This is a genomic window from Amycolatopsis rubida, assembly GCF_900115345.1.
Lineage (GTDB): Bacteria > Actinomycetota > Actinomycetes > Mycobacteriales > Pseudonocardiaceae > Amycolatopsis > Amycolatopsis rubida.
In genome coordinates this window covers 113,942-170,749 of record NZ_FOWC01000004.1, presented here as the reverse complement: position 1 = coordinate 170,749, position 56,808 = coordinate 113,942, and the positions used below count along the sequence as shown (strand labels likewise).

General features: G+C 67.6%; 53 protein-coding genes, 1 pseudogene and 1 riboswitch (2 of these 55 only partly in view). Of the genes and pseudogenes, 33 read left to right on the top strand and 21 right to left on the bottom strand.

Going from position 1 to position 56,808, the window contains the following annotated elements:
* Positions 1 to 32, top strand: the final stretch of a protein-coding gene (locus BM362_RS18420; RefSeq protein ID WP_093573973.1) for a glycoside hydrolase family 2 protein. 1,783 nt of this gene lie to the left of the window's left edge; the window shows 32 of its 1,815 coding nt (coding positions 1,784–1,815); the start codon falls outside the window, past its left edge; its stop codon occupies positions 30 to 32.
* 522 nt (positions 33 to 554) lie between these two features.
* Here BM362_RS18420 and BM362_RS18415 read toward each other — a convergent pair.
* From BM362_RS18415 to BM362_RS18405, 3 genes are read right to left on the bottom strand one after another with little or no spacing between them, the layout of a single operon-like run.
* Complete coding sequence (locus BM362_RS18415; RefSeq protein ID WP_093573972.1) at positions 555 to 1,046, bottom strand: glutathione peroxidase; 492 nt, start codon at positions 1,044 to 1,046, stop codon at positions 555 to 557.
* A 17-nt stretch (positions 1,047 to 1,063) separates the two neighbouring features.
* Positions 1,064 to 2,593: a 1,4-alpha-glucan branching protein domain-containing protein gene (locus BM362_RS18410; RefSeq protein WP_093573971.1), complete on the bottom strand. Its 1,530-nt coding sequence runs from the start codon at positions 2,591 to 2,593 to the stop codon at positions 1,064 to 1,066.
* A complete protein-coding gene (locus BM362_RS18405; RefSeq protein ID WP_093573970.1) occupies positions 2,590 to 3,363 on the bottom strand; it encodes a class I SAM-dependent methyltransferase in 774 nt (257 codons plus the stop codon). The genes BM362_RS18410 and BM362_RS18405 overlap by 4 nt, the downstream gene beginning before the upstream one ends.
* 53 nt (positions 3,364 to 3,416) lie before the next feature.
* Here BM362_RS18405 and BM362_RS18400 point away from each other — a divergent pair, with 53 nt between their 5' ends.
* Positions 3,417 to 3,848 carry a hypothetical protein gene (locus tag BM362_RS18400; RefSeq protein ID WP_093573969.1) on the top strand — a complete coding sequence of 144 codons (432 nt, stop codon included), beginning with the start codon at positions 3,417 to 3,419 and terminating at the stop codon, positions 3,846 to 3,848.
* Here the strand turns inward: BM362_RS18400 and BM362_RS18395 are convergent.
* Positions 3,826 to 4,665 (bottom strand): DegV family protein, encoded by an 840-nt coding sequence (locus BM362_RS18395; protein WP_093573968.1) that lies wholly within the window; start codon positions 4,663 to 4,665, stop codon positions 3,826 to 3,828. The two genes, BM362_RS18400 and BM362_RS18395, sit on opposite strands and share 23 nt — an antisense overlap.
* Before the next feature lie 243 nt (positions 4,666 to 4,908).
* Here BM362_RS18395 and BM362_RS18390 point away from each other — a divergent pair, with 243 nt between their 5' ends.
* The 4 genes from BM362_RS18390 to BM362_RS18375 all read left to right on the top strand — a co-directional run bounded on the left by BM362_RS18390 (position 4,909) and on the right by BM362_RS18375 (position 8,526).
* Positions 4,909 to 5,694, top strand: a complete 786-nt coding sequence (locus tag BM362_RS18390; RefSeq protein WP_067583255.1) for an electron transfer flavoprotein subunit beta/FixA family protein — start codon at positions 4,909 to 4,911, stop codon at positions 5,692 to 5,694.
* 28 nt (positions 5,695 to 5,722) lie between these two features.
* Entirely contained in the window at positions 5,723 to 6,682 is a 960-nt protein-coding gene (locus tag BM362_RS18385; protein WP_093573967.1) for an electron transfer flavoprotein subunit alpha/FixB family protein, read from the top strand.
* 177 nt (positions 6,683 to 6,859) lie between these two features.
* On the top strand, positions 6,860 to 7,642 hold the full coding sequence (locus BM362_RS18380; protein WP_093573966.1) for a GNAT family N-acetyltransferase: 783 nt from the start codon (positions 6,860 to 6,862) through the stop codon (positions 7,640 to 7,642).
* A complete protein-coding gene (locus BM362_RS18375) occupies positions 7,639 to 8,526 on the top strand; it encodes a lysophospholipid acyltransferase family protein (protein WP_093573965.1) in 888 nt (295 codons plus the stop codon). The genes BM362_RS18380 and BM362_RS18375 overlap by 4 nt, the downstream gene beginning before the upstream one ends.
* 414 nt (positions 8,527 to 8,940) lie before the next feature.
* On the opposite strand, the gene BM362_RS18370 is transcribed toward BM362_RS18375, so the two are convergent.
* On the bottom strand, positions 8,941 to 9,846 hold the full coding sequence (locus tag BM362_RS18370) for an NADP-dependent oxidoreductase (RefSeq protein WP_067583243.1): 906 nt from the start codon (positions 9,844 to 9,846) through the stop codon (positions 8,941 to 8,943).
* A gap of 426 nt (positions 9,847 to 10,272) precedes the next feature.
* Here BM362_RS18370 and BM362_RS18365 point away from each other — a divergent pair, with 426 nt between their 5' ends.
* The 3 genes from BM362_RS18365 to mnmA all read left to right on the top strand — a co-directional run bounded on the left by BM362_RS18365 (position 10,273) and on the right by mnmA (position 13,997).
* Positions 10,273 to 11,637, top strand: a complete 1,365-nt coding sequence (locus BM362_RS18365) for an MFS transporter (protein ID WP_093573964.1) — start codon at positions 10,273 to 10,275, stop codon at positions 11,635 to 11,637.
* Between the two features lie 64 nt (positions 11,638 to 11,701).
* On the top strand, positions 11,702 to 12,898 hold the full coding sequence (locus BM362_RS18360) for a cysteine desulfurase family protein (RefSeq protein ID WP_093573963.1): 1,197 nt from the start codon (positions 11,702 to 11,704) through the stop codon (positions 12,896 to 12,898).
* Between the two features lie 4 nt (positions 12,899 to 12,902).
* On the top strand, positions 12,903 to 13,997 hold the full coding sequence (mnmA, locus tag BM362_RS18355) for a tRNA 2-thiouridine(34) synthase MnmA (RefSeq protein WP_093573962.1): 1,095 nt from the start codon (positions 12,903 to 12,905) through the stop codon (positions 13,995 to 13,997).
* A 5-nt stretch (positions 13,998 to 14,002) separates the two neighbouring features.
* On the opposite strand, the gene BM362_RS18350 is transcribed toward mnmA, so the two are convergent.
* The 4 genes from BM362_RS18350 to BM362_RS18335 form a co-directional block, all read right to left on the bottom strand.
* Positions 14,003 to 15,277: a DUF222 domain-containing protein gene (locus BM362_RS18350; RefSeq protein ID WP_167545359.1), complete on the bottom strand. Its 1,275-nt coding sequence runs from the start codon at positions 15,275 to 15,277 to the stop codon at positions 14,003 to 14,005.
* 151 nt (positions 15,278 to 15,428) lie between these two features.
* On the bottom strand, positions 15,429 to 15,872 hold the full coding sequence (locus tag BM362_RS18345; protein WP_425285715.1) for a GNAT family N-acetyltransferase: 444 nt from the start codon (positions 15,870 to 15,872) through the stop codon (positions 15,429 to 15,431).
* Between the two features lie 52 nt (positions 15,873 to 15,924).
* The gene (locus BM362_RS18340) at positions 15,925 to 16,968 is read right to left on the bottom strand and encodes an MBL fold metallo-hydrolase (protein ID WP_093573959.1); all 1,044 of its coding nucleotides are present in this window, start codon (positions 16,966 to 16,968) and stop codon (positions 15,925 to 15,927) included.
* Positions 16,969 to 17,081: 113 nt separating this feature from the next.
* Positions 17,082 to 17,897 (bottom strand): hypothetical protein, encoded by an 816-nt coding sequence (locus BM362_RS18335; RefSeq protein WP_244287201.1) that lies wholly within the window; start codon positions 17,895 to 17,897, stop codon positions 17,082 to 17,084.
* A 20-nt stretch (positions 17,898 to 17,917) separates the two neighbouring features.
* Between BM362_RS18335 and BM362_RS18330 the strand changes: the two genes are divergently transcribed.
* The 5 genes from BM362_RS18330 (at position 17,918) to BM362_RS18310 (ending at position 23,114) form a co-directional block, all read left to right on the top strand.
* On the top strand, positions 17,918 to 18,952 hold the full coding sequence (locus BM362_RS18330; RefSeq protein ID WP_067583227.1) for a methionine synthase: 1,035 nt from the start codon (positions 17,918 to 17,920) through the stop codon (positions 18,950 to 18,952).
* A 72-nt stretch (positions 18,953 to 19,024) separates the two neighbouring features.
* Entirely contained in the window at positions 19,025 to 19,735 is a 711-nt protein-coding gene (locus BM362_RS18325; RefSeq protein WP_093573957.1) for a hypothetical protein, read from the top strand.
* A gap of 11 nt (positions 19,736 to 19,746) precedes the next feature.
* Complete coding sequence (gene ligA / locus BM362_RS18320) at positions 19,747 to 21,906, top strand: NAD-dependent DNA ligase LigA (RefSeq protein WP_093573956.1); 2,160 nt, start codon at positions 19,747 to 19,749, stop codon at positions 21,904 to 21,906.
* On the top strand, positions 21,899 to 22,393 hold the full coding sequence (locus tag BM362_RS18315) for a GNAT family N-acetyltransferase (RefSeq protein WP_067583218.1): 495 nt from the start codon (positions 21,899 to 21,901) through the stop codon (positions 22,391 to 22,393). The genes ligA and BM362_RS18315 overlap by 8 nt, the downstream gene beginning before the upstream one ends.
* Positions 22,394 to 22,712: 319 nt before the next feature.
* Positions 22,713 to 23,114 (top strand): PASTA domain-containing protein, encoded by a 402-nt coding sequence (locus BM362_RS18310; protein ID WP_093573955.1) that lies wholly within the window; start codon positions 22,713 to 22,715, stop codon positions 23,112 to 23,114.
* 255 nt (positions 23,115 to 23,369) lie between these two features.
* Here the strand turns inward: BM362_RS18310 and BM362_RS18305 are convergent, their stop codons facing one another.
* Positions 23,370 to 24,023, bottom strand: a complete 654-nt coding sequence (locus BM362_RS18305) for an ACT domain-containing protein (protein ID WP_037367388.1) — start codon at positions 24,021 to 24,023, stop codon at positions 23,370 to 23,372.
* 221 nt (positions 24,024 to 24,244) lie between these two features.
* Here BM362_RS18305 and gatC point away from each other — a divergent pair, with 221 nt between their 5' ends.
* From gatC to BM362_RS18285, 4 genes are read left to right on the top strand one after another with little or no spacing between them, the layout of a single operon-like run.
* Positions 24,245 to 24,544, top strand: a complete 300-nt coding sequence (gene gatC, locus BM362_RS18300; protein WP_093573953.1) for an Asp-tRNA(Asn)/Glu-tRNA(Gln) amidotransferase subunit GatC — start codon at positions 24,245 to 24,247, stop codon at positions 24,542 to 24,544.
* Positions 24,541 to 26,058: an Asp-tRNA(Asn)/Glu-tRNA(Gln) amidotransferase subunit GatA gene (gene gatA / locus BM362_RS18295; protein WP_093573952.1), complete on the top strand. Its 1,518-nt coding sequence runs from the start codon at positions 24,541 to 24,543 to the stop codon at positions 26,056 to 26,058. Before gatC ends, gatA begins: the two co-directional genes overlap by 4 nt.
* Positions 26,055 to 27,560: an Asp-tRNA(Asn)/Glu-tRNA(Gln) amidotransferase subunit GatB gene (gene gatB, locus BM362_RS18290; RefSeq protein ID WP_067583209.1), complete on the top strand. Its 1,506-nt coding sequence runs from the start codon at positions 26,055 to 26,057 to the stop codon at positions 27,558 to 27,560. The genes gatA and gatB overlap by 4 nt, the downstream gene beginning before the upstream one ends.
* Positions 27,561 to 28,079: a hypothetical protein gene (locus BM362_RS18285; RefSeq protein WP_093573951.1), complete on the top strand. Its 519-nt coding sequence runs from the start codon at positions 27,561 to 27,563 to the stop codon at positions 28,077 to 28,079. It begins immediately after the preceding gene.
* Between the two features lie 375 nt (positions 28,080 to 28,454).
* Here BM362_RS18285 and BM362_RS18280 read toward each other — a convergent pair whose 3' ends face one another.
* Positions 28,455 to 29,663, bottom strand: a complete 1,209-nt coding sequence (locus BM362_RS18280) for a PQQ-dependent sugar dehydrogenase (RefSeq protein ID WP_093574209.1) — start codon at positions 29,661 to 29,663, stop codon at positions 28,455 to 28,457.
* Positions 29,664 to 29,721: 58 nt separating this feature from the next.
* On the opposite strand from BM362_RS18280, the gene BM362_RS18275 reads away from it, so the two are divergent.
* Positions 29,722 to 30,630 (top strand): 2-hydroxyacid dehydrogenase, encoded by a 909-nt coding sequence (locus tag BM362_RS18275; protein ID WP_067583534.1) that lies wholly within the window; start codon positions 29,722 to 29,724, stop codon positions 30,628 to 30,630.
* Between the two features lie 105 nt (positions 30,631 to 30,735).
* On the top strand, positions 30,736 to 31,311 hold the full coding sequence (locus BM362_RS18270) for a DoxX family protein (protein WP_093573950.1): 576 nt from the start codon (positions 30,736 to 30,738) through the stop codon (positions 31,309 to 31,311).
* A 577-nt stretch (positions 31,312 to 31,888) separates the two neighbouring features.
* Here the strand turns inward: BM362_RS18270 and ilvD are convergent.
* Complete coding sequence (ilvD, locus tag BM362_RS18265; protein WP_093573949.1) at positions 31,889 to 33,733, bottom strand: dihydroxy-acid dehydratase; 1,845 nt, start codon at positions 33,731 to 33,733, stop codon at positions 31,889 to 31,891.
* A gap of 72 nt (positions 33,734 to 33,805) precedes the next feature.
* The gene (locus BM362_RS18260; RefSeq protein ID WP_208865250.1) at positions 33,806 to 34,387 is read right to left on the bottom strand and encodes a PH domain-containing protein; all 582 of its coding nucleotides are present in this window, start codon (positions 34,385 to 34,387) and stop codon (positions 33,806 to 33,808) included.
* 324 nt (positions 34,388 to 34,711) lie between these two features.
* Between BM362_RS18260 and BM362_RS18255 the strand changes: the two genes are divergently transcribed.
* The 4 genes from BM362_RS18255 to BM362_RS18240 all read left to right on the top strand — a co-directional run bounded on the left by BM362_RS18255 (position 34,712) and on the right by BM362_RS18240 (position 38,529).
* Complete coding sequence (locus BM362_RS18255; RefSeq protein ID WP_161269490.1) at positions 34,712 to 36,607, top strand: acetolactate synthase large subunit; 1,896 nt, start codon at positions 34,712 to 34,714, stop codon at positions 36,605 to 36,607.
* Complete coding sequence (gene ilvN, locus BM362_RS18250; protein WP_009074017.1) at positions 36,604 to 37,110, top strand: acetolactate synthase small subunit; 507 nt, start codon at positions 36,604 to 36,606, stop codon at positions 37,108 to 37,110. Before BM362_RS18255 ends, ilvN begins: the two co-directional genes overlap by 4 nt.
* A 43-nt stretch (positions 37,111 to 37,153) precedes the next feature.
* Positions 37,154 to 38,167, top strand: a complete 1,014-nt coding sequence (ilvC, locus tag BM362_RS18245; RefSeq protein WP_093573946.1) for a ketol-acid reductoisomerase — start codon at positions 37,154 to 37,156, stop codon at positions 38,165 to 38,167.
* Positions 38,168 to 38,265: 98 nt separating this feature from the next.
* Positions 38,266 to 38,529 carry a DUF397 domain-containing protein gene (locus tag BM362_RS18240; protein WP_067583523.1) on the top strand — a complete coding sequence of 88 codons (264 nt, stop codon included), beginning with the start codon at positions 38,266 to 38,268 and terminating at the stop codon, positions 38,527 to 38,529.
* 163 nt (positions 38,530 to 38,692) lie between these two features.
* Here BM362_RS18240 and BM362_RS18235 read toward each other — a convergent pair.
* Positions 38,693 to 39,503 (bottom strand): annotated as a pseudogene (locus tag BM362_RS18235) (M55 family metallopeptidase).
* Between the two features lie 258 nt (positions 39,504 to 39,761).
* Positions 39,762 to 40,322 carry a TetR/AcrR family transcriptional regulator gene (locus BM362_RS18225; RefSeq protein WP_208865249.1) on the bottom strand — a complete coding sequence of 187 codons (561 nt, stop codon included), beginning with the start codon at positions 40,320 to 40,322 and terminating at the stop codon, positions 39,762 to 39,764.
* A 104-nt stretch (positions 40,323 to 40,426) separates the two neighbouring features.
* Here BM362_RS18225 and BM362_RS18220 point away from each other — a divergent pair, with 104 nt between their 5' ends.
* The 3 genes from BM362_RS18220 to BM362_RS18210 all read left to right on the top strand — a co-directional run bounded on the left by BM362_RS18220 (position 40,427) and on the right by BM362_RS18210 (position 42,787).
* Positions 40,427 to 40,966: a cupin domain-containing protein gene (locus BM362_RS18220; RefSeq protein WP_067583193.1), complete on the top strand. Its 540-nt coding sequence runs from the start codon at positions 40,427 to 40,429 to the stop codon at positions 40,964 to 40,966.
* Positions 40,967 to 41,063: 97 nt separating this feature from the next.
* The gene (locus BM362_RS18215; RefSeq protein ID WP_093573943.1) at positions 41,064 to 41,744 is read left to right on the top strand and encodes a HEAT repeat domain-containing protein; all 681 of its coding nucleotides are present in this window, start codon (positions 41,064 to 41,066) and stop codon (positions 41,742 to 41,744) included.
* A complete protein-coding gene (locus tag BM362_RS18210; protein WP_093573942.1) occupies positions 41,738 to 42,787 on the top strand; it encodes a MerR family transcriptional regulator in 1,050 nt (349 codons plus the stop codon). The genes BM362_RS18215 and BM362_RS18210 overlap by 7 nt, the downstream gene beginning before the upstream one ends.
* Before the next feature lie 482 nt (positions 42,788 to 43,269).
* Here BM362_RS18210 and BM362_RS18205 read toward each other — a convergent pair whose 3' ends face one another.
* The 6 genes from BM362_RS18205 to BM362_RS18190 all read right to left on the bottom strand — a co-directional run bounded on the left by BM362_RS18205 (position 43,270) and on the right by BM362_RS18190 (position 47,495).
* Positions 43,270 to 44,166 carry a nuclear transport factor 2 family protein gene (locus BM362_RS18205; protein ID WP_093573941.1) on the bottom strand — a complete coding sequence of 299 codons (897 nt, stop codon included), beginning with the start codon at positions 44,164 to 44,166 and terminating at the stop codon, positions 43,270 to 43,272.
* Positions 44,167 to 44,257: 91 nt separating this feature from the next.
* Positions 44,258 to 44,599, bottom strand: a complete 342-nt coding sequence (locus BM362_RS50285) for an ankyrin repeat domain-containing protein (protein WP_342029808.1) — start codon at positions 44,597 to 44,599, stop codon at positions 44,258 to 44,260.
* A gap of 41 nt (positions 44,600 to 44,640) precedes the next feature.
* Positions 44,641 to 45,219 (bottom strand): ankyrin repeat domain-containing protein, encoded by a 579-nt coding sequence (locus BM362_RS49035; RefSeq protein WP_244287200.1) that lies wholly within the window; start codon positions 45,217 to 45,219, stop codon positions 44,641 to 44,643.
* A 525-nt stretch (positions 45,220 to 45,744) separates the two neighbouring features.
* The gene (locus tag BM362_RS18195; RefSeq protein WP_244287199.1) at positions 45,745 to 46,113 is read right to left on the bottom strand and encodes a DUF1345 domain-containing protein; all 369 of its coding nucleotides are present in this window, start codon (positions 46,111 to 46,113) and stop codon (positions 45,745 to 45,747) included.
* A gap of 27 nt (positions 46,114 to 46,140) precedes the next feature.
* Positions 46,141 to 46,335: a hypothetical protein gene (locus BM362_RS49030; RefSeq protein WP_244287198.1), complete on the bottom strand. Its 195-nt coding sequence runs from the start codon at positions 46,333 to 46,335 to the stop codon at positions 46,141 to 46,143.
* 326 nt (positions 46,336 to 46,661) lie between these two features.
* Positions 46,662 to 47,495: a TIGR03620 family F420-dependent LLM class oxidoreductase gene (locus BM362_RS18190; RefSeq protein WP_093573940.1), complete on the bottom strand. Its 834-nt coding sequence runs from the start codon at positions 47,493 to 47,495 to the stop codon at positions 46,662 to 46,664.
* A gap of 207 nt (positions 47,496 to 47,702) precedes the next feature.
* On the opposite strand from BM362_RS18190, the gene BM362_RS18185 reads away from it, so the two are divergent.
* The 6 genes from BM362_RS18185 to BM362_RS18160 all read left to right on the top strand — a co-directional run.
* Positions 47,703 to 48,302, top strand: coding sequence for a TetR/AcrR family transcriptional regulator (locus BM362_RS18185; RefSeq protein WP_093573939.1), 600 nt, complete (start codon positions 47,703 to 47,705; stop codon positions 48,300 to 48,302).
* An 80-nt stretch (positions 48,303 to 48,382) separates the two neighbouring features.
* Positions 48,383 to 49,981 (top strand): phosphoglycerate dehydrogenase, encoded by a 1,599-nt coding sequence (gene serA, locus BM362_RS18180; protein WP_093573938.1) that lies wholly within the window; start codon positions 48,383 to 48,385, stop codon positions 49,979 to 49,981.
* Positions 49,982 to 50,232: 251 nt separating this feature from the next.
* On the top strand, positions 50,233 to 53,565 hold the full coding sequence (locus BM362_RS18175; protein WP_167545358.1) for a S8 family serine peptidase: 3,333 nt from the start codon (positions 50,233 to 50,235) through the stop codon (positions 53,563 to 53,565).
* Between the two features lie 263 nt (positions 53,566 to 53,828).
* A complete protein-coding gene (locus BM362_RS18170; protein WP_067583173.1) occupies positions 53,829 to 54,869 on the top strand; it encodes a 3-isopropylmalate dehydrogenase in 1,041 nt (346 codons plus the stop codon).
* Between the two features lie 6 nt (positions 54,870 to 54,875).
* Positions 54,876 to 55,003: riboswitch (cobalamin riboswitch) on the top strand.
* A gap of 696 nt (positions 55,004 to 55,699) precedes the next feature.
* The gene (locus tag BM362_RS18165) at positions 55,700 to 56,773 is read left to right on the top strand and encodes a FecCD family ABC transporter permease (protein WP_093574206.1); all 1,074 of its coding nucleotides are present in this window, start codon (positions 55,700 to 55,702) and stop codon (positions 56,771 to 56,773) included.
* Positions 56,774 to 56,808: the 5' portion of an ABC transporter ATP-binding protein gene (locus BM362_RS18160; RefSeq protein ID WP_067583170.1), read on the top strand. The gene runs 754 nt beyond the window's last position; the window shows 35 of its 789 coding nt (coding positions 1–35); the start codon lies at positions 56,774 to 56,776; its stop codon lies beyond the right edge, outside the window.

Sequence of the window (56,808 nt, the reverse complement as noted above, 5' to 3'; positions counted from 1 at the left end):
AGCTGGCCGGCGAGGCTTCGGACAGCCGTTGACCTGCGATTCGCCACTGAGCGGCAACGCAAGATATGCAGTCCTGCACTGGGCTGCGGCCTGGGGGGGCGAACCAGGCCGACTCGCGATTCGCCGCTCACCGGCGACGAACTGGCCAACGGTGTTTCGAAGCTGGCGAGATGCCGTCCGGTCCGGGCATGGTGCGTCACCGTCTACGGTGCTGTGTCGACCTTGGTGTCGAACCAGCCCTTGGACGGCGACGGCATCCTCGGCCGTGGCACCGGGCTGACGTTGTGGTGCGCGGTGACGTCCGCTGATGGCGACTCACGTCATTGGTCGACAGCCGTCGATAAGAGGCGACAACGCCGCGGACAAGACGACGCAGGGAACAAGCAGAGGTGATGAACGCTGGACCTTTCGCCACTGAACGGCAACGGCAGCGACCAATGATCAGGGGCTATCTCCGTGGGAAGCCAGCCGTCTCTGCGTTCACCGGCATTTGCCGTAAAACGGCAAATGCTCTCCGGCCGCGATAAACGCTGGCCGGAGAGCAGGACCGTAGCTCAAGCAGGCAGTGCCGCTTCGATCGCCGCGACGATCGTCTCGTCTTCAGGCTCCGTGCGCGGCCGGAAGCGGCCGAGCACCTTGCCGTCCGGGCTGATCAGGAACTTCTCGAAGTTCCACTGCACGTCACCGGCTTCGCCGTCCGCGTCAGGAGTTTCCGTGATGCTCGCGTAGAGCGGATGACGGCTTTCGCCGTTGACGTCGATCTTCTCGAAGAGGGGGAACGACACGCCGTACGTGGTGGAGCAGAACGTCTGGATCTCCTCCGCCGTGCCTGGCTCCTGACCGGCGAACTGGTTGCAGGGGAACCCGACGACCGAGAAGCCCTTGTCGCCGTAGCGTTCTTGCAGGCGTTCCAGGCCGGTGTACTGCGGCGTCAACCCGCACTTCGACGCCACGTTCACCACGAGCAGCGTCTTGCCGGCCAGCGGTCCGCCGAGGGAGGCGTCTTCGCCGGCCAGGGTCTTGAGGGGCAGGTCGCGGATTCCCATGGAATTCCCTTCGATCGTCATGTGCGAGGACGCCGCAGGGCGCGCGCGTCCAGATGTCCGAACGGGCCGTCGGCCCGGCGGTATTCCTCGGCCAGGGTGAGCGCGCGAGCGCGATCCCCGCTGCGCAGCAACCCCGCCAGGGCATCGAATCGTTCGGTGTGCACACGGGCCCGCCGGCGGGCGTAGTCGGCGGCGGAGTCTTTGGTGACCATAAACGCCCAGTCGCTGGACAGCGCCATCATCGCCTCAGCGACGGCTTGATCGGCAACGGCGTCGCGAGTGGTCCCATCTTGCTTATCGACCAGGTCGAGCAGGCGGGCCTGCAGGGCAGTGTTGTCCTGCACCATGTCTGCGACCTGCTCGCCGTCCCATACTCGCCAGTCCTTGCCGGAACCCCATGAAGACGCGGGCAGCTGGACCGGTTCGCCTAGATGACCAGCGTCGAGCGCGCCGCGCAATGTGGTCACCCGGACGCCGGCTTCGGGCAGCGCGCGCAGGATTCCTTCGAGCCACGCTGGGCCTTCGTGCCACCAGTGTCCGAAGAGTTCCGTGTCGTATGCCGCAACCACAAGCGACTCGCGGCCGTGTTGCTCGCGGAGGGCTCTCAGCCGCGCGACGACAGTTTCGACGAAATCCTTGACGTGCGAACCTAAGACGTCCGCGGCAAGCGCGGGTTCGTATGGAGATTTGTCTTGCGGTTCAACGGTTTTTCCGGTGACACGCGATGCCTTCAGTCCGACCTCATGCGCCCAGGTGTGGAAATCCCGGTACGCCGCATGGCCTGGATAGCCTGCTTTCGGCGACCAAACCCGGTAGGTGACGTCGAGATCGCGGCCGAAGCAGACTACGTCGGAGTCTCCGACGGGATGTGCGGCTGAAGTGTCACCATGGAGTGAAGGGCCATCGACAAGGAAGCGTCGCACACCGGCATCGTGATAATCTTGTTCCATTCCCGGTGCATAACCACATTCAGGTGCCCAAATACCTTCTTGCGCGCGGCCAATACGCAGCGCGGTGTCCTTGAGTCCGGCCTGGAGGGCGAACCGTCGCACTCGCTGGTCCAGCAGTGGCTGGAACGGATGGGCCAGCGGTCCGCCGAGCAGTTCGATCGTGTCACTGTCCACAAGCGACCGAAGGATCGGCGAGAAACCGTGTCGCCAGCGCGCCTCCAGCTCCTCGGTGGCGTGCATCGCGGCCTGGTGCTCCACGGCGGCTAGGTCGCGCAGCAACGGATCGCCGTGCCAGAGCGTCGATGCGTGCTGCGTGCGCAGTTGCCAGTGGCCGATCCAGTCGTGGCAGGCGCGGATAGCGTACGGATCGTCGAGCTGCGCGGCGAGAACTGGCGTTATGCCGAGTGTCAGTACGTCGTGTCGCCCTTCTGCGGCGAATCGGCGCAGCAGGTCGACGACCGGCAGATACGAATGCGTCCACGCCTGGTACAGCCACTCCTCCCCGACCGGCCAGCTGCCGTGGTGCGGCAGCCACGGCAGGTGGCTGTGCAAGACGAGGCAGAACGTGCCTTCGTGCGCGGGATTCCGGGCGCTCACGGGCGCACCGCCACGGCCACCAGGTCGAGGCTTGCGTCAAGGTCGTCGCTGTGGACGGCGAAGTCGTCGGCCCGGATCGCTGCGACGTCTGCGAGGAGTTCGGCGGGCCAGGTGGCCTGTCCGGGGAGCGAGCCCATGACGACGTCCAGTTGGGCGTCGATGATCGAGCCGCCGTAGCGGGTTTCCACGGTGCGCAGGGATTCTGCATGATGCAGCCCGTTCAGTGCCGCCACGGTGAACCCGGCTGCGCGCAGCAATTCGTCCATTTCGGACGGTGCCAGTTCGCGCGTGTGGAACGGATTGAGCGGGGTGTCGCTGTCCGGCGTGAAAGTGAGCCGGTTTGGGGTCGTGACCAGCAGTTTCCCGCCCGGGCGCAGGACGCGGAAGCATTCGGCGAGGAAACCGTCCTGGTCCCAGAGGTGCTCAATCACCTGGAAGTTCGCCACCACGTCGACAGCGCCGTCCTGCAACGGGAGGTATGCCAGGTTGGCTCGCGCGACCGCGACACTTGGGTACCGGCGTGCGACGTGCTCGGTGGTCGGTACGTCGTAGTCCAGTGCGAGCACTCGCCGGGCATGCTGGACGATAAGCCCGGCACCATAGCCCTCGCCGCAGCCGGCTTCGAGCACCGTCGCGTCGGCGCAGTGGGGGAGGAGGGCGAGGTACGCGGCTTCATGGCGGCGGAACCAGTAATTTTCCTCGGGGATGCCGGGGACGGTCCGTTCGCCGGTGAGGTGCAGTGCCTCGGCCCGGGTGGCTGCGTTGGTCACCTGCGCGACCCTAGCGCCTGTCACGTTTCGCGCAGCGGTCTCGTTCCAGCGGTATGCAACGGACGATCACGCGCATCCTCCTGATCCTGCTCGGTCTCTACACCCTGGTGCAGGGGCTGTGGCCGCTGCTCGACCCGATGGGGTTTTACCAGGACTTTCCCGGTTTCCGGCACGGCTGGGTCTCCATGGACGGGCCCTACAACGAGCATTTCATCATCGATTTCGGCGGACTCAGCCTGGCGCTCGGCGCGATGCTGATGGGCGCTGCCGTGATGGGCGCCACAACTGTCGCGAGGCTGGTGGCGATCGCGGCGTTGCTGTTCGCCGTCCCGCACCTCATCTACCACGCGGGTCACCTGGGGCACTATCCGCAGCTCGACCAGGTGCTCATCATCGGCGGGCTGGCGGTGACGGTCCTGCTGCCGCTCGTGGTGCTTTTGGTCCCGGGACGGCGAATCGAGGTCAGTTCGACGGCGATACCGTGATGCTGAGCGCACCTGGGCCGACGTGAGCTCCGATCACGGTGCTCGCGTCGCCCACCACGATCTCGCCCGCGCCTGGCACACGCTCCCGCAACCGCCGGACGATCTCGTTCTCGTCGGAGCCGAATCGGGTCACCGCGAGGTCCACCGGCTGGTCGCCAGCCGCCTTCACAGCCAGGTCGACGAGCCGGTTCATCGCTCGTTTGGTGCCGGGAACGCGGGCGAGCGGGCTCACTTCTCCATTGCGGACGGTGAGCAGCGGCTTGATCGCGAACGCACTTCCGAGCATCGACTGGGCGGCACCGATCCGTCCTGATCGCCGCAAGTATTCGAGCGTGTTGACATAGATCAGTTCGGTCGAACTGCGCACTCGCCGTTCCGCGGCGTCCAGGACCCGCTCGAGCTGTCCGCCGGCCCCGGCGACCCGGGCGGCGGACACCGCTGCGTAGCCAAGACTCATGCTCGCCGTCCCGCTGTCGAGGATGTGCACGGGGATCCGGACCTGCTGGGCGGCTTCGCGGGCGGCTTCGACGGTCTGCGAAAGCCGTCCGGAGATGTGCAGGCTCACGATGGCGGACGCGCCGGCGGAGGCCGCGTCCTGGTAGCTCCAGAAAAACGCGCCCGGATCGGGCGGCGAGGTCGTGACGGCCGCGCCGGATTTCATCGTCTGGATGAGTTCGCTCCGGTCGAAGCGGTGCTCGTCGTCCGTCTGGTCGCCGACGTGCAGCTGGACCTGGACGACATTGATTCGCCACTGGGCGGCGAGTTGCTCGGGCAGGCACGAGGTCGAGTCGGTGACTACGGCGATGTGCGCGGACATGGTGCCGGAGCGTAACCCCTAACGGCCTACTGCGAGTAAGTGACCGTTGCTCCGATCGGGCGAGCGGCTCGTTGGACGGGCTAACCAGGCAATTACTAGGACGATAGTCCCATTAGATTGCTCATCCAGGTGAATGCCGTCACCTCGAGGGGTCCGGCTGCGGAATTGCCCCTAATCTACCGCTCAGTAGAGCACTGTCCCGCGGCCGAGAGCCGGCCCCAACCGGGAGGTCGAAGAAGACCCATGACGAACATCGTTGTCCTGGTCAAGCAGGTACCGGACACCTACTCGGAGCGGAAGCTCTCCGGTTCCGACAACACCCTTGACCGCGAATCCGCCGACGCCGTGCTCGACGAGATCAACGAGAAGGCCGTCGAAGAGGCCCTCAAGATCAAGGAAGCCGGCGAGGGCGAGGTCACCGTAATCTCGGTCGGCCCCGACCGTGCGACCGACGCGATCCGCAAGGCGCTCTCCATGGGTGCCGACAAGGCCATCCACGTGTCCGACGAGGCGCTGCACGGCTCCGATGCGGTCGCCACCGCGAAGGTCATCGCCGCCGCCGTCGGCAAGGTCGAGGGCTTCGACCTGATCCTGGCCGGCAACGAGGCGTCCGACGGCCGCGGTGCCGCTGTGCCCGCGATCCTGGCCGAGCTGCTCGGCGTCCCGCAGCTGACCTACGTGCGTCAGCTGACCGTCGAGGGCTCCGCAGTGAAGGCTGACCGCGAGACTGAAGACGGGATCACCCACCTTGAGGCGAACCTGCCGGCGCTGGTGAGCGTGAGCGAGAAGATCAACGAGCCGCGCTACCCGTCGTTCAAGGGCATCATGGCCGCGAAGAAGAAGCCGGTCGAGACGCTGACCATCGCCGACCTGGGCATCGACGCGGGCGAGGTCGGCCTAGCCAACGCGTGGTCGACTGTCGTCGAGGCCTCGCCGAAGCCGCCGCGCACCGCGGGCGAGAAGGTCGAGGACGAGGGCGACGGCGGCTCGAAGGTCGCTGAGTACCTGGTCGCGCAGAAGCTCATCTGAGACACGGTTTTGAGGAGGATTCCGGAAAATGGCTGAAGTACTCGTCCTCGTCGACCACGTCGACGGTGATGTCAAGAAGGTCACGCTGGAGCTGCTGACCGCTGCGCGCGCCCTCGGCGAGCCCTCCGCTGTGGTGGTGGGCCCGACTGGCACTGCGGCGAAGGCCAAGGAAGCGCTCGCCGGTCACGGCGCGGCGAAGGTGTATGTCGCCGAGGGCGACGACGCCGCCGGTTACCTGGTAACGCCGAAGGTCGACGTGCTCGCGAAGCTCGCCGAGCAGGTCTCCCCGGCGGCGGTGCTCGTCGCCGCCAGCGCCGAGGGCAAGGAGGTGGCCGCGCGGGTCGCGCTGCGGCTGGGCTCCGGTCTGCTTTACGACGCGGTCGGGGTCAACGCCGACGGCACTGTGGACCAGTCCATCTTCGGTGGCGCGTTCTCCGTCAAGGCCAAGGCTGCCAAGGGCGCGCCGGTCGTGTCGGTGCGTCCGGGCGCGGTCGAGGCGGAGACTGCCGATGGCGCGGCCGCCGAGGAGACAGTCGAGATCCCGGCTCAGGACCCGGCGAAGTCCGCCAAGATCACCGGCATCGAGCCGGTCGTCGGCGGCGACCGTCCGGAGCTGACCGAGGCGTCGATCGTCGTGTCCGGTGGCCGCGGTGTCGGTTCGGCGGAGAAGTTCGACGTCGTCGAGAAGCTGGCCGACTCGCTCGGCGCGGCTGTCGGCGCGTCCCGTGCCGCCGTCGACTCCGGCTACTACCCGGCGCAGTTCCAGGTCGGCCAGACCGGCAAGACGGTGTCGCCGCAGCTGTACATCGCGCTCGGCATCTCCGGCGCGATCCAGCACCGCGCCGGCATGCAGACGTCGAAGACGATCATCGCGGTCAACAAGGACGCCGAGGCCCCGATCTTCGAGATCGCCGACTTCGGCGTGGTGGGCGACCTGTTCAACGTCGCGCCGCAGCTGACCGACGCTGTCGACAAGCGCAAGGGCTGACGTTTTTCTTTCGCCCGGAAGGCCGTCGCGTGCTCGTCACGCGGCGGCCTTCCGCGTTCTCCGGGAGCTTCTCGGTTGCCTGAGAGGAACCTGAGAACCCGCAATTAACTCAACGTGCACTGACCGGTCATCGATTGGCACTCTCCGAGGCCGCTTACCGGCAGGTACACCTTGACCATGACGTCGTCACAGCTCCTCGTCAGTACTGATCAGGCGGGTGCCGACCTTCCCGCAGGCGCGCCGCGGTATTCGCTTCTGGTCGCCAATGGGAACGATGAAGTGCTCGCCGCACAGAAACTGCGATACCGGGTTTTCGCCGAGGAGATGGGGGCGGAACTGCATTCCCCGGAGCCCGGCCGGGACGTCGACTACTTCGACGAATTCTGCGACCATCTCGTGGTCCGCGACGACAACACCGGCGAGATCGTCGGCTGCTACCGCATGCTCCCGCCGGAGCGCGCCGCACAGGCCGGAAAGCTCTATTCCGACAGCGAATTCGACCTGACGACGCTCGCCGCGCTGCGACCGTCCTTGGTCGAGACCGGACGATCCTGCGTCCACCCCGACCACCGCAGCGGCGCCGTCGTGAGCCTGGTGTGGGCCGGGATCGCGCGCTACATGCTCCTTTCCGGACATCGCTACCTCGCCGGCTGTGCTTCGGTCCCGATCAACGACGGCGGCAGCTACGCCGCGGGCGTCTGGGATGTCCTGCGCACCAAGCATCACGCCGACGACTCGTTGCTCGTCTCGCCGTTGAACCCTTGGGAGCCGGGCGCGATCGCGCGTCCCGACCGGGCCATGCTTCCGCCGCTGATCAGAGGTTACGTGCGGCTTGGTGCCAAAGTGTGCGGCCCGCCGGCCCTCGACGCTGACTTCGGGGTCGCGGACTTCTTCGTCCTTCTTGATCTGCAGCAGGTCGACGAGCGGTACTTGAAGTTCTTCCTCGGGGCGCAAGGATGAGTCACGCATGGATGCCGACGTCGCCCTGCGGTGACGGTTGTCTCACTGAAGGCGCGCCGACGGTCGGCTTGCCCCGACGGATTTTGCGTTTCACTGCGGCGGTTTCCGTGGTCTTCGCGGCGCTGCTGATCGCGCCGGCGCTGCTGGTGATTCGCGGCCGGAGCCGGGAACGCTTGGTGCGCCGGATCTTCCGGGCAGTGCTGAGGGCGTTCGGGGTGCGGATGTCCGTGGTGGGCGGTGCGGACTTCCTAGCTGCCCCGGCGGGTCGCGGTGCGCTCGTGGTGAACAACCACATCTCGTGGCTGGACATCATCGCCATCAACGCGCTGCGCCCGATGCGCGCCCTCGCGAAGATCGAGATCGCCTCCTGGCCAGTCCTGGGGACGCTCGTGCGCCGCGGCGGCAGCATTTTCCTGGACCGCAACCGTCTGCGCGCGTTGCCGGACATCATGTCCGAACTTGCCGACAGCCTCCGCGCCGGTGCGCTCGTCAACGTGACTCCCGAAGGCACCACCTGGTGCGGGCTGGCCTCCGGCCGCTTTACGACCGCCACCTTCCAAGCCGCGATCGACGGAGGAGTTCCGGTCCGGCCGATCGCCCTCCGCTACCGCCTCGCCGATGGCCGCGAAACCAGCCAGCCGGCGTTCATCGGGCCGGAGTCGCTCATCGCGTCCCTGCGCCGGGTCGCCGCGCTGCGCGGTCTGGTCCTGGAAGTGCGCGTATGCCCGGAGATCGCCCCGGGCCGCGCCGAAGACCGCCGTTCGCTGGCCGCTCTTGCCGAGGCAGCTGTCCACTCGGCCCTCGGCACAGTCCGCATCCCGCCACAGCGTCGCCGCCGGGCTTTGGTCGGCCGTCCTGTGCCTTCCCAGCCGGTCGCGCACTGACGAAAACCCTGGTCACGGGCCCGCGGAGGGGAGTTGCCGTTTTTTGGCGACACTTCTCTGCGGGTCTCCAACCCGGCCGGTTGTCCTTTCGGCTGACTGCGACCGGGCCTATTCGCCGCTCAACGGCGACAGCCACCCGACTCGCCTCGCCGCCGGATGACGACGGCTCCTCCGGCTTGTCGCAGGTAACCGCCGCCCCGTCATCCGCCTCACGGCGACGAATCACTTGCGTCGGCGCGCCTAGTTTCCGCGACCCACATTTGTCGCCGCTGAGTGGCCACAGTCGCTCACCCTCGGAGCGTCCGCCCACGGTCCTCAGCCTTTTCGCCCCTGAGCGGCAACGGCCACTTTCCGCAGACCGGCAACACCAACCTGCCGAGCCGACCCGTCGTCGAGCCTAGCCGACTATCGCGGTCAGGAAATGGCAAGAGTCAGCTTCCCGCCAGGGTGCCCGTTCCGGCTCTCCTCCTGCGCGGCTGCTGCTTCCTCCAATGGGAATGTCTTCCCCTGCGCAATCCGCAGCCCATTGTGTACATACCCGAGAATCTCGTTCAGCACCTCTGGTGTCTGCCCGTCCTGACCGCCAGACGAGAACGGCAGTCCGAGTTCGAAAGCCGCACCGTCGGCAATGGTCACGATACGATCTTTCGACCCTCGCAACTCGATCGATTCCGGTAAAACGCCATGGCCGGACGCGTCGAACACCGCGTCGACCGGCCGGTCCGCCACCTCACGGACCCGCTCCAGCCACCCATCGCCGTAACGCACCGGAATCACGCCCAGCGCTTTCACCTCATCGAGATTGTGCTGTCCAGCCGTTCCGATCACCGTCGCGCCCAATGCGACCGCGATCTGTGCCGCGAAACGACCGACAGCGCCACTCGCTCCGTGGACAACCAACAGTTCGCCAGCTTTGACGTCGAGCAGCCGCAACACGCGCAACGCGGTTTCGCCAGCAACCGGCAATGCCGCCGCGTCATCCCAGGAGAGGTCAGCAGGCTTGCGAACGATCGCACCGCCGAGCGCGAACTCCGCATACCCGCCGGTGGCCGACCAGCCGAACACCTCATCGCCGACGCCGAATTCGGCGCCGTCGCCCACCGCGTCGACCACTCCGGCGATCTCCAGGCCCGGAATCTGCGGAGCTTCGAGTCCGGCACCGCCAGCCATCGCCCCCGAACGAATCTTCCAGTCGATCGGGTTGATCCCCGCGCGCCTGACCGCGACCCGAACCTGCCCCGGGCCAGGCTCAGGTGTCGGAACCTCCTTCAGCTGCAGCACTTCGGGCCCGCCGTACTCGGCGAAAGTGATGGTTCGCATCTCGGTTCGCACTCTCCTTCGGTCGTCGTACCTCCTACTTAAAGCCCACCGGCATCCGGCGCATTCCGACCCGCACGCTCGATTCGCCAGCCAACGGCAAAACCTGGACGCTGTCGCGCTCGACCACCAGGCCTGTCCCAGCGTAGAGACACAGACAGTGCCGCCCATAGCCGCAAGAGAGCCCGACCCATTGGTCCAGGCGGCCGCTACGACGTCGCCAGCTACGCGGCGTCATCGACTTCCAGTGCCGAGGGCCGCTCGCTTGGCCTGCCGTGGCATTCACGGGCTTTCGCCGATCCCGCGTGAGCCGTAGAACGTCAGACTTGAAGCCCCGAATTCCGCCCTGATGCGATGCGTCCCGCTGTTCACCTGAATACCCGCAGGCGGCTTGACCTCCAGAGCGCTGGAGGGTGCAAGCTCGCGATCATGAGCGAGATCGTCGAAGCGCAGCCTCGAAAAAGCGTTCTCTGGAGTCGCGAACACCGCCTTGTCACCGTCGGGTTGTTGCTTGTGGTCACGCTGGTGGCCTTTGAAAACATGGGCGTTGCCACCGCGATGCCGACGCTGGTCGCCGAGCTTCACGGCCTTGCGCTCTACTCGTGGCCGTTCACGACGTTCCTGGTGGCGAGCGTCGTCGCTACCGTTTTGTCCGGACGACTGGGCGACCGTCGAGGCCCAGCGCCAGCACTCTTGGTGGGGCCGGCTGTGTTCGCCGCAGGACTCACTGTCGCGGGCATCGCAACGACGATGCCGATGCTCCTGGTCGGCCGAGCGCTGCAGGGCTTCGGCTCGGGATTTCTGCTGGTGTCCGTCTCACTGCTGATTGCCCTGACGTTCACTGACCGTGAACGCCCCATCATCTACGCGGCCAACGCGGCTGCTTGGGTCCTCCCGGCGGTCATTGGCCCGTCCGTCGCCGGCGTGGTGACCGTGACCGTGGGCTGGCGATGGGTCTTCCTCGGACTGCTTCCGCTGGTCGGGATCGGAATCGCTCTCCTCTGCAAGATCACTCGTCGCTTGCCCGCCCACGTGCCCCTGCCAGCCGGACGTCGCGCGGGCGTCATCGCCGCCGTTGTCGCTGCGCTCGGCGTCGCCGCCCTGAGTTGGGCTGCGCAACACCCGTCGCCTGCCGCGATCGCATACGGAATCTCGGGTCTTATCGCGCTAGCCGTCGCACTGCGCAAGCTCCTGCCTGCCGGAACGGTGACCTCTCGTCCCGGATTGCCCACGGTAGTTGCCTCCCGAGCCCTGGTCGCCGGCGCATATGCGGGCATGGAGGCGTATCTCCCGCTGACCATGACCGCCGTTCACGGCTACAGCCCTGCGCTCGCTGGCCTGCCGCTGACCATCACCGCTCTCGGCTGGTCCGCCGCGTCTGCCCTCCAAGGCCGGTTCCTCGACTGGTCCCGCGAGGCATCGCTGCGCACTGGCTTCGCGCTCGTCGCGGTCAGCCTGGTCGGCTTCGGCTTTGTCGCCCAATCGTGGTTCCCGGCCTGGGTGGCCTTCGCCGTTTGCGCGGTCGGCGGAGCCGGGATGGGAATCGCGATGCCGGCTATCTCGGTCCTCCTGCTGCGCTACTCCCCGGAGGGGGAGCGAGGATTCAACACCTCCGCAATGCAGCTCGCCGACTGGGTCGGATCAGCGCTGCTCATCGGGCTCGGCGGGGTCCTCCTGGCCGCCGTCGCGTCGGCCGCTCAGCCTTCTGCCGCGATGGGATTGCTCAGTATCGCCCTCGTCCTGCTGGCTCTGCTCGGCGTCCAACTCACGAGCAGGTGGCCGAAACAGGTGTGACGCGCCACTCCGCGGCCCGGGGCGAGCTTCGTCACAGGCCGCATCGGTCTACCCTGATAGAGCGATGACCTATCTCGATCATGCGGCAACGACTCCGATGCTGCCCGAAGCCATTGCGGCGATGACTGAGGCTTTGTCCACCGTGGGCAACGCCTCTGCGTTGCATTCTTCGGGCCGTCGAGCTCGGCGGGCCGTCGAGGAAGCGCGCGAAGTGATCGCTGCGGCTCTGGGCGCGCGGCCGTCGGAGGTTATCTTCACCGGCGGTGGTACGGAGAGTGACAATCTCGCGGTCAAGGGCATTTTCTGGGCTCGGCACGGCGAGGACTCGGCTCGGCGTCGCATCCTTTGCAGCACGGTCGAGCATCACGCGGTCCTCGACACTGTCGAGTGGCTGGAGCAGCACTCCGACGCCGAGATCACCTGGCTCGAAGTCGACGACCAGGGCCGGGTCTCGCCGGAAACGCTCCGCGCGGCGATTGAGTCGGCACCGGAGACTGTCGCCCTGGCAACAGTGATGTGGGCGAACAACGAGGTCGGCACTGCCAATCCGGTCGCCGCCCTCGCCGAGGTCTGCAACGAATACGCGATCCCCCTGCACACTGACGCCGTCCAGGCGGTCGGAGCAGTTCCCGTCGACTTCACCGCTTCCGACACAGCCGCACTCACGCTGACCGGCCACAAGCTTGGCGGCCCGTACGGCGTCGGTGCGCTTCTTCTCGACAGGGATACCTCATGCGTCCCTGTTCTCCACGGTGGTGGTCAGGAACGCAGTGTTCGCTCGGGCACTCTCGATGTCCCGGCGATTGCTGGCTTCGCCGCTGCTGTGCAAGCGGCGATCGGCGGCCGAGCGGAGTACGCGGACCGAGTTGAGAAGCTGCGCGATGAACTCGTTGCCGCGGTCCTGCGGGAGGTTCCGGACGCGATTCTCAATGGTCGCGACGGCGAGCGTTTGCCGAGCCACGCTCACTTCACTTTCCCCGGCTGCGCCGGCGACAGCCTGCTGATGCTCTTGGACGCCAAGGGCATCGAGTGCTCCACCGGCTCGGCATGCACCGCGGGTGTCGCCCAGCCAAGTCACGTCCTCCTGGCAATGGGGGCAGACGCTGCCGCGGCTCGCGGTTCGCTCCGATTCTCGCTTGGCCACACGTCGACACTCGACGACGTGCACACGCTGGCCCGCGAGATCGGTGGCGTCGTCACCCGTGCCCGACAGGCCGGCCTCGCCGGCATGCGCAAGCAAACGCAGAAGCAAGAGGTGTAAAGCAATGCGCGTATTGGCCGCAATGAGCGGAGGAGTCGACTCGGCCGTCGCCGCCGCGCGTGCAGTGGACGTCGGCCACGACGTCGTCGGAGTGCACTTGGCGCTTTCAGCTCAACCTGGCACGCTGCGGACAGGTTCCCGCGGTTGCTGCACCATCGAAGATTCGCACGACGCCCGCCGGGCTGCGGACATCCTTGGTATCCCGTTCTACATCTGGGATTTCGCGGAGCGCTTCACTGAAGAAGTCGTTGAGACGTTTGTCGGCGAATACGCCGCCGGCCGCACGCCGAACCCTTGCGTGACTTGCAACGAGAAGATCAAGTTCGAGGCGCTGCTTGAGAAGGCGCTCGCTCTTGGCTTTGACGCTGTTGCGACCGGCCACTATGCGCGCGTGGCGACCGTCGACGGCGAGTTGGAACTTCGCCGGAGCGCGGACGAAGGCAAGGACCAGTCGTACGTACTGGCTTCACTGCAGCCAGAGCAGCTGCGTCACGCGATGTTTCCGCTGGGCGGCTCCTGGAAGTCGGACGTGCGTGCCGAGGCGGAGCAGCGCGGGCTTTCCGTCGCGCGGAAGCCGGACAGCCACGACATCTGCTTCATCCCGGATGGGGACACCAAAAATTTCTTGGAGAAGCGGCTCGGCGAACGTCCCGGCGAACTCGTCGACGCAGAGACAGGTGCGGTGCTTGGGCATCACACTGGCGTGCACGGATTCACCGTGGGCCAGAGGAAGGGCCTCGGCATCGATGCGCCGGCTGCTGACGGGCGACCGAGGTATGTCCTTTCGCTCGAACCTGTTTCGGGCACGGTGAAGGTCGGGTCGTCAGCAGACCTCGGTGTCCAGGCCATCGACGCGGACCGGGCGATCTGGCCGAGCGGACGAGCATTGGACGGACCGACCGAATGCACCGTCCAGGTTCGTGCGCACGGAGGCATCGCCGATGCGGTCGCCGAAGCGGACGAAGACGGGCGAGTCTTCATCCAACTGCGCGAGCCGCTGCGCGGTGTGGCACCTGGCCAGGTCGTTGTCCTTTATCGGCAAGACGACCAGGCCGGTGACCTCGTCCTCGGGAGTGCCAAGATCTCTGGCACGCGCTGATCTCCCTATGCGCCTAGGCGTTCCTCCTCAGATTGTTCCGGCGTGGGCTGTGGATCGTGTAGTGGCGGAGGCGCGCTCTCAGCTGTCTCGCCTGTCGGCGTCGTGACGATCAGCTTCCCGTCCTGCAGGACCTGGTAGCTCCAGTCGGCTCGATTCTTGAGACGGCGGTGGCGTAGGCAATAGCTCAACGTCGAGTCTGTGTCCGCGGAATCAGGACCGGTCGGTTCCGTGAGGCAGTTCTGTGCGGGTCGCGGACAGCCGGGCTGTCGGCACTCACGGTCGCGGATCCGTACGAACTCTTCGACATCGATGTTCGGCCGATACCGGAACTTGCCGACCTCGATCACTTGCCCGGTCAGCGGATCAGTGATGACCCGACGGACGATCGTGTCGGGACCCGTCGCGATGTGGCGCGCGAGTTCGGCGGGGATATGACCGTGGCCAGCCAGCTCAGCGGGATTGTCGTTGAGGCCTAGATATGTCTTCAGATCGACATAGAGGTACACCTCGGTCTGCTCCGGAACGCCGCCCTTGCCGCTGAGCAGCAGATCGATCGCGACGTCAGCGCGTAACTGGTCGAGGGTTCGCTTCTCGTCGCCTGTCTTGAGCGACCGGGCGATCTTGTCGACGCGGAGGTAGGCTGCTGCCGCTTTGTCAGTCGAGGCGTTGTCGACGGAGAACCGCGAGATCCCTTCGCTCTGGTGCTGCAGGATGACACGACGCTCAGCTTTCCGCTGAGCCAGTCGGTTCATCGCACCATCCGGGTCGATTTTCGTTGCGGCGTAAGCGGTCGCCTTGCGGACTTGGGTCGGGTTCTTGTCCTCCAGCCGGTGTTCGAGCAGGTAGTCGACCATCCGGGCATGGCGATCGGACAGCTGGCTGGTGCCGTCGGTGACTTTCATCGCGCGATAGAGGTCGAACTTGCCCTGGTCCATCAGCCGGAAGGTTCGAGGCAGACGTTGGGCCAGGGCCTCCGCGGCGGCGATCATCGCTCCGGCTCGGGTATCGGTGATATGCAAGGCAATCGCGAACTCGCACGCCAGCTCGTGCGGGTCTGATCTTCGTCTTCGCATGCCCGCCATGCAATGCAGCTGCAACGCCTGCAAACGGGCGATCTGACGGTTCGCGTCCTTTACTGCCGCCATCAGCTGGTCTGGCTGCAAGCGATCGAAAAGGCTGAGGTTCGCGTGCATGGTGCGGAGCAGGAAGGCGAGGTCCGCGGTTTCGGTGGTGTTGTTGGTCTGATCGGCGTGATCCGCCGGCGTGGTCGACTTGCTCATGGTCGTCACGATACGCATTGATTCGAGCACAGTCAGCTAAATTGCACGAAGGGACCCCTCGCGCAATCGCTTGGCTTCTGCGTGGCAACTCTGGCACGGTGAAAGCGGGGCCGTCGAGCGTGCGGACGGTTGAAGCTGCGGGAGGGAGTGATCAGAGATGCAGCTTGAAACCCGTGTGACTCGCGACGAAGCCCAATCGTTCGTAGAAGCGGTGCGCTGCCGTCCTCGTTGTATCCGAGGTGAGCTGGACCAGGTTGCAGCCGCGTCGTCGCGATTCGTCGACGGCCCACTGCACGAGTTGTGCGCCCATGCCTGAGCCGCGGTGATCACGGTGTACACGCACGGCTTCGATTTGCCCGCGAAGTGCTCCACGCCGTGCGAGACCGGGGATGATCGTCAGCTGAAGTGTGGCTACCGGTCGGTCGTTCGACGTTGCTACGACCAGTAACTGATTTGGGTCTGCAGCAATGGTTTTGAACGCTTGCAGGTAGGGCTCCAGATCGGCTGGCGAGTCGCGGGTCGCTCCCAGTTGGTCGTCCGCAAGCATCTGGACGATTGCTTCGACATCGTCGGCTCGAGCTCGTCTCACGGTGATAGGAGGCACGGCGGATCAGTATTCCACTGAGTGTGTGCTGAATGGTCGGCAGCTACGTGGTCTTGTAACGGCGAATGCCGTCGACGTCTTCGGCCGCGAGCTTGTTCTGTGAGACCAGCAGATCCAGGTGTGCGCCGGTCTCCAAGACGGCGAGCATCTGATTGAAGGCGTCCATTTCGGACAGCTTGCGGCCGCGGCGAGTCCAGCCGAGGCGGTTGGCAGCTTCGTAAGCAGTGCTCGCTCCGGCTTCGATCTGAGCCGCCATTGTTTCGAGACGTTGCCGGTGGTGTTCGAGAAGTTCGTCGATGCGGGCATGCACGCTGTCGGTGACTGGGCCGTGAGCCGGCAACATGCGCCGGTCCGGCATGCCTCGAACCAGGCGGAGGGAGTCGAGATAGTCGTTCAGCGGCAACTCAGCCGGAACCGGCTGGAAACCGATCGACGGAGTGATGTGAGGGAGCACGTGGTCACCGGAGAACAACAGGTTGGCTGCGCCGTCGACGAACACCACATGTCCGTTGGTGTGTCCTGGGGTGTGGACCACGTCGAATTCGCGGTCGGGCAGCACTGCTCGCCGTCCGGGCGTCAGCCATTCGTCCGGCTCTTCCCAAAGATTCGCCTCGGGGTGGCGAGGTTCCGACCCGAACAGCTTGCTGAGTGCGGTGATGACCTCTTGGCCGTCGCTGAGGCGAAGGAGGTCGAGCTGGGCTTGCATGGGGAACTGGTTCGGGTTGGCGCTCGCGTCGAGCGAAGGCTGTTCGAGCTTGCCGAGGGCGATCCGGTTGCCGAACTCGCGCCGAAGTGCGACTGCTTGTGTGTAGTGGTCACGATGGACGTGGGTGATGAGGAATTCGCGGACATCGCCGAGTTCGGCGTCGATCGCCTTGAGCGCGTCGGCCAGTAACTGGCGAGATTCGGTGAGGGCCCACCCCGAGTCGACGAGCACGAGGTTCGTACCGTCGGTGACGGCGTAGACGTTGACTGCACGCAGGGCGTCGTTCGGCAGCGGCAAGGGGATCCGGTAGACGCCCGCGGCCACTTCGTAGACCCCGGGATTGGCCCAGTTCGAGTTACTGCCTTCGGGCAACGGCTCCACGGCGACCTCCGTCCAGGCGGGACCTCGGCGTCCCGGACTTTTCTTACATTGGGCCCCATTCCGGTCGCTGTCCACCTGGCTGGGCTGAGACACCGGTCACGTGGTCAGCCGGGTTACGCGGTGAGCGCGATGTCGATAGTCAACGTTGTCGCGACGAGCATGCTGGCCAGCGGCTCGGGGACCTGCTGCGGGATCTCTGCGAGACAGGCGTTGCCCCTGATCGGCGAAAGCTCCGGCGACGGAATTCCGACTTGGGCGACCTCGGTGCCGGCCGGGTCCTCGACCGTGACTTCGCAGCGTTGCCGGCCACTGGCGACGACAGTGGCGATCGTCTTGCCTTCGGCGCGAAGGGTGAAACGGACGCGGCCTGCGTCGGTCGGGATGATTTCCCCGATCGGTGTCCTGTCCGCGCGGGTGACTACGAAGTGGGCCGACGGGTCTTTCGAGGGTTTCTCGACCTTGAGGACAGTGCTCTGATTCGCGTCGCGGACCTCGAACCTGCGGCTGACGTACTGGTCGGATTTCCACAGATGCTGAATGACTCTGCGCGGAAAACTGGGCGTCGTGACGGCTACCCCGCCAATGCGGAGGCCATGGCGGTCGAACACGCCGTACTCCTGGCTGGCGGTGGTCGGCTCCGCCTCTCGGCTGACGTAAAGGACCGGCTCCGTGAAGAGGGTCCGCTCAAAGGAGCGGCCTGAAGCCCGGCGGCTCGGTGTTCCGGGCATGCTGCCCCGCCGCGGCTCCCGGGCGGATGCGTCGCCGGGTGTTTTGCCGGGCGGTGGCGGGGCGGAGCTGGTCATGACGATCCAGACTAACGCGGTGACCGCGAATTCGGTGCAGGCAAAGGGATATGCGGCGAATGTCCGGCTATTGCCGCGCGGCTGGGTGAAGCTTGTCCACAGGGGCGGTGCGGACGGCAGCCGCACGTTCCGCGACAATCCGGTCTGTGAGTGAACGACCTTGGCCCGCGGGCGCGGCGACGGGAATCGGGTCAATGCCGGGGACCGATTCCGTCGAGGCCGCCGCCGTGGTGTTCGGAGAGCTTCCCGGCTTCCCGTATGTGCCCGAATTGCCGGCTCGCGGCGTTGGTGCCGACCTGGTCGGCCGGACTGCGGCGTTGCTCGTGGACCTCGCGGTCGAGGTCGTGCCCAGCGGCTACCGCGTCGCCGGGCGGCCCGGTCACGACCATCGTCGTGGGCGTGACCTGCTCCAGTGGGACCTCGACGCCGTCCAAGCCGCCCGTGAGAACACTGGTGCGCCAGCCGTTCTCAAGACCCAGATCGCCGGGCCGTGGACGCTCGGCGCGGGGATCGAGCTTGCCCGCGGACATCGGGTGCTCACCGACCGCGGGGCGTTGCGGGACTTCACCGCGTCACTGCTCGACGGGCTTGCACAGCACGTCGCGGAGCTGAGCGCGAGGGCTGACGCACCGGTGGTGGTGCAGCTCGACGAGCCGTCGTTGCCTGCTGTTCTCGCTGGAAAACTGCCGACTCCGTCGGGATACGGCAATGTACCGGCGGTACCTGAGCCTGAGGTTCGGGAGCTGCTTGCGACGACGATTGAACGAATCGGCGCGATGACTGGGCAGCCCGTCATCGTCCACTGCTGCGCTCCGCGGCCGCCGATCGCGCTCTTCCGTGCCGCGGGTGCCGGGGCCATCGCGTTCGACGTCAGCATGCTCGCCGGGGCGTCCGCTGAACTTCTGGACGAGATCGGCGAGGCTTGGGACAGCGGTATCTCGTTCTTCCTGGGCCTCGTTCCGGCCACGGACCCGGTGACGGACCCGGGTCTGAAGGACCTGGCGTCGCCGGCGCTCAAGCTCGTGGACCGGCTGGGATTCAATCGTTCAATTCTGGCCGAGCGTGCTGTTCCGACGCCTGCGTGCGGTCTGGCCGGTGCCACGAACGAGTGGATGCGCCGTGCGCTCGCTCTTAGTCGCGACCTGGGCAAAGGGTTTGTGGAGCCGCCCGAGAACTGGTGATTTCACGGACGTGCTGCCGCTGTGACGCGTACCGTGGTTGGTGAAGAGAAACAACCGGGGGAATTCCGAATCATGCGTTTGTTCCGTCGTCGCCGCTCGGAAGTTGATACCGAGGCCGCGCCGCCAGATCCCCGTACGCCATGGCCTGAGCAGCAGGTGCCGTCCGACGCTGGCGCTGCGGCAACTGCGTTCTGGGAAGGGTGGTACGACCTCCTGCCCGAGGTCAGTGCTGCGCTGGGCGAAGGCGAGCCTCATCGCGTCGAGCACGACCTGTGCGTGCTGGTCGAGACACTGCACCCGCGGCTGCACTTCTCGCTCGAACGCGGCCGGGCCGCCATTTACGCGCTGGTCGTGAGCGGGCAGGAAGACCCGGAGCTGCGCCCGTACACCGACGCGTGGAAAGCGGCTGGACCGCCGGACGACGCGATCTGGGAGTACCACGATTCGGTGCCTCCGGTCCCGGACCCGACCGAGGTGACGGTGAACCTGGGCGAGCATCGGATCTCGCTGGCCGACGTCCGGGTCGTCGCGCAGGTGGACGATGGCGTGGTTGACGTCGCGGTCCATCATCCGGTGTTCGCGAAGCTGGACGAGGCTTCCCGCTCCACGATGACGTTCCTGCCGCTCGACGCGACGTTAGGCGAGCGCCTGGCCGCCGAGCGGCTTCGCCGGGTCGAGACCGCCGAGGCGATGCCGGAGAGCACGATCGATCTGCTGGAGTTCCGGGAGCTGGTCCGCGGACTGACCGAGCAACCGGACGAAAGTGTCGGTGCCTCCGGCTAGGCTCACCACCTGTGAGCAGCACCGACCTTCCCCAAGACCAGGTGGCCGTGGAGGCCGCCCAGGACGTGACCGACGTACCGGCCGACGTGCGCGAGCGGCACGGCGCGCTCGCCGAGGAGATCCGCGGCCATCAGTTCCGGTACTACGTGCTGGATTCGCCGATCGTCTCCGACGGCCAGTTCGACGCGCTCCTCGGCGACCTCCAGGAGATCGAGGACGAGTACCCGGCGCTGGTCACGCCGGATTCGCCGACCCAGAACGTCGGCGGCACGTTCTCCACCGAGTTCACCGCGCACGACCACCTCGAGCGCATGCTGAGCCTGGACAACGTGTTCGACACCGACGAGTTCCTCGCCTGGGTCGAACGGGTCGAGAAGGAAATCGGGTCCACGGAGTACCTGGCCGAGTTGAAGATCGACGGCCTGGCCATCAACCTGCTCTACGAAAACGGCAAGCTCACCAGAGGGCTTACCCGCGGCGACGGGCGTACGGGCGAGGACGTCACGCTCAACATCCGCACCCTTGACCAGGTACCGGACCAGCTCACCGGCACCGACGAGTTCCCGGTGCCGAAACTGGTCGAGGTGCGCGGCGAGGTCTACTTCCGGGTCGAGGACTTCCTTGAGCTGAACGCGAAGATGGTCGAAGCGGGCAAACCGCCGTACGCGAACCCCCGCAATACAGCTGCCGGTTCGCTGCGGCAGAAAGACCCGAAAATCACCAGGGAGCGCCGGCTGCGGCTGATCTGCCACGGTCTCGGCAAGCGCGACGGTTTCGAGCCGGTCACGCAGTCACATGCTTACGACGCGTTAGCGGCGTGGGGGTTGCCGGTATCGCCGCACACGCGAGTGTTGCGGACCGGCAAGGAACTCACCGATCACGTCGCCTACTGGGGTGAACATCGGCACGACGCCGAGCACGAGATCGACGGCGTGGTGATCAAGGTCGATCAGGTCGCTTTGCAGCGCCGGCTCGGCACCACGTCGCGTGCGCCGCGGTGGGCGATCGCGTACAAGTATCCGCCGGAAGAAGCAATCACCACGCTGCTCGACATCCAGGTCGGTGTCGGGCGCACAGGACGGGTCACGCCGTTCGCCGTAACCGAGCCGGTCAAAGTCGCGGGCTCGACGGTCGCGCGGGCGACGCTGCACAACCAAGAAGAGGTCAAGCGCAAGGGCGTGCTGATCGGCGATCGGATCGTGATCCGCAAGGCCGGCGACGTGATTCCCGAGGTGCTCGGCCCCGTCGTCGACGCGCGGACCGGCGACGAGCGCGAATTCGTGATGCCCACCGAATGCCCGGAATGCGGCACGGAACTCGCCTATCAAAAGGAAGGCGACAAGGACATCCGGTGCCCGAACACCCGGTTCTGTCCTGCGCAGCTGCGGGAACGGCTGTTCCACCTCGCCGGTCGCGGCGCGTTCGACATCGAGGTCCTCGGATACGAGGCGGCGGTCGCGCTGCTCGACGCCAGGGTGGTCGCCGACGAGGGCGACGTATTCGACCTCACTGAGGAGGCGCTCGCCGAGGTGGAGTTGTTCCGCACCAAGGCAGGCGACCTGTCGGCGAACGCGCGGAAGTTGTTGACGAACCTCGATACGGCGAAGGACCGTCCGCTGTGGAAGGTGATCGTCGCACTGTCGATCCGGCATGTCGGGCCGACCGCGGCGCAGGCGCTCGCGCGTGAATTCGGTTCGCTGCAAAGGATCGAGGACGCGAGCGAGGAGGAACTCGCGGACGTCGACGGCGTGGGGCCGACCATCGCACACGCCGTGCAGGAATGGTTCGAGGTCGACTGGCACCGGGAAATCGTCGAAAAATGGCGACGGTCCGGGGTCCGGATGGAGGAAGAGCGGGATGAGTCCATCCCGCGGAATCTTGAGGGCCTGTCGATCGTGGTGACCGGTTCGCTCGGCGGGTTTTCCCGTGACGAAGCGAAGGAAGTCATCATGGCGCGCGGTGGCAAAGCCGCGGGATCGGTGTCGAAGAAGACGGCGTTCGTTGTGGTGGGCGATGCTCCGGGGGCGAAGTACGACAAGGCCGTGCAGTTGAAGGTGCCGGTGCTGGACGAGAATGGGTTCCGCGCCTTGCTGGAGCGCGGCCCGGAGGCGGCTGCGGAATTGGCGCTCGACACCGGTGTGGACGAGGAAGCTGGGGGCGGCGATGAGTGAGGTGGAGATCCGTCCGGCACGGCCGGAGGAGTTCGAGGCGCTCGGCGAGGTGACCGTCGAGGCTTACCGGATCGAGGGATTCTTCGACACGGACGCGGCATACGAGGCGAAACTTCGTGACGTGTCGGGACGAGCGGAGCACGCCGAACTGCTGGTCGCGGTCGGGCCGGACGGACAGGTCGTGGGGTCGGTCGCGATCGTTCAGCCGGGGAGCGAACTGTCCGAGATTTCCCAGCCAGGGGAGTTGGAGTTCCGCATGCTGGCGGTCGCGGAGGCGGCGCGTGGGCAAGGGGTCGGGGAGGCGCTCACCCAGGCGGTGCTGACCCGCGGCCGGGAACTCGGCGTCGACCGGGTCGTGCTGAGCAGCCTCGACGTGATGCGGAAGGCGCACCGGCTCTATGAGCGGATCGGGTTCCGGCGCTTGCCGGGGCGGGACTGGCATCCGCATCCGGGGGTCAACCTGATCGCCTACGAATACGGCTTCTGACTTCTCGTTCTCGCAGGTCAGGGACTTTTGCCAGTTTTGGCGAAAGCGCTGGACGGGGTTCGCCGCCGGTTTTCGCCGTTGAGTGGCGACGGTTTGGCGAACCCGCCCCGGCTTTCGTCGGGTGTTGGTGAGTGCTTTGACCGTCGTGGCGGTGAGCGTCGGTCGGGCGGGAGTAGCCAGGCTGTCGCTGGCGGGCAGCCGCGCGCGGGCGCGTCTGTTTGGCGAGCTTCGATCGGGTACGGGTTGTAACGTGTAGATGTCTGGCTTCGACTCAAGCTGTCACGCGTGAAGTACCGACTCGTACCGAGGAAGCGTGATCATGGCGAAGTTCGTTCAAGCCGCCGTACCGGTCGTTGGCATCGCCGCGTTTCTTGCTGTTGCGTGCAACGCGGCACCGCAGCCTGGTGGCACCTCAACGACAGTCACGATCGAGACCGTGACCGCAACGGCAACCCAATCCGCGACGGCGACCGTGAGCGCGCCGGCCAGCGCTGCGCAGTCGGCGACGATCAAAGTCCCTGACGTGTCCGGGATGAACCATCAGGACGCGCAGGACGCCATGCAGGCGGCTGGGCTGTACAACTTGCGCGAGGTCGATTCGTCCGGGAAGAAGCGGATGATGATCATCGACCGGAACTGGTGCCAGACCGGACAGGATCCCAAGCCTGGAACCGTGGTTTCTGCTGACACAGTTGTCACCCTCTACGCCGACAAGTGCTGATCGCCGCCGCTTGGCGCACCCAGGGAATCGGTAGCCGTTGGCGGGCAACGTCACCTTCGGGAGGGAGATTGTCTGCACTTGAGGACAGTCGGCGGCGACTGAACTCAAGTGCAAAGAACGGCCGAGTCAGCCCTTGCGTTGGTGCTGGCTGCGGCGTTCAGTGGGCTGATTAGCCGATCATCGGCAACCGAGATCGGCCAGAAGCTCAACTCGCCCACACCCGAGATCTTCAGGACATCCGACCCAAACCTTGGGTCACCCGTCCAGAACCACTGCGACGATCCCGGCGAAGTGCGCCAGCCGTGCGACCTCCGCGGCACGGAAGTTGGGCCCGCCCGGCCGTGCGACGAGCATCGCCTTCCCTGGCTTTCCCAGCGGAGTAGCGGCCAGTTCGGTGCCGAGTTCCTTCCAGGTCTCCGGGACCCAGGAATCCTCGCCGTCCAAGACGGTCGCACGCTCCAGCGGCAGCCACGGCAAGTCCGTGAAGGGGTTCTCCGGCGCCGCGCTCGACGAAGCCAATCGGCGAGGTCCCGATTCCGAATGCTCGACGATCACCGCCCACCCGGCGCGGATGATCTTCGGCACACCTTCGGCGAGCAAATCCAGCCCGGCTTTCGGCTGCGCGGCGATCTCCTCGACCAGCTCGAGCTCGCGATGGGTGTCGAGGATGCCCGCGTACGGCCGCACCGCGTCGACCTCGACGCCTTCCACGCTCTCGGCCGCGGTGATCAGCGCGTCCGGGAGCCTGCCCGACGGGAGTTCGACCACCAGGTCGTCGATCGCGAGTCCGCCACCGCGTTCCACCACGTCCACGCTCAGGATGTCGGCCCCGACTGTGCCGAGCGCGGTCGCGACCGCGCCGAGGGTGCCGGGGGAGTCCGGTAGCTGGACCCGGATCAGGAACGACACCACGCGCCCCTCTCGCCTCAGGCGTCCCAGCCCTGTCGTGGGACGCGCTTGCCGGGCGCCGATTGTGACAGACCGGGTACCCGCGGGGGCCCGCTGTCCGGCAAGCGGGACGCCCTGCCCGGCGCCCGCGGCCCGATAACCCGGTCGAACCGCCCGACGCCGTCACCATAGACTTGCAGCTTCCGAGAGCACCCGCACAGCACACCCCGGGAGTCACCCGCGTGCCCAACATTTCCCGAGACGAGGTCGCACACCTCGCCAGGCTGGCCAGGCTGGCCGTGACCGACGACGAGCTGGACGTTTTCGCCGGCCAGCTCGACCAGATCCTCGACTCGGTCGCGAAGGTCAGCGAAGTCGCCGAGGAAGACGTCCCGCCGACCTCGCACGCCGTGCCGTTGACGAACGTCTTCCGCGAGGACGCCGTCCGGCCCAGTCTCGAGCAGCAGGACGCGCTGGCCGCCGCGCCGGCCGCCGAAGACGGCCGGTTCCGGGTGCCGCGGATCCTGGGAGAAGAACAGTGAGCGAACTCGTCAAGCTGACCGCCGCCGAGCTGGCGGCCAAGATCCACGCGCGCGAGGTGTCCGCGGTCGAGGTCGCGCAGGCGCACCTGGACCGGATCGCCGCGGTGGACGACCACGTGCACGCGTTCCTGCACGTCGACACGGAAGGCGCGCTCGGCGCGGCCAAGGCTGTCGACGAGCAGCTGGCCGCGGGAGAGCAGCCGGCGTCGCCGCTGGCGGGCGTCCCGCTGGCGCTGAAGGACGTGTTGACCACGAAGGGCGTGCCGACGACCTGCGGGTCCCGCACGCTCGAGGGATGGCTGCCGCCGTACGACGCGACCGTCGCGCGCAAGCTGCGCGAAGCGGGCGTCGTGATCCTCGGCAAGACGAACATGGACGAGTTCGCGATGGGCTCCTCCACTGAGAACTCGGCGTACGGCCCGACGCACAACCCTTGGGACCACGCACGCATCCCGGGCGGTTCGGGCGGTGGCTCCTCCGCGGCGATCTCGGCGTTCGAAGCGTCTCTCGCGATCGGTACGGACACGGGTGGCTCGATCCGGCAGCCTGGCGCTGTCACCGGCACTGTGGGCGTGAAGCCGACCTACGGCGGAGTGTCGCGTTACGGGCTCGTGGCGTTCTCGTCTTCGCTCGACCAGGCCGGGCCGTGCGCGCGTACGGTGCTTGACGCCGCGCTGCTGCACGAAGCGATCGCTGGTTACGACCCGATGGACTCGACGTCCATCAACGCACCGGTGCCGCCGGTTGTCGCTGCGGCGCGCGAAGGTGCGAAGGGCGACCTGTCCGGCGTACGCGTCGGCGTCGTGAAGGAGTTCGGCGGCGATGGTTACCAGGCAGGCGTACTGCGCTCGTTCGAGGCTGCCGTAGAGCAGCTTCGCGCTCTCGGTGCCGAAGTGGTCGAGGTGTCGTGCCCGCACTTCACGTACGCGCTGCCCGCGTACTACCTGATCGCGCCGAGCGAGGCGTCGTCGAACCTCGCGCGCTTCGACGCGATGCGGTACGGCCTGCGCGTCTCGGACGACGGCGAGCACAGTGCCGAAGAAGTGATGTCGCTGACCCGCGAGAAGGGCTTCGGCGCTGAAGTGAAGCGTCGCATCATGCTCGGCACGTACGCGCTTTCGTCGGGCTACTACGACGCGTACTACGGCTCCGCGCAGAAGGTGCGCACGCTCATCACTCGTGACTTCACGCAGGCCTTCGAGAAGGTTGACGTGCTTGTGTCGCCGACGACGCCGACTACGGCGTTCAAGCTCGGCGAGCGCGTAGACGACCCGATGGCGATGTACCTCGCCGACCTGTGCACCATCCCGTCGAACCTCGCGGGCAACGCCGCCATGAGCGTCCCGAGCGGACTGTCCGACGAGGACGGGCTGCCGGTCGGCCTGCAGATCATGGCCCCGGCGCTCGCCGACGACCGGCTGTACCGCGTCGGTGCCGCGTACGAGGCCGCGCGCGACGTCGCTGCCGGCGGCTCGCTCGTGCACCAGGCTCCGGAGCTGGGAGGAACGAAGTGACTGCCGTGGCCGAGTTGATGGACTACGCCGAGGTCGTCGAGCGGTTCGACCCCGTGCTCGGGCTCGAGGTCCATGTGGAGCTCAGCACGAACACGAAGATGTTCTGCGGCTGCGTCAACGAGTTCGGCGGCGAGCCGAACACCAAGACGTGCCCGACCTGCCTCGGCCTGCCCGGTTCGCTGCCGGCCGTGAACGGCAAGGCGGTCGAGGGCGCGATCCGGATCGGTCTCGCGCTCAACTGCGAGATCGCGGAGTGGTGCCGGTTCGCCCGGAAGAACTACTTCTACCCGGACATGCCGAAGAACTTTCAGACGTCGCAGTACGACGAGCCGATCGCGTTCGACGGCTACCTCGACGTGACACTGGACGACGGCGAGGTCGTGCGTGTCGAGATCGAGCGTGCGCACATGGAGGAGGACACCGGCAAGTCGCTGCATATCGGCGGCGCGACCGGCCGGATCCACGGTGCCGAGCACTCGTTGCTCGACTACAACCGCGCCGGCGTGCCGCTGATCGAGATCGTCACCAAGCCGATCACCGGCACCGGCGAGCGGGCGCCCGAGGTGGCGCGCGCGTACGTCACCGCGCTGCGCGACCTGCTGCGAGCGCTCGACGTGTCCGACGTCCGCATGGACCAGGGCTCGCTGCGCTGCGACGCGAACGTGTCGCTGATGGCCAAGGACGCGACGGAATTCGGCACGCGCACCGAGACGAAGAACGTCAACTCGCTGCGCAGCGTCGAGCGCGCGGTGCGGTACGAGATGACGCGCCAGGCGGCGATTCTCGCCGAAGGCGGGTCGATCCGGCAGGAGACGCGGCACTTCCAGGAGGCCGACGGCACCACGTCGTCCGGGCGCGCCAAGGAAACCGCGGAGGACTACCGGTACTTCCCGGAGCCCGATCTCGTGCCGATCGCGCCGTCGCGCGAGTGGGTCGAGGAGCTGCGTGCGACGCTGCCGGAGATGCCGTCGGAACGGCGCAAGCGGATCCAGGAAGAGTGGAAGCTCTCCGACGAAGCGCTGCGCGACCTGCTGAACGTCGGTGCCGTCGACCTCGTCGCGGCGACGGTCGAAGCCGGCGCGACGCCGGACGAGGCGCGCGGCTGGTGGGTCAACACGCTCGCGCAGGAAGCGAACACGCGTGAGGTCGAGCTGACCGAGCTAGCGATCACGCCGGCGCAGGTCGCCGAGGTGATCGGGCTCGTGTCCTCCGGGGAGCTGACGAACAAGCTCGCCAAGGAGGTCGTGCAGGGCGTCCTCGCGGGCGAGGGTTCGCCGCGCGAGGTCGTCGAGAAGCGCGGCCTGAAGGTCGTCTCCGACGATTCGGCGCTGCTCACCGCTGTCGACGAAGCTTTGGCCGCGCAGCCGGACATCGCCGACAAGATCCGCGGCGGCAAGGTCGCCGCGGCAGGCGCGATCGTCGGCGCGGTCATGAAGGCGACCAAGGGCCAGGCCGACGCCAAACGGGTGCGCGAGCTGATCATCGAGCGCGTCGGTTCCTGAGTGGCTTTTTCGGTTCGACGCGTCACCTGGCGCGAGTGGCTCGGCCTGGCGGCCGGGCTGCTCGCGGTCGGGTCGACAGCCTTGCCCTGGACTGTGTTGTCGGCGGACACCGCGACGTCCGACGTCCGTGACGCATTCGGGACATTGCCGCACAGCGACGTCGTGCGCACGGCATGGCATTCGGATCTCTTCTCGTGGGGTCCGCCGCTGCTGCTGGCCGTGGTGGGGCTCGCGGTGGTGGTGTTCGGGCAGGTCACCAAGGCACGGGTGAGTGGGTTGCCGCAGTTGTGGCTGGTGGGCGGCCTGGCGACGATTCTGCTGATGGTGATCGGCTGGACGACGCTGGGCTGGGTGTTCGACAGCGATCAACGAGCGTTCCTGGACGCTGCTGGGGTGTCGATCTCGGGTGGGGTCGGGCGGTATCTGGGGATGGCGTTCGCGGTCGGGTCGGTCGTGGTGGCGATCGCGGACATCCGGGCGGCTCGGGAGGAGAGCCGGGCTTCCCGTCGTCGCCGCTGAATGGCGACGCGAGCTGGTCCTGGCTGAACTTCTGGCCGGTTCGCCGCTCAGCGGCGACGGAGAATTGGCCTCTCGTCGGCTGGCTTCGGCGGATTCGCCGCTGTCTGGCGACTGGCCCACGGATCGAGAGTCGGCTCTCAGCGGATTGGGCGTTGAGCAGCGACCGGTGCTCGGCCGGGAAGCGGTTTGGCGGATTCGCTGTTTCGCGGCGATTCCGGCCGGATCTCACGTCGGCTGGGATCAGGGGCACGGTGAGCGGCCAGTTCGAGTGGGAACAGGATGTCGCGTGACCGGGTCAGCTGTCGCCGCTGAATGGCTAATCGCAGGTCAGCTGGCCAATTAGGCTCGGGAAGGCCGAATCCGGCGCATCCGGCCTCAGTCCTTGCCCGGACCGCCGCCCGTGTCGCTCACCACGATCAGGACCACGCGGTCGTCGCTGGAGACCGGTTTGCCGCCGTCCTTGTTGACGGTTCCGGCGACGGCCAGCTGAGGGTTGATCATGCTCATGGCGGAGAGCCGGCCGTACGTCGTGGCGGCCTTGCTCTTGCCGTCGAGGGTGACCGTCGGCTTGCCGGTGACCGCGCCGTCCTTGTTGACCGGCACGTTCTGCAAGCCGGTGGACGACGCGATGCCGAGGATGCCGTTCGCGTCGACGAAATCGACGCAGCCGCCGAGGGAAGGCTTGTCCTGCCAGGTCCACGCGGGTGTGCTGAGCGGCTGTCCGGACTGCAGGCGGTACACGGCGTCCGGGCCGTTGGCCGGGTGATCGGTCACCCAGGCGCGCTTCCCGTCGGAGGAACGGCAGATGCCGCCGGGGGAGTGCAAGCCCGCGGCATAGACGGCGGACCCGGAGGTGGGATTGCCGGTCGCCGGTTTCCCGGAGACGTCGATGCGCAGGACCTTGCCTGCCAGCGAATTCGGGTCCGCGGCTGCGGCAGGGTTGCCTGCGTCTCCTGTCGCGACGAGCAGTGCGCCGCTTCCGTCGCTGGCCAGCGCGCCGCGATTGCCGGTCGGGCCCTTCGGGATGCCGGTCAGCACCGGCTTCGGAGCCTGGCCCTTGGCGAACCGCACGACTCGGTTGTCCGACGCCGTGGTGACGTATGCGAAGACCAGCTGATCCTCGACATAGCTCGGCGACAACGCCAGGCTGGTCAGCCCCCCGTCGCCGTCAGCCTGGACGTCCAGTTGCGCGAACGACGTCGCGTCATGTCCGGAGCTGGCCAGCATCACCCGGCCGGTTTTCCGCTCACCGGCGAGAGCGGCGGGCGCGGATCCCTCGCCGGGAAGCCCGGCGACGGCGGCGACTGTGTCCAGGCAGGTGGCTATGACGGCCTTGTCGAAGTCTTTGCAGCCCTGCGGAGGCGGAACCGGCGAGGGAGGCGCTTGCGCGGGGCCGGTGCGGGGGCCGCTGCCGGGGCCGTCGCCGTGCTCCTGGACCTGCGGCGGAGATTCCGGGCTCGGCACCGGCGCGGGGGTGAACGTCTGGCCGGCGGCGGTGTCGTCGAACCGGGCGCAGCCGGAAAGCACGAGGCCGCCGCAGGCGAGGAGGGCCAGCGGCGCCGACCACCGGTACCGGGTACGCATGATGCCCCAGCCTAGGTGGAGCGGCGTGAGCCACTGGTAAGTGGTTACCGTGGTGATCATGACAGTCACCGTGCTGGTCCCGGACGACGAGGGCGTCGCCGTGCTGTCCGAAATCCCCCTCGTCCATGCGGTGCGCTACGAATGGGGCCGCCCGTTGCCGCCGGAGGCCGCGAAAGCCGAGGTGCTCGTCCCGGCCATGGATTCGACGGGCGACGACATCTGGAGCGAGCTGCCGAACCTCAAGCTGGTGCAGCTCCTGACCGCAGGCGCGGAAGACTGGGTCGGCCGCGTCCCGGACGGCGTTCTGTTGTCCACCTGCCGAGGTGCGCACGGCGGCAGCATGGCGGAGTGGGTCGTCGGCGTGCTGCTGTCGATGTACCGGAATCTGGACGTCTACGCGGCGGCGCAACGGGCCGGGCGCTGGGAGCAGCTGCCGTCCGACACGTTGCAGGGCCAGCGTGTGCTGATCGTCGGTGCGGGGGACGTCGGACGTCAGTTGCGGCGGAGGTTGGAGCCGTTCGGTGTCCGCTGCACGATGGTCGGGATGTCGGCGCGTGAGGGCGTGCACGGTGTCGATGAGTTACCGGAACTGCTGCCGCACCACGATGTGGTGGTCATGATGGTCCCCCTCACGTCGCGGACGCGGGGCATGGTCGACGCTGATTTTCTTGCGGCGATGCGTGCTGGCGCGGTGCTGGTCAATGCTGCTCAAGGGCCTGTTGTGATTACTGACGCGCTTGCGGCGGAGCTGGCGGCGGGACGGCTTCGCGCCGCGCTCGACGTGACCGATCCCGAGCCGTTGCCGGACGGCCATCCGCTGTGGACAGCGCCCGGTTTCGTGCTGACGCCGCACGTGGCCGGAGCGGTGCGCGGCGTCCGGCGGCGCGCTTATTTGGTGGCCGCGGCGGAAATCGCCCGGTACGCTGGCGGAGAGTTACCTGGCAATCTCGTGCGCGGCGAATACTGATCGTTTCCCGGATGTCGACCTGGCACTCAGGGTGAACCCTGAAAGAGCCCCTGACCTCGGCGTGCTCGCTCGCGGGTCACGGCTGAATCCCCTAATCTTCGCCGCGTGACCACTCAAGGGGACGACTACCAGACCAGCGTGCTGTCCGGTGTCGAGGACTCTGCCGGCAACGACTACGACGAACCGCGGCAGGGCGGTCTCGGCTTCGGCCTGCTCGTCTTGCGCCTGGGGCTCGGCGTGATCATGGGTGCGCACGGCCTGCAGCATCTGTTCGGCGCTTTCGGCGGACCGGGCGTCGGCGGGTTCGCGCATGTGCTTGAGATGTTCGGGTACCACAAACAGACAACGCTGCTGTCCTGGATCACCGGCATCACCGAGGTCGCGGGCGGTGCGCTGGTGATCGTCGGCCTGTTCACGCCGCTCGCCGCGGCGGGCCTGCTGGGCGTGGCGGCGAACATCGTCTACGCGAAGTTCCACGGAGGCTTTTTCGAGGGCACCGGTCAGGGCTGGGAGTACGAGCTGCTGCTGGGCCTGTGCGCGTTGACGCTGATCTTCACCGGCGCGGGCACCATCTCGCTGGAGCGGAACACGCCGTGGCGCAGGCGGCCGTTGCCGCTCGGGCTCATCTCGTTGCTGCTGGCTGCGGCTGCGTCTGTGGTGGTCATCGTTCTGACTCGCTGACGCGGCTGGAGCCTGCGTCGAGCCGGTTGGAGGCAACGGCCGGGTTGACGGGGCTCCGGGCGTTGACCAGGCTTTTGAGGTGTTGCCGTTTAGTGGCGAATGCCTGGTGGGGGCCGCAATCCAGGGGTTCGGTGCTGGCTGGATTGGCTCGTGAGCGGCGACGGTAGACGTGGGTGCCGCGGCTGGAGTTGGAGTTGGCGCGGACAGGCGGGCAATGGTCGTTGAGCGGCGACTCGTGTCGAGCGGGGTCTGGGCTGGCGAGAGGGAGCCATCGCCGTTTGGCGGCGGATGTGGACCGGGCAGCTCGGGCTGGCCGGAGCGCCTGGTCGCCGTTGAGCGGCGATTCGCGTTGATCAGGATCTTGGGTTGGTCGGGGGAGCGTTCGCCGTGTGGCGGTGAATGTTGTGGACCGGAGGCTCGGGCTGGCCGCAGTGGCCGTTGGGCGACGAATCGTGTCGACCCGGATCCGGCGGTAGCGCAGCCCGAGATTGCGGCGACGGAAGCCAGCTAGCCGAGACACGGAAAAGGGGCCCGCGCACCACGCGCGGGCCCCTTCCGGCAGAAGCGAACAGCAGGATCAGCGGTTCGGGTCCCGGACGGCGCCGGTGTCGGCCGACGTGGCCATCCGGGCGTAGGCCCGCAGCGCCGCGGTGATCGGGCGGTGCCGGTCCTTCGGCTGCCACGGACGCTCCGAAGCCTCCATCTTCGCCCGCCGTTCGGCCAGGACCTCCGGTTCGACCAGCAGCTCGAGCCGGCGTTCGTGGACGTCCAGGACGATCTGGTCGCCGTTCTCCACCAGGCCGATCACGCCGCCCGCGGCGGCTTCCGGCGAGATGTGGCCGACCGAGATGCCCGAGGAGCCGCCGGAGAAGCGGCCGTCGGTGATCAGGGCGCATTTCTTGCCGAGGCCGGATCCCTTGAGGAACGCCGTCGGGTGCAGCATTTCCTGCATGCCGGGACCGCCTGCCGGGCCCTCGTAGCGGATGACCAGCACCTCGCCCGGCTGGATCTCCTTCTTGAGGATTGCCGACACGGCTTCCTCCTGGCTCTCCAGCACGCGCGCCGGGCCCTGGAAGTGCCAGAGGTCCTCGTCGATGCCCGCGGACTTGATCACGGCACCGTTCCCGGCCAGGTTGCCGCGCAGGATCGCGAGGCCGCCGTCCTTCGTGTAGGCGTGTCCGACGTCGCGGATGCAGCCTCCGGTAGCGTCGGTGTCCAACGACGACCAGCGGTTTTCCGTCGAGAAGGCCTGCGTGGTCCGAACCCCGCCCGGCGCGGCGTGGAACAGCTCCAGCGCCTTCTCCGACGGAGACTCCGCGCGGATGTCCCACTCGTTCAGCCACGTGGCGATGTCCGGCGCGTGGACCGCGTGCACGCCGGTGTTCAGCAGGCCGCCGCGGTACAGCTCGCCCAGGATGGCGGGGATTCCGCCGGCCCGATGGACGTCTTCCATGTGGTAGTCGGAGTTCGGCGCGACCTTCGACAGGCACGGCACCCGCCGCCCGATGTCGTCGATGTCGCTGATCGTGAAGTCGACCTCGCCCTCCTGCGCGGCGGCGAGGATGTGCAGCACGGTGTTCGTCGACCCGCCCATCGCCATGTCGAGCGCCATCGCGTTCTCGAACGCTTCCTTCGTGGCGATCGAACGCGGCAACGCGGACTCGTCGTCGGAGCCGTACCAGCGTTTGCACAGCTCGACCACGGTGCGTCCGGCGTCGGAGAACAGCTCGCGCCGGGCTGCGTGCGTCGCGAGCGTGGAACCGTTGCCCGGCAATGACAACCCCAGCGCTTCGGTGAGGCAGTTCATCGAGTTCGCGGTGAACATGCCGGAGCAGGAACCGCAGGTCGGACAGGCGGAGCGCTCGACCTCGGAGAGACCGGCCTCGTCGATCGCCGAGTTCGCGGACGCCGCGATGGTGGTGATCAGGTCGGTCGGGGCGTGCGCGACGCCTTCGACGACCACCGCTTTGCCGGCTTCCATCGGACCGCCGGAGACGAACACGGTCGGGATGTTGAGCCGCATCGCGGCGTTGAGCATGCCCGGCGTGATCTTGTCGCAGTTGGAAATGCACACCAGCGCGTCGGCCTGGTGCGCGTTGACCATGTACTCCACCGAGTCGGCGATGATCTCGCGCGAGGGCAGCGAGTAAAGCATGCCCGAGTGGCCCATCGCGATGCCGTCGTCGACCGCGATCGTGTGGAACTCGCGCGCGATGCCGCCTGCTTCGGCGACCGCTTCGGCGACGATCTCGCCGAGGTCCTTGAGGTGCACGTGGCCGGGCACGAACTGGGTGTAGGAGTTCGCGATCGCGACGATCGGCTTGCCGAAATCGCTGTCGGTCATTCCGGTCGCACGCCAGAGCGAGCGTGCGCCCGCCGCGTTGCGACCGTGGGTGGTGGTTCGGGAACGGAGGTGCGGCACGGCATTCTCCCAGGTCAGAAGGCTGAACCAGGCGGAGGGGAACTACGGCTCCGCAAACTGGTCCTACCAATTCTACTCGGCTGGTTTGCCGTTGCCGCCGCCGGTCCGTTCCGCATTGGCGGCGGGCTCCGGTTCAGCGGGCTCGGGAGAGGGCTCCGGGGCGGATTCCTGAGCGGATTCCTGAGTGGCGTCCGGCACCGTCTCGGCGGCGGCCGGTTTCCCTCCAGTGAGCTCCTCGTCGCTCAGCACGCCCGACGGGTCCTTGATCTTGCCCTCGCTCACCAGCGCCAGTACCGGAAGATGCCGCGTCCGCACCGTGGGAAGGCTGACCTGGGTGTCGTCGCCGAGGACCGCGCGCACGCGGGCTTTGTTCGTGATCGCCAGGCCCTTGAGCGACGACCACGGCAGGTCGCGCTTGCCGAAGACGGTCCGGACGTGCAGTCCTTCGCGGGTCGCGACGGTGTGCGTGCGCGCGACGAACACGAGCAGCGCGAGCGGGAAGACGTACAGCCACTGGAATCCGCCGATCTCGCCCAGTGCGATCGGTGTCACACAGACGGTCAGCAGACCGATCGCGAGATACGCCGTGGTCGGGATCCGGAACACGGCCTTCCGGCCCTCGTCCGCACGCTGGTCCTGCTGTTTCTTGGCCACGCAGGAATGGTGCACCGGTGCCGGGAGTGACCTGCGTCCGGGTCGCGCGCGGGCAGTACTGGCCGTCCACGATGCGGAATCGCCGTCCCGCAGAGTTGACACTCGCCCGGGCGCGCGACTAACGTCGGGGCCGTGATTACGCAGACCGGTCTCGTACTTCCCCAGCGCGCCGACGCTTAGGAAGAGTCCTCTGCGTCGACGCGCGACCCTCGTGCGACCTTATGGTCGGCGGGGGTTTTTTGTTGCGTGAAACCGGTTCCCCGACCGGAAGTACGGCCCAGACAACCCGAACGAGTGACACCGAGAACCCACGAGGCAGAACCGATGACCAGTGCCACGTCGCGCAGCGACGCGAAGCCCGGGCCGACCGCGCCCGGTGTCCCAGGAGCACGTCCGAAGCCCGCCCCGCCCGCGGGTACGCCGGTGCGCGTCACCGGTGCGCAGTCGCTCGTCCGCTCGCTTGAGGCGGTCGGCGCGGAGGTCGTGTTCGGCATTCCGGGTGGCACCATCCTTCCCGCCTACGACCCGTTGCTCGACTCGACGAAGGTCCGGCACGTCCTCGTCCGCCACGAGCAGGGCGCCGGGCACGCCGCCACCGGCTACGCGCAGGCGACCGGCAAGGTCGGCGTCTGCATGGCCACCTCGGGTCCGGGAGCCACGAACCTCGTCACCCCGCTGGCCGACGCCAACATGGACTCGGTTCCGGTCGTCGCCATCACCGGGCAGCAGTCGCGCGGCCTGATCGGCACCGACGCGTTCCAGGAAGCCGACATCTGCGGCATCACCATGCCGATCACCAAGCACAACTTCCTCGTCACCGACCCGGCGGAGATCCCGCGGGCCATCGCCGAGGCGTTCCACCTGGCCGCGACCGGACGCCCGGGCCCGGTGCTGGTGGACATCCCCAAGGACGTGCTGCAGGAGATGACCTCGTTCTCCTGGCCGCCCGAACTGCGGCTGCCCGGCTACCGCCCGACGCTGCGTCCGCACGGCAAGCAGGTCCGCGAGGCCGCGAAGCTGATCGCGCAGGCCCAGCGGCCGGTGCTGTACGTCGGCGGCGGCGTGATCAAGGCCGAGGCGTCCGAGCGGCTGCGCGAACTCGCCGAGCTGACCGGCATCCCGGTCGCCACCACGCTGATGGCGCGCGGCGCGTTCCCCGACTCGCACCGTCAGCACGTCGGCATGCCCGGCATGCACGGATCCGTCGCCGCGGTCGCCTCGATGCAGCGCGCTGACCTGCTGGTCGCGCTCGGCGCCCGGTTCGACGACCGGGTCACCGGCCAGCTGTCGTCGTTCGCGCCGGACGCGAAGATCGTCCACGCGGACATCGACCCGGCCGAGATCTCCAAGAACCGCAAGGCGGACGTGCCGATCGTCGGCGACTGCAAGGAGATCATCGGCGAGCTGATCGAAGCGGTGAAGACCGAGTTCGACCGCGCCCGTCCCGACCTGAGCGACTGGTGGACGCAGGTCGACTCGTGGCGCGACGACTACCCGTCGGGTTACGAATGGCCCGACGACGGTTCGCTGTCGCCGCAGTACGTCATCGAGCGGATCGGCGAACTGGTCGGCCCGGACGCGGTGTACGCCGCGGGCGTCGGGCAGCACCAGATGTGGGCCGCGCAGTTCGTGAAGTACGAGAAGCCGCGCACCTGGATCAACTCCGGCGGGCTCGGCACCATGGGCTTCGCCGTCCCGGCCGCGATGGGCGCGCAGTTCGGCCTTCCGGACACGCAGGTGTGGGCGATCGACGGCGACGGCTGCTTCCAGATGACCAACCAGGAACTCGCCACGTGCGCCATCGAAGGCGCGCCGATCAAGGTCGCCGTGATCAACAACGGCAACCTCGGCATGGTCCGCCAGTGGCAGAACCTGTTCTACTCCGAGCGGTACTCCAACACCGACCTCGGCACGCACAAGCACCGCATCCCGGACTTCACGCTGCTGGCCGAGGCGCTCGGCTGCGCGGGCCTGCGCTGCGAGGCCAAGGAGGACGTCGACGCGACGATCCGGCGCGCGATGGAGATCAACGACCGCCCCGTCGTGATCGATTTCGTCGTGGGGAAGGATGCCCAGGTGTGGCCGATGGTGGCCGCGGGCACCGGGAACGACGAGATCATGGCCGTGCGCGGCATCCGGCCGCTGTTCGACGACGACGAGGTTTCGCAGGAAGCCGTCGAGACCGTCGAGGCCGCCGCCGGGGAGGGAGAGCAAGCATGACTGTCCACACGCTGAGCGTGCTGGTCGAGAACAAGCCCGGTGTGCTCGCCCGGGTCTCCGGACTGTTCTCCCGCCGCGGCTTCAACATCGAGTCCCTTGCTGTCGGGCCCACGGAGAACCCCGAGGTGTCCCGGATGACGATCGTGGTCGCCGTTGAGGAGCTACCGCTCGAACAGGTGACCAAACAGCTCAACAAGCTGGTGAACGTGATCAAGATCGTCGAGCTGGAAGCAGGCAGCGCGGTGCAGCGCGAACTGCTGCTGGTGAAGGTCAGGGCCGACGCCACCGTGCGCAGCCAGGTCCTAGAGACCGTCCAGCTTTTCCGCGCCAAGGTGGTGGACGTCTCGCCGGAGGCGCTCACCGTCGAGGCGACCGGGACGTCGGACAAGATCGGCGCGCTGCTGCGGATGCTGGAGCCGTACGGCATCCGCGAACTCGTCCAGTCCGGCATGGTCGCGGTGGGCCGCGGGGCCCGCTCGATCACCGCCGCTTCTCCCCGCTGAACACCCAGATTTCGTGTAAGTACGGAAGGAAGTAGTACCCCCCATGGCAGTGGAAATCTTCTACGACGACGACGCCGACCTGTCGATCATCCAGGGTCGCAAGGTCGCCGTGATCGGCTACGGCAGCCAGGGCCACGCGCACTCGCTCAGCCTGCGCGACTCGGGCGTCGACGTCCGGATCGGCCTGCAGGAGGGGTCCAAGTCCCGGGCGAAGGCCGAGGAGCAGGGCCTGCGCGTGCTGTCGGTCGCCGAGGCGGCCGCCGAGGCCGACGTGATCATGATCCTCGCGCCGGACACGAAGCAGCGCTTCATCTACGAAGAGCACATCGCGCCGAACCTCAAGGACGGCGACGCGCTCTTCTTCGGCCACGGCTTCAACATCCGGTACGACCTGATCAAGCCGCCGGCCAACGTCGACGTCGCGATGGTCGCCCCGAAGGGCCCGGGCCACCTGGTCCGCCGCCAGTTCGTGGACGGCAAGGGCGTGCCCTGCCTGATCGCGGTCGAGCAGGACGCTTCGGGCAACGCCCAGGCGCTCGCGCTCTCCTACGCCGCGGCGATCGGCGGCGCGCGGGCCGGCGTCATCAAGACGACCTTCACCGAGGAGACCGAGACCGACCTCTTCGGCGAGCAGGCGGTGCTGTGCGGCGGCGCGTCGGCGCTGGTGCAGACCGGTTTCGAGGTGCTCACCGAGGCGGGTTACGCCCCGGAGATCGCGTACTTCGAGGTGCTGCACGAGCTGAAGCTGATCGTCGACCTCATGTACGAGGGCGGCATCGCGCGTCAGCGCTACTCCATCTCCGACACCGCCGAGTACGGCGACCTCACCCGCGGCCCGCGCGTCATCTCGCCGGCCGTCAAGGAGGAGATGAAGAAGATCCTGGGCGAGATCCAGGACGGCACGTTCGCCCGCGAGTGGGTCGCCGAGGACGAGGCCGGCCGGCCGAACTTCACGAAGCTCGAGGAGCAGGGCAACCAGCACCCGATCGAGAAGACCGGCAAGAAGCTCCGCGACCTCATGTCGTGGGTGGACCGGCCGATCACCGAGACCGCCTGACCGGTTTCCCGAAGGAGGCCCTGTCGTCCGTTCGCCGGACGGCTGGGCCTCCTTTTCGTTACAGGGCGGTGCCGCCGAACGGCGGATACGCTGTGGCGATGAGCCGCCCGACCGATGACAAGGCGCACATCCGGCACGAACTCGACCTCACCGGCGCGACCTGGATCCGCGCCGAACCGGCGGGCGTGACCCTGGAGCATTGCGCGGAGTACGCGTTCGTCCCGCATTCGGACGGGGTGACCTACGTGGCCATCCGGCAGCCGGCTGATCCGGACGGGGCGGTGCTGGTGTTCACGCCTTCGGAATGGGACGCGTTCACGCGCGGGGTTCGGGACGGCGAATTCGAGTTGCCGGAGTCGTAGGCCTTCGCTTCCGTGGGTCGTTTCTGGCCGGTAAATCAGCCTGACTGCTGGTGGACGGCCGTTGCCGGTTAGTGGCGAATCTGGCCTTAGCGGCGCGATTGCGCAGGTCAGGGGTTCTGGTGTCTTCGTGTGCGGGCTTCGCGGCTGGGCCCGGTTGTCCGGATCAGATGGCTCGGAGCGTCGCGATGAGTTCGATGACCTGGTAGGCCGTCGGGAAGTCCGGTGCCTGGTAGCGGAGAGTGCAGCCGTCGGCGAGTTCCATCCCCGGCACCAGCAGCGCGTGTTCAGGCATCCGGGGCCGGTGTACCTGGACTTCCAGTCCGACCGGACCGTCGAAGCGCAGCGGGCGGACGTCCTCCCGGCTGGCCAGCGCTTCGTGTACCGCGCGTTCGATTTGGTCGCACGCCTCGTCGGGATGGGGCATCTCGCACGCGGAGCGTGCCGCGGCCGCACGAGCACCCAGCGCGCGTTTGACCACCGCGGAGCGGATGCCCGGTGCGACTTCGGCTGCCTCAGCGGCCACGGTGTCATCGCCGCTTGGCAGCGCCGGCGGTATGCCGTAGTGCGCCGCGAGCGCAGCGTTCAGACCGAGTTGCCCAAAGAACGACCATTGCAACGCACGTCCGCGACGGTCCCGCCGGAGATGGTGTGCGCCATGACTGAGCGGGGCGTGCCGGCCCTGGCCGTGGTAGCCGATGAAAGGACCGCGTCCGTGTTCTCGGCCAATCCCGCCATCATCCCGCGAGGCTTGGGCGTCCCGCGGAGCAACTCGGCACGTCGGTCCAGCAGTTCGGGCAGAAGGTTCCGGAAGCTCGCGTGCGCTTCGGTGACCTGGATCTCGGCGGCTTCGTCATACGCGAATACGCCGCGAACGGCTGCGTTGGCCTCCGTGGTGAGCAACTTGCGGTTGCGCTCGTATTCGCCGTGCCGGGAATGACCTCGTCGCCGTGGACCACTCCGGCGATTCCCTCCATGTCGACCGAGACGAGCACCCGCATCTCCATCACGCCCTTCTCAGCGACCCATGGCCAGGAATGCCACCCTATCGAGCGATTCAGTGTGTGGGCGGCGATCGGCCGCCTCGTGTCTGCGGGTTCTCGAGTCTGTGGACGCTCGGTCGATCGCGGGTTTCGCCGATTCGCGGCAACTACGACTTCGCCGGACCAGATCGTGTCCCGTCGGATTCGCCTCCAGGAGGCCGACGATGCTGCGGCCGGTGCGCGGGCTGGTTTTCACGAAGGCAGAAAAATCGCGGCTGCGGCGTCAGCAAGTGCGTCTGGGCTCGGCGAATCCGCTTCGGTTTGAGCCAGGTGCAGCAGCCCGAGAATGGCCGCGTAAGCGACTCGCGCCCGGTGCGCCGCCTGATCCGGCGGGAGGCCGAGTTCGAGATACGTACTGGTCAGAAGGTTAAGCCGGGCTTGGTTGACGCGGCTGACCGCGTCCTTGACCCGCGGGTCATTGCGGTCGCCGAGCAAGCTGAGGTGTACCGACGGGGCCAACGGCTGGACGGCGCGCACGACGGCGGTGAGCAGTTCGCGCAGCCGTTGCCGCGGATCGGCGATTGCGGCGTACTTGGCGAGTCCTGCTTCGCCGTGGCTTCGCCCCCAATCGGCGAGAGCCGCGGTGATCAGCTCGTCCCGGTTGCGGAAGTGCGCGTAGAAACTGCCCTTGGTCACGCCGAGCGTCCGCGCGAGCGGTTCGACTCCGACCGCGGCCAGCCCGCCGTTCGCGATCGCCTGCAGCGCGGCCCGCGTCCAGTCCTGGGCGGACAGCCGGGGCGAATCGTTCACCATGCGCGGAGGATACGCCACCGTATTGACGGTCCTGCCTGTGCTGGATACGGTGTCGTATCCATACGCAGCCGTATTAATACGTTGCCGTACTGAGGGGCGATGAAATGGCACACGCGAAGGTTCGCCGAGTAGTCACCGGGCACGACTCCGGCGGCAAGGCCCGCGTGGTCGCCGACGGTCCCGTCGAGCCGATCACGTCCGGCTTGATGCCGGGCTGCGCGATCTACCGCCTGTGGGGCCGGGACGAACGACCGGTATTTCCCGACAACGGCTCGCCGCGCCGGGCCGAGGCGTATTACCCGCCGCGGGACGGTTCACGGTTCATGATCAACACGATCGCGCCCGGCGAAATGACCCCGCTGCCGGATCTCGACGTGGCGGCGGCCTGGGAAGAACTGGAGCGACAGGCACCGGGCGCGGCCGGCGCGATGGAGCCCGACGCACCGGGCATGCACACCACCGACACCCTCGATTACGTCCTGGTCGTCTCGGGCGAGGTCACGTTGGAGCTGGACGACGGGGATCAGACGGTCTTGCGAGCAGGCGATGTCGTCGTCCAGAACGGCACGCGGCACGCCTGGCGCAACCACGGTGTCGAACCCTGCACGATCGTCGGCGTCGCTGTCGGTGCGGACCGGGCATAGGCCGGATTCGCCACTGAGCGGCGACAGTTTCTTTTGCCCGCCGGGTTTGACATTGACATCGTGACAAGGTCTTCACTGGTCGGCGGAGGTGATCCCGATGAACTCGACACAGATGAATTCCCAGCTCCTGCGGCTGATCGAGGCGTTGGGCTCCGGGGACTCGTCGACGCGGCTGAAGGCTGCCCTGACGATCGGAACGCACCCGGACGGCTCTGGTCTCGTCGAGGCGCTCGTCGCACGTTGCGCGATCGAGCCGGACTTTTACGTACGCGACATGCTCACCTGGGCGTTGACCCGGTTCCCGGCAGGGGACACAGTGCCGCGGCTCCTCACGGAGCTGCGGTCGCCGGTGGCGCAGGCCAGGAGCCAGTCGCTGCACACGTTGTCCAAAATCGGCGACCGGAACGTGTGGCCAGCGATCACCCGATCGTTGCTGCGCGACGCCGACGACGAGGTCGCGAGAAGCGCATGGCGGGCGGCTGTCGTTCTCGTGCCGGACGGGGACAAGACCGGGCTGGCGGCTGAACTGGCGACACAGCTCGGTCGCGGTGACCGGACCCTGCAGCTCAGCCTCAGCCGGGCGCTGGTCGCGCTCGGACCTGTGATCGAGCCGGTATTGGAGGCCGCGGTGCCGAGCACCGACCCGGCCGTTCGGGCGCACGCTGTCGCCACCGAGCGGCTGCTCCGCGACCCGGACACCGGTTTCGACCAGGCCGTGGACGAGGCGAAACGGATCGTCGCGCTCGGTCCGGAGCGGGCTCAGGAAACCGCGTGCTGATCGGCGAGGTCGCCCGCCGCTCGGGGGTGAGCACCCGGATGCTCCGGCACTACGACACCCTCGGGCTGGTGCGGCCGACCGGTCGCACCGTGGGCGGCTATCGCGAGTACTCCGCCGACGACATCCGCCGGATCTTCCACGTGGAGAGCCTCCGGTCGCTCGGGATGTCGCTGCGGCAGATCGGCCGGGCGCTGGAAGATCCCGCTTTCGTGCCGTCGGAGCTGGTCGGCGACCTCATCCGGCGGACCGAAGACCGGCTGAAACGGGAACAGGAGCTGCTCGACCGGCTCCGCGCGGTCGATGCCTCGGCACCCTCCGGATGGGAGGGTGCCTTGCGCATCGTCGAGCTGCTGCGCGGGCTCAGTTCACCGGGTGCGGCGCGTCGGCAGCAGACCGTTCTGGCTCCTGCCGACGATGTACCGGTTCCTGCTGAGGCGCTGGCCAGAGCGATTCTCGCCGAATCCGACCCGAACGTCGCCGGCGCGCTCCGGTGGGCCCTCGCCCGGACCGATGGCGGCGGGGTGGCGAATGTGGCGTGTGGTCTCCGTTCGGAGGACGCCGACATCCGCCGACGCGCGATCCTGGCACTCATCGAGTTGCCCGGCGACGAGGTGGCCGCGGTGTTGATGGAAGCGCTCGCCGGTTCCGACCCTGTGGTCCGTCGGCATGCGGCGCTCGCTCTGGGTGCGCGCGGTGCGGAGGAGGCGGTGCCGACGCTTGTCGAAATGGTCGTCGAGGGGCGAAACGACGTCGAGGCGGCTGAGGTTTTGGGCGCGTTGGCGGATGGGGGCGCGGACGGAATTGCCGGAGCGTTGGTCGACGCGTCGGCCGCGCATCCTGCGGATTCCGCGGTGCGAATCCGGTTGACGCAGGCGCTCGCGGAGATGCCGGGGACGCTTGCGCACGGGGCGCTGCAGCAGCTGGCGGGGGACGGGGATCGGGCCGTGGCGCTGGTGGCTTCGGCTCTGGTGAAGGTTGTTGAAGAGCGTGAGGGTGTTGGTGATGAGGGCTCTGGAGGAACCCATCCGGGTGCGGGTAGCTGACCGAGATTCGGGGGATCGGTGCTGGTCAGAGGGTGTTTGCCATTTAATGGCGAAACTTGGCCTGGGGTGAGTGGCCCTTCAGCGGTGATCAGCGTGGCCGGTTGGGCGGCGGTCTGGGGTGAATTGCCGTTGGCTGGCGGAAGCCGCAGGGATGGTCGCGGTCAGGCGTCAGGTGGGGTGTTCGTCGCTCAACGGTGGGGGTTGCGGCGGCGGTCGTTGCCGATGAGCGGCGAGGGCTGCCTCGGCGGACGTTGTCGCCGAATGGCGAACAGTGGCAGTTGCTGCCACCGCGTGGCGAGGTAAGAGGCGGTGGGCGTTCGCCGCTGGATGGCAACGATGGTTCGACGGTTGAGTGGCCGTGTCGGGTTGCGTGATGCTGATTCGCCGTTGAGCGGCGAATCTTGTGGCGAGCCGTCGTGGTGACGGTGCTCAGCGCGATGTGCGCGTTGCCGTTCAGTGGCGAAGGCGTGGAGGAGTTGCCGTTATTCGGAGACGCGGGTGATGAGCTCCGCTAGGCGGCCGGTGGCCGCGGCCAGGGCGAGGTGGTCACCGTAGTCGCGGGACTCGACGATCTCTCCGTCTCGGATGCGCATTACGAAGATGTTGTTCACCTGGAACGGGGTTCCGGAGCTGGTTTCGCCTACGTAGGTTGATTCGCCGATGATGACTTCTGGGTCGGTGCTCAGGTGGAGTACTAGGTCGGTCACCTCGATGCGGAAGGCCGCTGCGGCACCGGCGTCGAAGTGAGCCCGCAGGTCGTCTCGGGTGCGGAGGACGGGGGACCCGGGCAGGAACGGGTGTCGGACATCGGTCTTTGCCGCATAGAGGTCGGGAAGTTCGGACCAGCGTCCGTCGGCGACGCCGAAGACGACTCGTTGGAATACGCCCTCACGGCTGTTCGGGGAGAAGAGTTCAGCCGGGCGCGGAGCGATGGAGCGAAGTTTGTAAGCGGGCGCTTGGGCGTATGCCTCGCCGAGGCCGGCGGTTGCGTTTTGAATCGCGGCCAGGCGCAGGTAGTCGTGATAGTCGCGGGTGTGGGTGAGGAGTCCGTCGCGGGCGCGAAGGACTTGGATGTTGGCCGTCTCGGTTGTCCGGCCGGTTTTCCGCGACTCGGCGGTGTACTGGTACTCGGCGACGATGACCTCGGGGCGGGCGGTTTCGTGGATGGTCACGTCGTGGCGTTTGAGGCGAAGCGTTTGACCCAGGCCGCTGACGAAACGGTCGTGCACTGCGGCGCGGCCTTCCATCCGGCTCGGCCTGGGGATTGAGGTGGGGTGTTCGACGACAGTGTCTTCGGAGTAGAGGTGTGCGAGGTCGGCGAAGCGGCCGTCGGTGATTCCGGTGGAGAGCTGGTCGAACAGGTCGTGTGCGGTGGGCATGAGGGTCTCCGCAGGGTCGGCTAACCGGAGTCTGTAGTCCGTTACGATACGGACTACAGACTCCGGGTGTCTACCGGCCGGGAGTTGCCGATTAGTGGCGACTAAGGCGGTGCGGCAGTTCTTGAGCGGCTGGGCTGTCGCAGGCTTCCGCCCAGCCTTCGGGGGTGCTGTCCCAGAGGGCATCGCGGGCGGTGAGGTCGGCGCCAGCGTTTGCGAGGAGTTCGATGACGTCCAGCCGGTTGCTCTGGGCGGCCAGGTGCAGCGCCGTGACGCCGACGCCGTGGCGTGGGCCGCCGAACGTGCCGACGTGGTTGACGTTCGCGCCTAGCGACAGCAGAGTCTCTGTTGCCGCTGAGCGGCCACACGCGGCTGCCCAGGTGAGGGCGGTGCCGCGGTAGACGTCGGCGTTCAGGTTCGCGCGGCGTGAGGCCAGGGTGCGGAGTGTGGCTGTTTGGTTGTTGCGGGCGGCCCAGGCTAAGGATTCGTCGAGGATTTCCGTGGGGTCCTTCGTCGGCTTCCAGAAGGGAAACCGCTGTGCGGACGGTAGAACTCACGGTGTGCCCCGGCTGCTGGAGAAAGAGTCCCCTTTGGACTGACGAGTTCATCCAGTAGTGCGTCGTCGCCGAGACCGGCTGCGACGCGCAGGTTGTGAGGGGACCGTTCGTGCGTTGCCAGTTTTTCGGCAACAGCGCGATTTCCCCAAAATAGGGCCACAATCAGCGGGGTTCCGCCGTCGCCGCGGCCTGAGACGGCCAAGGGTGCGCCAGCGTTGATCAAGAGGTCGGCGATCAGTGGTAAATTGACGTAGGCCGCTTGATGCAGGGCAGCCCAACCGTGTGCATTGGCTCGTGCGGGATCGGCACCGTGGGCGAGCAGGATGCGGACGAGACGTTCGTCATGGGTCGCTGAGGCCATGCCGAAAAGATCGTTCCCGTTGGTGCCTCGGGCGTGGGCAAGGTGCGGGGCCTCGGTGAGCAGTGCTGTCAGGCCCTCCAAGTCTCGGGCTTCTACCAGCTGATAAGCCCGGGCGAACGGTTCGCCGTTTTTCGGCAAATCCTCGACGTGGGCCTTCAGCGTCCGCCACGTCGGGAAGCCGTGCTCCCGGGCGATGACGGTTAGCGCGCCGGTGCGGGTCAGCGGTTGTTCGTGCCGGTCGAAGGCGGCGCGGGCGTCGGGAGTGCCGTCTTCGGCTGAGGCGAGGAGGCCGACGTCGCGGCCGCGGTAGTACTTGACGTCCTGGTGGTAGGCGTGCTGGACGTCCGGTCCGTGCTCGGAGATTCGGCGGACATAGGCCTGAAGCTGTGGCCAGCTGGGGAGTCAGTAGCGGCGAGCGAGCCGGAACTGCGCTTCCGACAGTGCGATGGAGTCGGCGCGGGCGCGTTCCTTGGCCTGTTTACGGAGCTGGCCGAGGTCGGGGTTGGCGGGTAAGGCCGTCATCAGGGAGTCCTTCCTTCCCTTGCGCGCCCGTGGTCCGCCGGCACCGGGCAGGGAAGAAGGAGAAGCTCGGCGACTCGTGGTACGGGGGTGGGCTCGGCCCTTTCCGCGGACAGGACGCGGCCCCTGCCGCGCGAGGAAACTCTAACTCAGAAGGGTCAACGTCCGCCGGTGACGAAGCTGACTGCGATGCCGAGCGTGGCCGTGTTGTACATGAACGACAGGACGCTGCGTGCGAAGCACGAGGGAACGGACCGACGTCGTCCGCGTTTCGACGTCCGGGACGGCGAAGCTCGTCCCGATGGTGAACGCGAAATAGGTGAAATCGGCCAGCGTGGGACGTTCAGTTTCGGGGAAGCGGAAGTGCTGTGTCGGGATGCTGTAGTAGTACGGCGTTCCACGTGACCGAAGTGCAGGATCGCTCAGGCCAACAGGACAGCGGGGACACCGACCAGGCTGGTCAACAGGGTGAACAGCAGTCCCAGCCGACGGCCTAGAACGCCTTTCAGCCACCGGGCGTCGGTGTGGTCGATTTTTCGGCTACGGGATACGCGCGATCCGGATGCCGAGGTGGATCAGTGTGAGCAGATCCCAGAAGAGAAGGGCCAGAACATTGTCGTCCCGGACGAAGGTGGCGATCCCCCAGCGCCAGCAGGACCAGCTCGACGTCCGGGACGCGGTGATGGCGGGGTTCGTGAACGCCGGCGGCTCCCGGGGCGAACGCGGGCGAGACACCTCGCGAAGATAACAGCGGGTGGTGGCCGCTGGACGGCGAAACTGTCCCGCCGGGACCGCCCGTTCAGGGGAAGTGTTCGGTGGGAGCGCTGCGGCGGACACGGGAGCGTGGGAATGTCTGTGAAGAGCGGGAAAGTGCCGGTATGCAGGGGATGAACGGTTTCGCCGTTGAGTGGCGAATCCGTGGTGAGGTGGGGATTCCGGCGTCCGGGGAAGGCTTCGGCGAGTGCGGGGCGGCCCGGTTGCCCCGATTCTGCGGAGACCTCGTGGGCAAGCCGTAAGGGGGTGGGGCTTTCGCGGGAAGCTCCGAAAGCCCCACCGCGGAATCACGGAACCAGCGCGGCGAGGCGACGCCAGCCGTCCACCGGAATCTCCGGTCCGTCGCCGAGAACCTGAACGCAGACGTGGTCCGCACCGGCGTCGAGGTGTGCGCGGATTCGGTCGGTGACTTCCTGCTCGCTGCGATAGGCCACGATCGCGTCGACCAGGCGATCGCTGCCGCCGTCGGCGAGGTCTTCCTCGGTGTAGCCGAGGCGGCGCAGATTCGTTCGTTGGTGTGCGGCCAGCCGTACGTAGCCGGCGACGTGTTCGCGAGCGATCCGCCGCGCCCGCAACGGATCTGTGTCGAGGACGACGGCTTGTTCGGCGGCGAGGTACGCGTCGGGTCCCATCGTTTCCCGAGCGGATGCAGTGTGCTCTGGAGGGACGAAGTACGTGTGCGCGCCGTCGGCCTGGGTCGCCGCGAGTTTCAGCATTCTCGGGCCGAGAGCGGCTAGAAGCCGGCGTGGTCGAGAGTCAGAAGCAACGTCCAGATCGGCCGCATCCATGGCGTCGAGATAGTTCTGCATCGCACTGCCTCCGCCGCCGGGCCGATGTCCGCCCAAACCCAGCGTGAACCGTCCCGGGTACGCCTCGGCCAGCGTGCGTCCAGCAGCCTCGGCGGCCGCCGCCGACCGTTCGGAAAACCGTGCGATCCCAGTCGCCACAGTCAACGTCGTGGTCGCTTCGAGCAGCAGCGCGGCCTGCGTGAGCGCCTCCCGGCCGCGGTATTCGCCGAACCACAGCGCGGCGAAACCCAGCGACTCGACCTCGCGCGCAGCCGTGCGCACTTCGCCGATTTTCTTGCCGTCAAAGGCAAAAGTCCAGATCCCGACCGTCATCGCGTCCCGCCTTCCACGGCGGCGGCAAGCTTCGCGAACAGATCCACAACAGACTCCAAGGAGTTTCCTGGCCGCGGAGCGCGGCGTTGATCCCGGTGCAGCCAGGGCCGATATGTCCACTGAGGACGCACCGGATAACCAGAGGCTGCCTCCGGTTACTATACGGAGGAGACCTCCGATTTGTCACGGGATAAACTCGGACCCGACATGACCGACGCCAAGCCGATGCGCGCGGACGCCCGCCGCAACTACGAACGCCTGCTGGCCGAAGCGAGGCGCGCCTTCGCCGAACGCGGCGTCGACGCCTCGCTCGAAGACGTCGCCCGCAGCGCCGGAGTCGGGATCGGCACCCTCTATCGCCACTTCCCGACCAGGGAAGACCTGATCGAGACGCTGCTGCGGGACCGGTTCGACACCCAGGCGGAAAAGGCACGCGAGCTGCTGCTCGCCGACGACCCGCTCGACGGGCTGTACACCTGGCTCATCGGCCTCGGCGAGACGTCGGCCGTTTACCGTGGGCTTACCGAAATGCTGGCCGACGCGTTCGACGATCCGGAGTCGCGGCTGCACGCGTCCTGCGAAGCGATGCGGGAAGCCGCGTCCCACCTAGTGGACAGGGCGCAAGCGGCCGGCGTTTTCCGTGCCGACGTGACGGTCCAAGAGCTGCTTTTGCTGCTGCACGGCGCTTCCTGGGCCGGATCCCACCTTCCGGGAGAAGGCGGTACAGAGCGCCTGATGGGGCTTGTCTTCAGCGGATTACGAACAAGTGAACAGCGGGGGCAGCGGGCTGTCAGTGCCCCGCGTTAAACTCCCGCGAGTCCGGGCACAACGACGTGCGCCGCGAGAGAGCGTCCTCGATTTCGTGACCAGATAGTGGGAGCCGCATCGTGACCAAGCCCAGCAAACCCGTAGTCCTCATCGCGGAGAAGCTCGCGCCCTCCGTGCTGAGTGTGTTCGGTGAAGAGGTAGAGGTCCGGCACGTGGACGGCACCGACCGTCCCGCTCTGCTTGAGGCGGTGAAGAGCGCCGACGCGCTCTTGGTCCGATCCGCCACCAAGGTCGACGCCGAGGTGCTCGGGGCGACCACTCAGCTGAAGGTCGTCGCCCGCGCGGGCGTCGGCCTGGACAACGTCGAGGTCCCGGCGGCCACCGAGCGCGGCGTGCTCGTGGTGAACGCGCCGACGTCGAACATCGTCTCCGCCGCCGAGCACGCGGTCGCGCTGCTGCTCGCGGTCGCCCGCCGCGTTCCCGCCGCCGACCAGAGCCTGCGCGGCGGCGAGTGGAAGCGCAGCTCGTTCTCCGGCGTCGAGATCAACGGCAAGACGGTCGGCGTCGTCGGGCTCGGCAAGATCGGCCAGCTGTTCGCGCAGCGGCTCGCCGCCTTCGGGGCCAAGCTCATCGCGTACGACCCCTACGTTTCGGCCGCGCGCGCCGGGCAGCTGGGCATCGAGCTGGTCACCCTCGACGAGCTGCTGGAACGCGCCGACGCGATCTCCATCCACCTGCCGAAGACGCCGGAGACCAAGGGCCTCATCGACGCCGAAGCGCTCAAGAAGACGAAGCCCGGCGTGATCATCGTCAACGCCGCTCGCGGCGGTCTGATCGTCGAGGAAGCGCTGGCCGACGCGGTGCGCAGCGGCCACGTGGGCGGCGCGGGCATCGACGTGTTCGTCACCGAGCCGACCACCGAGAGCCCGCTGTTCAACCTGCCGAACGTCGTCGTCACGCCGCACCTCGGCGCGTCCACCGCCGAAGCGCAGGACCGCGCGGGCACGGACGTGGCGCGTTCGGTGCTGCTGGCGCTGCGCGGCGACTTCGTGCCGGACGCGGTGAACGTGTCCGGTGGCGGCGCGGTCGGCGAGCACGTGCGGCCGTACCTGTCGCTCACCCAGAAGCTCGGCCAGGTGCTGACCGCGCTGAACCCGAAGGCTCCGACGTCGCTGACCGTCGAGGTCAAGGGCGAGATCTCCAGCGAAGACACCGCGGTGCTGAAGCTGGCGGCGCTGCGCGGGCTGTTCGCGGGCGTGGTCGAGGACCAGGTCACCTTCGTCAACGCGCCGCGGCTGGCCGAGGAGCTCGGGGTGCAGGCCGAGCTGGTTTCCGAGTCGGAGAGCCCGAAGTTCCGCAGCCTGGTCACGCTCCGCGCGGTGCACGGCGACGGCGCGACGCTCACCGTGTCCGGTTCGGTCACCGGCAAGGACGAGGTCGAGAAGATCGTCGAGGTCAAGGGCAGGCACTTCGACCTTCGCGCCGAGGGCGACGTGCTCGTGATCGAGTACCCGGACCGCCCCGGCGTCATGGGCCGCGTCGGCACGCTGCTCGGCGAGGCGGGCATCAACATCGAGGCCGCGCAGATCAGCCAGAGCACCGACGGTTCCGACTCGATCATGCTGCTGCGCGTCGACCGGCATGTGGACACCAACGTGCTTGAGCCGATCGGAGCCACTGTCGGCGCGCACACCATCCGCGCCGTCGACTTCAACTAGTCCCGATTTCGCCGAACGGCCCCTTCCCCGGACCCCGGGGAAGGGGCCGTTCTGTCGTTCTTCCCGGACCGGCAACATTCGGGTAACGGAGCTTTTTCCGCACGAAAGTAGGGGTTTCGGACAGTTAGGTTCTTGCCGCGAGGCTGAACCACGCGCCGTGAGAGCACGGCGCGGCGCCGGTGCTCACCGTCGGGGGTGCGAAGGGAGAGCGCGGGCAGGTTCGTGATCCGGGCCTCGAGAAGGGGTTACTCATGAGCAGGACCCGGTTGCCCGGGTGGGCTGCCCGCTCGGTGGTCGTGGGTTCCGCGGTGATGCTGGCGGCGGCTGTCGCTGTGCCCGCGGCGTCCGCGCAGGGTGCGCCGCTGGCCGAGCCGGTCGCTCCGGCGAAGGTCGACGCGAGCAAGCTCCAGGGCAAGCTTTCTCCCCGGCTGAGCGCGGCTCAGGGGCAGATCACCGCGTTCGTCGAGCTGGCCAAGAAACCCGCAGTGGACGCGTTCAAGGAGGAGCAGGGCAAGGGCAAGGAGAAGGCCAAGCAGGCGGCGAAGGCGGCTAAGGCCGACGTCGCCGCGGCGGTCAGCTCCGTCGTCGGGCAGCTGCGGTCCGCGGACGCGGGCACGAAGCTGGTCACGCAGACGGCCAACGCGGTGCCCGGCGCTGTCGTCACCGCTGACGCGGCCAAAATCCGCCAGCTCGCGGAACGGCCGGACGTCGTCTCGGTGCGCACGGTCGTGCCGAAGAACCGCACCAACGCCAGCGCCGAGCAGCTCACCAACACGCTTGTCAGCTGGCAGAAAACCGGCAAGTTCGGTGACAACATCCGCGTCGGCGTGATCGACGACGGCATCGACTACACCCACGCTGACTTCGGCGGTCCGGGCACGCCCGAGGCGTACAAGGCGGTCGACCGCGCCAAGCCGTCGCCGCTGTTCCCGAGCGCCAAGGTGGTCGGCGGCACTGACCTCGTCGGCGACGACTACGACTCGGCGGGCAAGACCGGTTCGCCGACGCCGGTGCCGGACCCCAACCCGATCGCGTGCGGCGAGCACGGCACGCACGTCGCGGGCACGATCGGCGGCTTCGGCGTGAACGCCGACGGGAGCACGTTCACCGGCGACTACAAGAAGCTGAACAAGAAGAAGCTCGACGCCATGCGGATCGGGCCGGGCACCGCGCCGAAGGCGCTGCTCTACGCGATCAAGGTGTTCGGCTGCAAGGGTTCCACGAACGTCACCTCGCAGGCGCTGGACTGGGCGCTCGACCCGGACGGCGACGGCGACTTCACCGATCACCTCGACGTCGTGAACCTGTCGCTGGGCAGCGACTTCGGCGCGCCGGACGACCCGGACTCGCTGTTCGTGCGCAAGCTCGCGCAGAACAACGTGCTTCCGGTGATCTCGGCGGGCAACGGCGGCGACATCAACGACATCGCCGGTTCGCCGGGCAACACCCCGGAAGCGCTCACCGTGGCCAGCAGCCGCGACGCGGGCGAACTGCGAGACGCGGTCGAGGTCAAGACGCCGACCGCCGGGCAGCAGCCGGGTCAGTACAGCCAGGAGTACACCGGCTACGACACCCTCGACCTCACCGCGCCGGTGGTCCCGCTTTCGGCGGGCAACAATGCCGGTTGCGACGTCTATTCCGCTGAGGACAAGGCAAAGGTCGCGGGCAAGATCGCGTGGCTGGAGTGGGACGACAACGACGCGACCCGGGCGTGCGGTTCCGCCGCGCGGGCCAACAACGCGCAGGCAGCGGGCGCCAAGGGCGTGCTGCTTTCGTCCGCGGTGGAGCATTTCGGCGCGGGTATCGCGGGCAACGCGGCCGTTCCGATGTTCCAGCTCACCGGCAAGGCCACCCAGTCCGTGCGGGCGGGCCTGACCGGGGGCACGCTGACCGTGCGGCTCTACGGTGCCGGCCGGACCACGCTGCAGACGTATGACCAGTCCATTGTGGACACGCCCAGCTCGTTCACCTCGCGCGGCGGACGCGGTCCGTCGGTGAAGCCGGACGTCGCCGCGCCCGGCGACACGATCACCTCGGCGTTCCGCGGCAGCGGCAACGAGCGGCTGGTCATCTCGGGCACGTCGATGGCCGCGCCGCACACGTCGGGCATCACGGCGCTGGTCCGCCAGGCGCACCCGGACTGGAGCGTCGAAGAGGTCAAGGCCGACGTCGTGGGCACCGCGGTGCACGACATCACCGACGGCGCTGGCCACACCTACGGCCCGCAGCGGGTCGGGGCAGGCCGGATCGACGCGAAAGCCGCGCTGGACAACCAGGTCCTCGCGTATGTGCAGGACGACCCCGGCGCGGTGAGCGTCACCTTCGGCACCGTCGAGGCGGCTGGTCCGGTCACCTTGAGCAAGACGATCAAGGTGGTCAACAAGGGCGTCAAGGCTGCTGAGTACTCGGTGGGTTACGAGGCGGTCAACGGCCTGCCCGGCGTTGAGTACACAGTGGACAAGAGCTCGGTGAAGCTGAACCCGCGCGGGGTCGCGACGGTGAAGGTGACGCTGAAGATCGCCGACCCGAAGGCGCTGCGCAAGGTGCTCGACCCGACCATGGCGGCGTCGCAGGCCGGGCTCGCCCGGCAGTTCGTGGCCGACGCTTCGGGCCGCGTCGCGTTCACCCCGAAGAACGGCGCGACCGTTCCGCTGCGAGTGGCCGTGTACTCGTCGCCGAAGCCGGTTTCGGCGATCACCACCCCGGGCGGCGTGCGCTTCGGCGCGAACGCCGACCAGGCCGTGCTGAACCTCGGCGGCAAGGGCATCGACCAGGGCAGCGGCTCCCAGCGGTACCGCTCGCTGATCAGCGTCCTCGAACTGCAGGCCGAATCGCCGCAGCTGCCGGAATGCGACTCGCACGTCACGTCCGACTGCACCCTCAACCGCACCGCGAAGGGCGGCGACCTGCGCTACATCGGCGCGGCGTCGACGGCCCCGCTCGCCAAGGCACAGGGGGAGCCGGAGAACGCGACGCTGGCGTTCGGCATCACGACCTGGAGCGATTTCGCGAACCTCGGCAGCAACACGGTGCCGTTCGTGGACATCGACACCAACGGCGACGGCAAACCGGACTTCGAAACCTTCGTGACGAAGGCGACGGGTTCGGACGTGCTGCTCGTCAACACGGTGTCGCTGACCAAGCCGGGCAACCCGTCGGTGGACCTCCAGGCGATCAACGGGCAGCTCGGCGACGTCGACACCAACGTGTTCGACTCGAACGTGATGGTGCTGCCGGTCAGCATCGCCGCGCTCGGCATCGACCCGAAGGAGGCGTCGCACCGGATCAGCTACACCGTCGGCACCGCCGGGTACTACGTCGCGCCGGGCACCTCGAACGGGTTGATCGACCAGGTCAGCACTCCGATCTCGTTCGACGCGCTCGCGCCGGCGTACTCGGTCCAGGGCGGCGGCGACGCGGCGCTGGGCTACGTCGCCAAGCCGGGCACGGCTCTGGTGGTCAACCGCAACAAGGCCGCCGTCGCCGGGGACAAGGCGAAGGGCCTGCTGGCGATCGAGCACCACAACGCGACCGGGCAGCGCGCCTCAGTCGTGCGGATCGAATCGGAGATCCCGCGCGGCTGACCTTGGTTCACCCTTTGAGGGGAACTTGAGGTGTGCCGCGGAAGCGGCCGCATCGCGGGACGTGGAGGCTTGCCCAGGCTGTCCGGCCTGGGCAAGCCCCCGTTTCCGTTCACCCGAACGGGTGTCTCACCCTGTGGGAGGATGCGGCATAAGGGTGGTGCGGCTACGGCACCTTGTCTACGGCCGGTAACCTTCCGCTGCTGGCGTTTTTGTGCGAATGGGCCATCGGTGCGCCCGGTGGCCTGGGCTACGGAGGTGTGTGGATGCGGCTCGCGGTGATCCCAGGGGACGGGATCGGGCCCGAGGTGGTCTCCGAAGCGCTCAAGGTGCTCGGTGAGGTAGCACCGGCGGCGGAGATCACGAACTACGACCTCGGCGCCTCGCGGTGGCACGCCACCGGGGAGCTGCTCCCGGAGTCGGTGCTCGGCGAACTGCGCCAGCACGACGCGATCCTGCTCGGCGCGGTCGGCGACCCGACGGTGCCCAGCGGCATCCTTGAGCGCGGCCTGCTGCTGCGGCTGCGGTTCGAACTGGACCACCACGTGAACCTGCGCCCGGCGCGGCTGTACCCCGGAGTGCGCGGCCCGCTGGCCGACGCCGGTGACGTCGACATGGTCGTGGTGCGCGAAGGCACCGAAGGCCCGTACGCGGGCAACGGCGGCCTGCTGCGCAAGGACACCGAGCACGAGATCGCCACCGAGGTCAGCGTCAACACGGCCTTCGGCGTGCGACGCGTGGTCGCGGACGCGTTCAACCGCGCCGAAGAGCGCCCGCGCAAACACCTCACGCTCGTGCACAAGACCAACGTGCTGGAGCACGCCGGTTCGCTGTGGTCGCGGATCGTCGAAGAGGTTTCGCTGGAGCACCCGGACGTCACCGTCGCGTACTCGCACGTGGACGCCGCCACGATCCACCTGGTCACCGACCCGTCGCGGTTCGACGTGATGGTCACCGACAACCTCTTCGGCGACATCATCACCGACCTCGCGGCCGCGGTGACCGGCGGCATCGGCCTCGCGGCCAGCGGAAACCTCGACATCACGCGCCGGAACCCGAGCATGTTCGAGCCGGTGCACGGCAGCGCGCCGGACATCGCCGGCCAGGGCCTCGCGGACCCGACCGCCGCGGTGCTGTCGGTGTCGCTCCTGCTGGACCACCTGGGCCATAAGGAAGCGGCGCGGCGGATCGAGGCCTCGGTGGCGTTCGATCTCGCCACGCGCGACCAGTCATCCCCTGGCGCGACCCAGGCCATCGGCGACCGCCTCGCGGCGCTGGTCTCGTCCAACGCGCGTCAGGCTGGCTGACCCTGTCCTGAGTTTTCGGACCCCCGCCGCGGAAGCCGGTCGAAATCCGGCGCTGACCCGCAACGGTAGGCCTTCGGCTCCATCTCCGCGGAGCCGAAGGCGAGCCCGATACCGGCGGAGGTTCCTCGAACCTCGTCCCCTCCCGTCGTGGTCTGCGGGAGACGACACTCCCGCCGCCGGCGGCTGCCGTCTTTTGCGGGCCCAATGTCTCGATTGGGTCGTCGCCGGTGGTGTCTTCGTCTTCGCCTTCTTCCGAAGGACGTTCTCCGTTACCCGGATCCGTGGCCGGCGGGGGTGGGGGTTCGCCGGTTTCTGGTGACGGCGGTTCTGGTCTTTCGCCATCCAACGGCGACGGCGGTACGCGCGACTCGAGCCCCCAGAGTGGTTCTTCGGCTGCGACGGATTCGCCAGTTCGCGGCAACTCGGGGCATCGCGGCGACCCGACGGCCGACGAGTTGCAGGCCGACAGCTCGGCTGACCGTGATCTGACCAGCTCCGGCGCTCGCGTTGTCTCGCCGTTGGATGACCAATCCTTGGGTGAGGGGCAGGTCTCGCCGCGGTTCGGCGAGCCCGAGAGCCAGCAGGTTGTGTCGCCACGCGTCGGCGAACCCCAGAGCCAGCGGGTTGTGTCGCCGCGGACTGGCGAATCTCTGAGGCAGCGGGTTACGTCGCCGTTGAACGGCGATTCCGTGAGTGAGCGGGTTGTGTTGCCGCGGTTCGGCGAGCCCGAGAGCCAGCAGGCTGTGTTGCCGCGGACTGGCGAATCTCTGAGTGAGCGGACTGCGTCGCCGCGCATCGGCGAGTCCCCGAGGCAGCAGGCTGCGTCGCCGTTGAGTGGCGAACCCCAGGTCGGGACCGTCGCCGTTCAGCGGCGACGGCCGTTGACACCGGTGCTGCTCGGGCTTGGGGTGGCTTTGCTCGGGTCGATCGTCATCGCGGTCGGGATCGGGACGGTGGCGGTGCCGGTCACTCACACGTGGGCCTTTCTCCGCGCTGGGTTGTTCGGCGGGACGATCAGTCCGGATGAGATCGGGGAGTACCGGATCATTTGGGACCTCCGGCTTCCTCGCGTTCTGCTCGCGGTGGTCGTCGGTGCTGGGTTGTCGACAGTCGGCGTCGCGATTCAAGCGATGGTGCGCAACGCGCTCGCCGAGCCGTACGTGCTGGGAATTTCTTCTGGCGCGTCCGTCGGCGCGACAGCGGTGACGTTGTTCGGCGTCTTCGCGTCGCTCGGGATCTACGCGTTGTCGGCCGGTGCGTTCGTGGCCGCGCTCGCCGCGACTTTGATCGTTTATCTCGTCGCCCGAACGCGGCAAGGGCTTACACCGCTGCGTCTGGTGCTCACCGGAACAACGTTGTCCTATGGGTTCTTCGCGATCACCACGGTGATCGTCTTCCAAGCGCCGAACGGAGAGGCCGCGCGGTCGGCGCTGTTTTGGCTTCTCGGCAGTCTCGCCGGCGCGAACTGGGGCACGCTGCCAATCGCCGCGATCGTGGTGGTCGGCGGCGTTTTGTTGTTGCTGGCGCTGTCCGGCCGGCTCAACGCGCTCGCCATGGGCGACGAAGCGGCGACCACTCTCGGCGTCGACGTCGGGAAACTGCGGGTCCTCCTGTTCATCGTTTGCGCTGCCATGACGGGTGTTCTGGTCGCGGTGAGCGGGGCGATCGGATTTGTCGGGCTGGTCCTTCCGCATCTGGTACGGCTGGTCGTCGGTGCCGACCATCGCCGGGTGCTTGCCGTGGCACCGCTTGCCGGCGCGGTTTTCCTGGTGTGGGTGGACGTCGCGGCGCGGGTGCTCGCCGCACCCGAGGAGTTGCCGATCGGGGTGCTGACCGCGGCGGTCGGGGTACCGGCCTTCCTGCTCTTGATGCGTCGTCGCGCATATGTGTTCGGAGGTGCGTGAATGGACCTCTCGCTCAACGGTGTCAGCGTGACCGC

Coding starts and splice junctions, on each gene's coding strand:
- BM362_RS18385 (WP_093573967.1), top strand. CDS start 5,723: ATGGCTGAAGTACTCGTCCTCGTCGACCACGTCGACGGTGATGTCAAG.
- BM362_RS18225 (WP_208865249.1), bottom strand. CDS start 40,322: ATGGTGAACGATTCGCCCCGGCTGTCCGCCCAGGACTGGACGCGGGCC.
- BM362_RS18395 (WP_093573968.1), bottom strand. CDS start 4,665: ATGTCCGCGCACATCGCCGTAGTCACCGACTCGACCTCGTGCCTGCCC.
- BM362_RS18315 (WP_067583218.1), top strand. CDS start 21,899: ATGAGTGAGGTGGAGATCCGTCCGGCACGGCCGGAGGAGTTCGAGGCG.
- BM362_RS18325 (WP_093573957.1), top strand. CDS start 19,025: ATGCGTTTGTTCCGTCGTCGCCGCTCGGAAGTTGATACCGAGGCCGCG.
- BM362_RS18350 (WP_167545359.1), bottom strand. CDS start 15,277: ATGAGCAAGTCGACCACGCCGGCGGATCACGCCGATCAGACCAACAAC.
- BM362_RS18215 (WP_093573943.1), top strand. CDS start 41,064: ATGAACTCGACACAGATGAATTCCCAGCTCCTGCGGCTGATCGAGGCG.
- BM362_RS18390 (WP_067583255.1), top strand. CDS start 4,909: ATGACGAACATCGTTGTCCTGGTCAAGCAGGTACCGGACACCTACTCG.
- BM362_RS18275 (WP_067583534.1), top strand. CDS start 29,722: ATGACAGTCACCGTGCTGGTCCCGGACGACGAGGGCGTCGCCGTGCTG.
- BM362_RS18185 (WP_093573939.1), top strand. CDS start 47,703: ATGACCGACGCCAAGCCGATGCGCGCGGACGCCCGCCGCAACTACGAA.
- BM362_RS18170 (WP_067583173.1), top strand. CDS start 53,829: ATGCGGCTCGCGGTGATCCCAGGGGACGGGATCGGGCCCGAGGTGGTC.
- BM362_RS18205 (WP_093573941.1), bottom strand. CDS start 44,166: ATGCCCACCGCACACGACCTGTTCGACCAGCTCTCCACCGGAATCACC.
- BM362_RS18400 (WP_093573969.1), top strand. CDS start 3,417: ATGCAACGGACGATCACGCGCATCCTCCTGATCCTGCTCGGTCTCTAC.
- ilvC (WP_093573946.1), top strand. CDS start 37,154: ATGGCAGTGGAAATCTTCTACGACGACGACGCCGACCTGTCGATCATC.
- BM362_RS18375 (WP_093573965.1), top strand. CDS start 7,639: ATGAGTCACGCATGGATGCCGACGTCGCCCTGCGGTGACGGTTGTCTC.
- ilvN (WP_009074017.1), top strand. CDS start 36,604: ATGACTGTCCACACGCTGAGCGTGCTGGTCGAGAACAAGCCCGGTGTG.
- BM362_RS18380 (WP_093573966.1), top strand. CDS start 6,860: ATGACGTCGTCACAGCTCCTCGTCAGTACTGATCAGGCGGGTGCCGAC.
- BM362_RS18255 (WP_161269490.1), top strand. CDS start 34,712: ATGACCAGTGCCACGTCGCGCAGCGACGCGAAGCCCGGGCCGACCGCG.
- BM362_RS18175 (WP_167545358.1), top strand. CDS start 50,233: ATGAGCAGGACCCGGTTGCCCGGGTGGGCTGCCCGCTCGGTGGTCGTG.
- BM362_RS18280 (WP_093574209.1), bottom strand. CDS start 29,663: ATGCGTACCCGGTACCGGTGGTCGGCGCCGCTGGCCCTCCTCGCCTGC.
- BM362_RS18240 (WP_067583523.1), top strand. CDS start 38,266: ATGAGCCGCCCGACCGATGACAAGGCGCACATCCGGCACGAACTCGAC.
- BM362_RS18220 (WP_067583193.1), top strand. CDS start 40,427: ATGGCACACGCGAAGGTTCGCCGAGTAGTCACCGGGCACGACTCCGGC.
- BM362_RS18190 (WP_093573940.1), bottom strand. CDS start 47,495: ATGACGGTCGGGATCTGGACTTTTGCCTTTGACGGCAAGAAAATCGGC.
- BM362_RS18310 (WP_093573955.1), top strand. CDS start 22,713: ATGGCGAAGTTCGTTCAAGCCGCCGTACCGGTCGTTGGCATCGCCGCG.
- BM362_RS18365 (WP_093573964.1), top strand. CDS start 10,273: ATGAGCGAGATCGTCGAAGCGCAGCCTCGAAAAAGCGTTCTCTGGAGT.
- BM362_RS18370 (WP_067583243.1), bottom strand. CDS start 9,846: ATGCGAACCATCACTTTCGCCGAGTACGGCGGGCCCGAAGTGCTGCAG.
- BM362_RS18415 (WP_093573972.1), bottom strand. CDS start 1,046: ATGGGAATCCGCGACCTGCCCCTCAAGACCCTGGCCGGCGAAGACGCC.
- BM362_RS18360 (WP_093573963.1), top strand. CDS start 11,702: ATGACCTATCTCGATCATGCGGCAACGACTCCGATGCTGCCCGAAGCC.
- mnmA (WP_093573962.1), top strand. CDS start 12,903: ATGCGCGTATTGGCCGCAATGAGCGGAGGAGTCGACTCGGCCGTCGCC.